This window comes from Roseovarius halophilus (ex Wu et al. 2025) (assembly GCF_047086965.1).
The window spans coordinates 1-47,510 of record NZ_JBKOTX010000024.1 but is presented as its reverse complement, the minus strand read 5'-3'; the positions used below and the strand labels follow the sequence as shown (position 1 = coordinate 47,510).

Annotated in this window: 39 protein-coding genes; 14 read left to right on the top strand and 25 right to left on the bottom strand. The window is 65.9% G+C overall.

Annotated features, from left to right (window positions below; all coding sequences use genetic code 11):
- Positions 1–82: 82 nt before the first annotated feature.
- From ACH107_RS07230 to ACH107_RS07220, 3 genes are all read right to left on the bottom strand, one after another.
- On the bottom strand, positions 83–892 hold the full coding sequence (locus tag ACH107_RS07230) for an ABC transporter permease (RefSeq protein WP_412505252.1): 810 nt from the start codon (positions 890–892) through the stop codon (positions 83–85).
- On the bottom strand, positions 893–2,089 hold the full coding sequence (locus ACH107_RS07225) for an efflux RND transporter periplasmic adaptor subunit (protein WP_412505251.1): 1,197 nt from the start codon (positions 2,087–2,089) through the stop codon (positions 893–895). It lies immediately after the preceding gene.
- A 547-nt stretch (positions 2,090–2,636) separates the two neighbouring features.
- Positions 2,637–4,910: an adenosylcobalamin-dependent ribonucleoside-diphosphate reductase gene (locus tag ACH107_RS07220; RefSeq protein ID WP_412505250.1), complete on the bottom strand. Its 2,274-nt coding sequence runs from the start codon at positions 4,908–4,910 to the stop codon at positions 2,637–2,639.
- A 113-nt stretch (positions 4,911–5,023) separates the two neighbouring features.
- On the opposite strand from ACH107_RS07220, the gene ACH107_RS07215 reads away from it, so the two are divergent.
- A complete protein-coding gene (locus ACH107_RS07215) occupies positions 5,024–5,455 on the top strand; it encodes a DUF1489 domain-containing protein (RefSeq protein ID WP_310691277.1) in 432 nt (143 codons plus the stop codon).
- Between the two features lie 35 nt (positions 5,456–5,490).
- Here the strand turns inward: ACH107_RS07215 and hisG are convergent, their stop codons facing one another.
- The 3 genes from hisG to hisS are packed head-to-tail and all read right to left on the bottom strand — an operon-like array spanning position 5,491 to position 8,764.
- Positions 5,491–6,183, bottom strand: a complete 693-nt coding sequence (hisG, locus tag ACH107_RS07210; protein WP_310691276.1) for an ATP phosphoribosyltransferase — start codon at positions 6,181–6,183, stop codon at positions 5,491–5,493.
- A complete protein-coding gene (locus tag ACH107_RS07205) occupies positions 6,180–7,271 on the bottom strand; it encodes an ATP phosphoribosyltransferase regulatory subunit (protein WP_310691275.1) in 1,092 nt (363 codons plus the stop codon). The genes hisG and ACH107_RS07205 overlap by 4 nt, the downstream gene beginning before the upstream one ends.
- Positions 7,268–8,764, bottom strand: coding sequence for a histidine--tRNA ligase (gene hisS / locus ACH107_RS07200; protein WP_310691274.1), 1,497 nt, complete (start codon positions 8,762–8,764; stop codon positions 7,268–7,270). The genes ACH107_RS07205 and hisS overlap by 4 nt, the downstream gene beginning before the upstream one ends.
- Before the next feature lie 107 nt (positions 8,765–8,871).
- On the opposite strand from hisS, the gene ACH107_RS07195 reads away from it, so the two are divergent.
- On the top strand, positions 8,872–9,075 hold the full coding sequence (locus ACH107_RS07195) for a SlyX family protein (protein ID WP_310691273.1): 204 nt from the start codon (positions 8,872–8,874) through the stop codon (positions 9,073–9,075).
- A gap of 3 nt (positions 9,076–9,078) precedes the next feature.
- On the opposite strand, the gene dnaE is transcribed toward ACH107_RS07195, so the two are convergent.
- The gene (gene dnaE / locus ACH107_RS07190) at positions 9,079–12,588 is read right to left on the bottom strand and encodes a DNA polymerase III subunit alpha (RefSeq protein WP_412505253.1); all 3,510 of its coding nucleotides are present in this window, start codon (positions 12,586–12,588) and stop codon (positions 9,079–9,081) included.
- Positions 12,589–12,823: 235 nt separating this feature from the next.
- On the opposite strand from dnaE, the gene xdhA reads away from it, so the two are divergent.
- The 7 genes from xdhA to ACH107_RS07155 are packed head-to-tail and all read left to right on the top strand — an operon-like array spanning position 12,824 to position 22,062.
- Positions 12,824–14,206, top strand: a complete 1,383-nt coding sequence (xdhA, locus tag ACH107_RS07185) for a xanthine dehydrogenase small subunit (protein WP_412505249.1) — start codon at positions 12,824–12,826, stop codon at positions 14,204–14,206.
- The gene (gene xdhB / locus ACH107_RS07180) at positions 14,203–16,638 is read left to right on the top strand and encodes a xanthine dehydrogenase molybdopterin binding subunit (RefSeq protein WP_412505248.1); all 2,436 of its coding nucleotides are present in this window, start codon (positions 14,203–14,205) and stop codon (positions 16,636–16,638) included. The genes xdhA and xdhB overlap by 4 nt, the downstream gene beginning before the upstream one ends.
- Positions 16,635–17,381, top strand: coding sequence for a xanthine dehydrogenase accessory protein XdhC (xdhC, locus tag ACH107_RS07175; RefSeq protein ID WP_310691267.1), 747 nt, complete (start codon positions 16,635–16,637; stop codon positions 17,379–17,381). Before xdhB ends, xdhC begins: the two co-directional genes overlap by 4 nt.
- Entirely contained in the window at positions 17,378–18,901 is a 1,524-nt protein-coding gene (locus ACH107_RS07170) for an ABC transporter ATP-binding protein (protein ID WP_310691265.1), read from the top strand. The genes xdhC and ACH107_RS07170 overlap by 4 nt, the downstream gene beginning before the upstream one ends.
- A gap of 24 nt (positions 18,902–18,925) precedes the next feature.
- Positions 18,926–20,011 carry an ABC transporter permease gene (locus tag ACH107_RS07165; RefSeq protein WP_310691264.1) on the top strand — a complete coding sequence of 362 codons (1,086 nt, stop codon included), beginning with the start codon at positions 18,926–18,928 and terminating at the stop codon, positions 20,009–20,011.
- Entirely contained in the window at positions 20,011–20,925 is a 915-nt protein-coding gene (locus ACH107_RS07160; RefSeq protein ID WP_310691263.1) for an ABC transporter permease, read from the top strand. Before ACH107_RS07165 ends, ACH107_RS07160 begins: the two co-directional genes overlap by 1 nt.
- A gap of 51 nt (positions 20,926–20,976) precedes the next feature.
- A complete protein-coding gene (locus ACH107_RS07155) occupies positions 20,977–22,062 on the top strand; it encodes a BMP family ABC transporter substrate-binding protein (protein WP_310691262.1) in 1,086 nt (361 codons plus the stop codon).
- Between the two features lie 147 nt (positions 22,063–22,209).
- Here ACH107_RS07155 and ACH107_RS07150 read toward each other — a convergent pair whose 3' ends face one another.
- Positions 22,210–22,542, bottom strand: coding sequence for a DUF6280 family protein (locus tag ACH107_RS07150; RefSeq protein WP_310691261.1), 333 nt, complete (start codon positions 22,540–22,542; stop codon positions 22,210–22,212).
- Positions 22,543–22,761: 219 nt separating this feature from the next.
- On the opposite strand from ACH107_RS07150, the gene efp reads away from it, so the two are divergent.
- Entirely contained in the window at positions 22,762–23,325 is a 564-nt protein-coding gene (gene efp / locus ACH107_RS07145; protein ID WP_310691260.1) for an elongation factor P, read from the top strand.
- A gap of 15 nt (positions 23,326–23,340) precedes the next feature.
- Here the strand turns inward: efp and ACH107_RS07140 are convergent, their stop codons facing one another.
- From ACH107_RS07140 to ACH107_RS07125, 4 genes are read right to left on the bottom strand one after another with little or no spacing between them, the layout of a single operon-like run.
- A complete protein-coding gene (locus ACH107_RS07140) occupies positions 23,341–24,144 on the bottom strand; it encodes a fructosamine kinase family protein (protein WP_310691259.1) in 804 nt (267 codons plus the stop codon).
- Positions 24,132–24,869 carry a folate-binding protein gene (locus ACH107_RS07135; RefSeq protein WP_310691257.1) on the bottom strand — a complete coding sequence of 246 codons (738 nt, stop codon included), beginning with the start codon at positions 24,867–24,869 and terminating at the stop codon, positions 24,132–24,134. Before ACH107_RS07135 ends, ACH107_RS07140 begins: the two co-directional genes overlap by 13 nt.
- Positions 24,870–24,878: 9 nt before the next feature.
- Positions 24,879–26,729, bottom strand: coding sequence for an ABC transporter ATP-binding protein (locus ACH107_RS07130; protein WP_310691256.1), 1,851 nt, complete (start codon positions 26,727–26,729; stop codon positions 24,879–24,881).
- Entirely contained in the window at positions 26,726–27,412 is a 687-nt protein-coding gene (locus ACH107_RS07125) for a fused DSP-PTPase phosphatase/NAD kinase-like protein (protein WP_310691255.1), read from the bottom strand. Before ACH107_RS07125 ends, ACH107_RS07130 begins: the two co-directional genes overlap by 4 nt.
- 135 nt (positions 27,413–27,547) lie before the next feature.
- On the opposite strand from ACH107_RS07125, the gene ACH107_RS07120 reads away from it, so the two are divergent.
- On the top strand, positions 27,548–28,735 hold the full coding sequence (locus ACH107_RS07120; RefSeq protein WP_310691254.1) for a pyridoxal-phosphate-dependent aminotransferase family protein: 1,188 nt from the start codon (positions 27,548–27,550) through the stop codon (positions 28,733–28,735).
- On the opposite strand, the gene ACH107_RS07115 is transcribed toward ACH107_RS07120, so the two are convergent.
- The 3 genes from ACH107_RS07115 to ACH107_RS07105 form a co-directional block, all read right to left on the bottom strand.
- Positions 28,732–28,908, bottom strand: a complete 177-nt coding sequence (locus tag ACH107_RS07115) for a hypothetical protein (protein WP_310691253.1) — start codon at positions 28,906–28,908, stop codon at positions 28,732–28,734. The genes ACH107_RS07120 and ACH107_RS07115 overlap by 4 nt on opposite strands.
- Positions 28,909–28,976: 68 nt before the next feature.
- Entirely contained in the window at positions 28,977–30,089 is a 1,113-nt protein-coding gene (locus ACH107_RS07110) for a pyridoxal phosphate-dependent aminotransferase (RefSeq protein WP_310691252.1), read from the bottom strand.
- A gap of 58 nt (positions 30,090–30,147) precedes the next feature.
- A complete protein-coding gene (locus ACH107_RS07105; protein ID WP_310702750.1) occupies positions 30,148–33,198 on the bottom strand; it encodes a valine--tRNA ligase in 3,051 nt (1,016 codons plus the stop codon).
- 132 nt (positions 33,199–33,330) lie between these two features.
- On the opposite strand from ACH107_RS07105, the gene ACH107_RS07100 reads away from it, so the two are divergent.
- Both ACH107_RS07100 and ACH107_RS07095 read left to right on the top strand, forming a co-directional pair.
- On the top strand, positions 33,331–35,643 hold the full coding sequence (locus ACH107_RS07100; protein WP_412505247.1) for a xanthine dehydrogenase family protein molybdopterin-binding subunit: 2,313 nt from the start codon (positions 33,331–33,333) through the stop codon (positions 35,641–35,643).
- On the top strand, positions 35,630–36,709 hold the full coding sequence (locus ACH107_RS07095; protein ID WP_412505246.1) for a DUF2235 domain-containing protein: 1,080 nt from the start codon (positions 35,630–35,632) through the stop codon (positions 36,707–36,709). Before ACH107_RS07100 ends, ACH107_RS07095 begins: the two co-directional genes overlap by 14 nt.
- 332 nt (positions 36,710–37,041) lie before the next feature.
- Here the strand turns inward: ACH107_RS07095 and ACH107_RS07090 are convergent, their stop codons facing one another.
- The gene (locus ACH107_RS07090; protein ID WP_310692096.1) at positions 37,042–37,950 is read right to left on the bottom strand and encodes a sugar kinase; all 909 of its coding nucleotides are present in this window, start codon (positions 37,948–37,950) and stop codon (positions 37,042–37,044) included.
- Between the two features lie 223 nt (positions 37,951–38,173).
- The gene (locus tag ACH107_RS07085; RefSeq protein WP_310692095.1) at positions 38,174–39,388 is read right to left on the bottom strand and encodes an aminotransferase class V-fold PLP-dependent enzyme; all 1,215 of its coding nucleotides are present in this window, start codon (positions 39,386–39,388) and stop codon (positions 38,174–38,176) included.
- A 71-nt stretch (positions 39,389–39,459) separates the two neighbouring features.
- Here ACH107_RS07085 and ACH107_RS07080 point away from each other — a divergent pair, with 71 nt between their 5' ends.
- A complete protein-coding gene (locus ACH107_RS07080; RefSeq protein WP_310692094.1) occupies positions 39,460–40,239 on the top strand; it encodes an IclR family transcriptional regulator in 780 nt (259 codons plus the stop codon).
- A 5-nt stretch (positions 40,240–40,244) separates the two neighbouring features.
- Here ACH107_RS07080 and ACH107_RS07075 read toward each other — a convergent pair whose 3' ends face one another.
- From ACH107_RS07075 to ACH107_RS07040, 8 genes are all read right to left on the bottom strand, one after another.
- Positions 40,245–40,739 carry a RidA family protein gene (locus ACH107_RS07075; RefSeq protein WP_310692093.1) on the bottom strand — a complete coding sequence of 165 codons (495 nt, stop codon included), beginning with the start codon at positions 40,737–40,739 and terminating at the stop codon, positions 40,245–40,247.
- Positions 40,729–41,691: an ABC transporter ATP-binding protein gene (locus ACH107_RS07070; protein WP_310692092.1), complete on the bottom strand. Its 963-nt coding sequence runs from the start codon at positions 41,689–41,691 to the stop codon at positions 40,729–40,731. Before ACH107_RS07070 ends, ACH107_RS07075 begins: the two co-directional genes overlap by 11 nt.
- Positions 41,688–42,680 (bottom strand): ABC transporter ATP-binding protein, encoded by a 993-nt coding sequence (locus ACH107_RS07065; protein ID WP_310692091.1) that lies wholly within the window; start codon positions 42,678–42,680, stop codon positions 41,688–41,690. Before ACH107_RS07065 ends, ACH107_RS07070 begins: the two co-directional genes overlap by 4 nt.
- Positions 42,677–43,792 carry an amidohydrolase/deacetylase family metallohydrolase gene (locus tag ACH107_RS07060; RefSeq protein WP_412505245.1) on the bottom strand — a complete coding sequence of 372 codons (1,116 nt, stop codon included), beginning with the start codon at positions 43,790–43,792 and terminating at the stop codon, positions 42,677–42,679. Before ACH107_RS07060 ends, ACH107_RS07065 begins: the two co-directional genes overlap by 4 nt.
- 1 nt (position 43,793) lies before the next feature.
- Positions 43,794–44,651 carry an ABC transporter permease gene (locus ACH107_RS07055; protein ID WP_412505244.1) on the bottom strand — a complete coding sequence of 286 codons (858 nt, stop codon included), beginning with the start codon at positions 44,649–44,651 and terminating at the stop codon, positions 43,794–43,796.
- 3 nt (positions 44,652–44,654) lie between these two features.
- The gene (locus ACH107_RS07050; RefSeq protein ID WP_310692000.1) at positions 44,655–45,596 is read right to left on the bottom strand and encodes an ABC transporter permease; all 942 of its coding nucleotides are present in this window, start codon (positions 45,594–45,596) and stop codon (positions 44,655–44,657) included.
- 58 nt (positions 45,597–45,654) lie between these two features.
- On the bottom strand, positions 45,655–47,172 hold the full coding sequence (locus ACH107_RS07045; RefSeq protein WP_310691999.1) for an ABC transporter substrate-binding protein: 1,518 nt from the start codon (positions 47,170–47,172) through the stop codon (positions 45,655–45,657).
- 113 nt (positions 47,173–47,285) lie between these two features.
- On the bottom strand, positions 47,286–47,510 hold a 225-nt coding region (locus ACH107_RS07040), incomplete at its 5' end, for a hypothetical protein (protein WP_412505243.1).

Sequence of the window (47,510 nt, the reverse complement as noted above, 5' to 3'; positions counted from 1 at the left end):
TGCGCCACGAAACTGAAACCGCATAAGATCAACCCACGGTGAGCCAGAGCCTCCAATCCGAAAGCCGATCAAGCGTCCCAAATTATCTGACGACGTACAGTTGCTCCGAGGTCTCGGTCCAAGGGGTCGCATTCAGCCCGGTCGTGGTCTCGATGCGCGCTGCGGTGCGCTCTGCCGTATTGAAATCCTCCAGCCGAATCGCGATGCGCGAGACCGCGTTCGGGCTCTCGTAGAGCGCGCGGGCGGTCCTGACGTCGATGAAGGCCGAAGCCCCGTCGATCTGGCCTGCTCCGATCCGGAACACGCCGCCGACCGTCAGAGTAACGCTGTTCCCGGTGTCGCCCCGAAGCACGACGGTTCGCCCCACCGACAGGCCCATATCGTCAGCCAGTGTCGCCCCAATCATCAGGGTGTCGCCGGTCAGACGTGCCGTGCCGGCCTCCATGGCACGGTCAAACCGGATGATCGAGTTCAGTCGGTCAGGTTCCAACCCGGTGACTGAGACGCGCTGAACCCTCTCACCCCGGATAAGCACTCCACCGCCGTCCACTTGCAATGTAGCATCAGATACGCCGGGAAGCGTCCCGATCACCTCACGAAACGCGCCAGCGTCGAGGATCCCGGTCTCGCGGCGGGTGGAGGGCTGTCGCGCGATCAGAGCAGTGATGTCCTCATCCGGGACAAGCAGGGGCAGGTCGGCCTCGGCGGCCTCGACGGTCACATGGGCGAGGTTTCCAAGCGTCCGGTTGACCAGCAGGTCTGCCAGCCCGCCAATCAGCGCGCTCATGAAGATGAAAATGAACACCGCCATGGCGACACCGGACGCCAGCAATGCCGTCTGGCTGATATTGGCCGTCAGATGCCGCAGTGCAATCTTGAATGCGTAGGGCATTTATCGGCCTGTCCCGTCGCCTGGTGGGGTCACGCGATCGCCATCTGAAATGCCCTCAGGTGCCAGGATGATCGTTGCGCCTTCGGCAAGGCCCTCTGTCACCTGTACGCGGTCTTCGGGCCAGTCAATGATCTCAATGGGTGTTCTGACCGCGCGCCTGTTTCGCAGTACAAACACCGCCGGGCCATTTTTTGCATCCTCCAGCAGCGCTGTCCGAGGGACCGTAATCGCGTCGGTAACGCGCGCCACCCGGATATTCGCAACAGTGGTCAATCCGGTCGGAGCCTCAGGCGGCATGTCAAACTCGACTTTCAGGCGCACGCTGCCGGTGACAGGATCAACCTCGTCTGCGATAAACGCGACCTGCCCGGCAAGGATATCCTCGCGCCCGGTCAGTTGCAGATCCACGCTCTGCCCGGTGCGCAGTACGGCGGCGTAGGTCTCATCGACCTCGACCTCCACATGAATAGGGTCCAGATCGGCGAGACGCATCAACACCTTTGCAGGGGTGACCATATCGCCGGCATCTACCGACCGGGTCAGGATCGTTCCCGCAAAAGGCGCTGTGATCCGAAAATCAGGCAAGCGGATTTGTGCCTGCTCCAATGCCGCGGTCAGCCGCTCGACCTCGTTTTCGGCGCGCTGCAGTGCCCGGTCGGCGTCCTCGCGTTCCGTGGCGGGGATGCTCGCACCGAGGGCTGCTGCGCGGTCCGCATCCGCCCGCGCTGCCTGCCTTGTCAGAATCGCGGCATCAAGCGAGGACAGCGCTTGGCGCACCACAAGCCGCTGGCGGCTGTCGTCAAGCGTCACAAGCAGATCGTCTGCGGCCACCTGATCCCCCTCGGCGACCGGTACCGCCTCCACCCGCGCGCTGACCGCAGCTGTGATGTTGACCTGGGTCTCGGCGGCGGTGCGCCCAGTCACCGCAACAACGCGGGTGACGGGCCCGGCCACGAGTGTTTGTATTGGTACCGACGGCGGGCCGAGCCCGCTACCAAGGGCGAGCCAAAGCACGCCTGCCGCGATCAGGCTTGCGGCAATGGCCAGCAGTCCAGCGATGCGTTTCGACCGCCTCCCGGCATCACGAGCCGGCACAGCCGGCGAAACCGGAACAAGGCTTTTTTCCCGACCCGTGATCTTTGTCAACGAGACTTCGCTGTCCGGGTTACCAGTTTCGGCATCGCTTTCGTTTTCCATCGCTGAATATTATAAGCCTCTATACCATAAGCAAAAAGCATAAATTGAAACCCGAAAAAGGAGTAGGGTCTCGTAAGGTTTTCAGAGATTCCCTAAGTGTTTTGGTTCCGAAACGGGGACAAGAACAGGGAGCTCGATGTCCATTAAGCGGAGCACAGCAATGGCTAAGCATCTCAAAGGAAGCGAGATATTTAAAATCCACTTAAGCAAACCCTCGACTTTGCAAAGGGCGCTACCTGCGCATAGGCGACGTTCGTGACGGCCCCAACAAATAATGCCTATCAGCCCCATTCTATCTGTATTGCGGGCGGCGTCATGGTCAGCTTCCTGCGCCCCTGAGAAATTGTGACGAGAAGGTCCCGGTCTTTTCAACGGCATGGCCCCCAGTCTGCTCCGGCACAGGCCCAGTTCCGATAGTTGAATCTAACAAAGCAGAGCATGCGGTCGAGCCAAGCTTATCCAAAAACCCCTTGACACCCCCTGCGCAGACTTACGGTTTCGTCTGCGCACTATTATGGTTTCTCTCGGTGTTGCAAAGACACCCACACTACCCGCAGCGAGAATAGCCACAGGCGGCGCAGGTCATGCAGCCTTCGATCATGCGCATGTCGTAGCTGCCGCAGGACGAACAGGTCGTCTTGGGCTTCATGGGGACGACCTCGGCCCGGGGATCTGTCTTCAATCCCAGACCTTCGCCCGCCAGGAAGCCGATCGAGATCATGTGCTTTTCGATCACTCCGCCGATGGCGGCCAGGATCGAGGGCACATAGCGGCCGCGCATCCAGGCGCCGCCGCGCGGATCGAAGACGGCTTTCAATTCCTCGACAACGAAAGACACGTCGCCGCCGCGCCGGAACACCGCCGAGATCATCCGGGTCAGCGCGACCGTCCAGGCGAAATGCTCCATGTTCTTGGAGTTGATGAAGACCTCGAAGGGCCGCAGCTGCCCGTTGTGGTGGATGTCGTTGATTGTGATGTAGATCGCATGTTCGCTGTCGGGCCATTTCAGCTTGTAGGTCGCGCCTTCAAGCTCCTGCGGCCGGTCCAGCGGCTCGGTCATGTGGATCACGTCACCGGCATTCGCATCGGCCAGCACCTCGGACTTGTCCGCGGTCTTCTTGTCCTCGTCCACGGACAAGACGGACCCGGTCACCTCGTTGGGCCGGTAGGTCGTGCACCCCTTGCAGCCGGTATCCCAGGCTTGTATGTAGACACCCTTGAAGGCCTCGAAAGAGATATCCTCGGGCACGTTGATCGTCTTGGAGATGGAACTGTCCACCCATTTCTGCGCCGCCGCCTGCATGCGCACATGGTCCATCGGCGCAAGGGTCTGGGCATTGACGAAATGATCGGGCAGCGCGGCGTCTTCGCCGAACTTCTCACGATACATCTGGACGGCGTAATCGACGACCTCCTCCTCGGTGCGGCTGCCATCCTTCTGCAGCACCTTGCGGGTATAGCTGTAGGCGAAGACCGGCTCGATCCCGCTTGACACATTCCCGGCATAGAGGCTGATCGTGCCCGTGGGCGCGACCGAGGTGAGCAGCGCGTTACGGATGCCGTGTTCGGCGATCTCGTCGCGCAGATCCGCGTCCATCTGCTGCATGGCGCCGCTGGCCAGGTACCCTTCGGCCTCGAACAGCGGGAAGGCGCCCTTTTCCTTGGCCAATTGCACCGAGGCGCGGTAGGCGGCCCGGGCGATGGCATGCAACCAGCGTTTGGTCTGACGCGCCGCCGCGTCCGAGCCATAGCGCAGCCCGCACATCAGCAGCGCATCGGCCAACCCCGTGACCCCCAGCCCAATCCTGCGCTTGCCGTGGGCCTCCTGCGCCTGGGCCTCCAGCGGGAAGCGGCTGGCATCGACGACATTGTCCATCATCCGCACGGCGGTGGCGACCAGGTCGCCCAGCTCGTCGTCGTCTATGCCCGCACCGTCCTCGAAGGCCCCCGTCACCAGCCGTGCCAGGTTGATCGAGCCGAGCAGGCAGGCCCCATAGGGCGGCAGGGGCTGCTCACCGCAGGGATTGGTGGCCGCGATGGTCTCGCAGTAATTGAGATTGTTCATCTGGTTGATGCGGTCGATGAAGATCACGCCCGGTTCGGCCTGGTCATAGGTCGACTGCATGATCTTGTCCCAAAGCTCACGCGCCTTGACGGTGCGCACCACCGCGCCGTCCCAGAGCAGGTCCCAGGCCTGGCCCGCCTTGACCGCCTCCATGAAGGCATCGGTCACCAGCACGGACATGTTGAACATGCGCAGCCGGGCGGCGTCGGACTTGGCGGTGATGAAATCCTCGATATCCGGGTGATCGCAGCGCATGGTCGCCATCATGGCGCCCCGGCGGCTGCCCGCGGACATGATGGTGCGGCACATCGCATCCCAGACATCCATGAAGGACAACGGGCCCGAGGCATCGGCGGCCACGCCCTTGACCACCGTGCCGCGCGGGCGGATCGTGCTGAAATCATAGCCGATCCCGCCGCCCTGCTGCATGGTCAGGGCGGCCTCTTTCAGGCTGTCGAAGATACCGGCCATGGTATCGGGGATCGTGCCCATGACGAAGCAGTTGAACATGGTGACGCTGCGATCCGTGCCCGCCCCGGCCGTGATCCGCCCCGCGGGCAGGAACCGGAAATCGTCCAGCGCCGCGCGGAATTTCGGCTCCCACTCTGCCGGAGTGTCCTCGACCGCGGCGAGCGCCCGCGCGATCCGGTCCCAGCTGTCCTCGACCGTGGCGTCGATGGGAGAGCCGTCAGCCTCTTTCAGGCGATATTTCATATCCCAGATCTGTTCGGCGATGGGCGCGGCGAAACGGGTCATGGTCCCTCCAGAAGGTGGCGATGGGCAGCGGGTGGCAGAATCGGGCACTGCACACTACACTACCAAATATAGCGCGCTATGTGAACATCAAGCGAACATCTGGGGTGGCGTCCATGACGGCAAAACTGCATCTGCAAAAACTCTCGGTGGGCAGCGAAACTGTCGAAAGCATGGCACGCTGGCAATCCCAAAAGCGCGCGCAGACGGCAGACGGCTATCCGCGCCACATCACCCGCATGTGGCCCAAGCGCGAGGCCGAGCTGTTGCAGGGCGGGTCGATCTACTGGGTGGTCAAGCGGGTGATCCAGTGCCGTCAGCGCATCCTGCGGCTGGACGCGGTCGAGGGCGGCGACGGCATCCGCCGCTGCGCCGTCGTGCTGGACCCCGAGATCATCCGCGTCGCCCCGGCCCCGAAACGCCCCTTTCAGGGCTGGCGCTACCTCAAGCCCGAGGATGCCCCGCGCGACCTGCCCGAGGGCCGCGCCGAGGAAGACGACCTGCCCCCGGACCTGAGCGCCGCACTGGCGGAAATCGGAGTGTTCTGAGCGGGGATCAGAGTTTTCCGGAAAATCCTGCCACGCTAAAGCCCCAGCCGCGCCTCCAGTGCCTTCAGCGTGGCACGCTGGTCCTCGGTCCAGCCCCGGCGGCGGCCCCGGAAAAGCGTCGCCTGGCTGGAATGGATCAGCCCGTCCGACAGGATCTTCAAACCGTTCGCGCGCAGGGTTTCCCCGGTCGAGGTGATGTCGGCGATGGCCTCGGCGGTCTCGTTGCGGATCGTCCCCTCGGTCGCGCCCTGGCTGTCGACCAGCTGATAGTCGGCCACGCCATGCTGGCGCAGGAACTCGCGCACCAGCCGGTGATACTTGGTGGCGATGCGCAGCCTTTGGCCATGGGCGGCGCGAAAGGCCGCCGCCACCGCGTCCAGGTCATCGAGCCTGTCCACGTCGATCCAGGCCTGCGGCACGGCGATCACGAGGTCCGCCCCGCCAAAGCCCATCTGCGCCAGTTCCCGCACGCGCCCGTCCCAGCCCGCCAGCTTCTCGCGCACAAGGTCCGAGCCGGTCACCCCGAGGTGAACCCGGCCCGCGGCCAGGTCGCGCGGGATCTCGCCTGCCGAGAGCAGCACCAGTTCGATACCCGTGATCCCCTCGACCGACCCGGCGTATTCGCGGTCATCCCCCGACTTGCGCAGGATCACGCCACGGTCGGCGAACCAGTCGAAGGTCTTTTCCATCAGCCGCCCCTTGGACGGCACGCCCAGTTTCAGCGTCATGCCTCCGCCTCCAGTTCGGCCAGCAGTTCGGGGCGGATCACGCCACCCACGGCCGGAACCCCCGCGCCGCCACCCAGGACAGCCGTCAGCGCGTCATAGCGCCCGCCCGTGGCAATGGGTGGCAGGTCGGGGCGGCTTTCGGCGTAAAAGCCGAAGACGAAGCCGTCGTAATATTCCATCGAGGTGCGGCCGTAGCTGCCCTCGAAGGGCAGGGCGGCGACGTCCACGCCGCGCGCGGCCAGCGCATCCAGGCGCGCCGAAAGCCCGTCAACCGCCGTGCCAATGGCAGGCATGTCCACCGAGAGGTCGCGCAGGGCGACCAGCACGTTGGGGCAGGTCTCGGAAAGGGCCAGAAGCGCGTCGATCAGTTCGAGTTCGGTGGCAGAAATCGGGTCGGCGGAGGCGTCTTGCCTGAGGGCTTCGACGCGAAAGGCGATCTCCTCGGCGCTGCGCAGCCCCATGACGGGGGGCAGGTCGGCCATGGGATCGGCCTGTGCCAGCAGCGCGGCGCGGGCGGGCGGCACCGGGGTGCGGCCGCCGAACCGATCCAGCAACTGCCGGAACCGGCGCGGCCGCCAGAGGTGCCGCAGCAGCGCCGCCTTGCGCCGGTCGGTCGTGTTCAGCCCCAGCACGGCGGCCCGCAGGATGCCGATGTCACCGGTGGCCGCGCGCAGGGGCGCATCGGCCAAAAGCCCCGCGATGGTCGCAAAGACCTCGGCATCGGCGCGCGTCGCGTCGCGGTCGAACAGCTCGTAACCCACCTGCAGGGACTCGGTCGCGCGGGCCTCGTCGACCTCCTGCTGGCGGAAGACCGCACCGAGGTAGGTATAGCGCGCGGGCTCGGCCCCGTTTTCCATGTGGCGGCGCACGATGGGCACGGTGAAATCCGGGCGCAGCATCAACTCGCCGCGCAGCGGGTCGGCGGTGACATAGGCGCGGCTACGGATATCCTCGCCGTAGAGGTCCAGCAGTACGCTGGCCGGTTGCAGGATATCGGCGTCCACGGGCGCGGCGCCCGCGGCGCGCAGGGCGGCAAGGCAGCGCTCGCCGATCACGCGGCCCTCGGCACGATAGGCAGAGCGTGTCACTGGCCGTGCCCCGTCAGGATGTCTTGCACTTTCGCAACCATCTGATCGCGCGGCACCGCGACCTGGCTGGGCCGGTCTTTCCATTCCTCGACGCTGGCCGTCTCGGCGATCTTGGCCCCCAGCACCAGGTCCTTGATCTGGACGATGCCATTGGCCTTTTCGTCCGCGCCCTCGATGATGGCGACAGGAGACTGGCGCTTGTCCGCGTACTTGAGCTGATTGCCGAAGCTTTTCGGGTTGCCGAGGTAGACCTCGGCCCGGATGCCCGCCCGCCGCAACTCGCCCGCCATGGCCTGGTAATCGGCCATGCGGTCGCGGTCCATGACGGTGACGACGACGGGGCCGTGACTGTCGCCCTGCATCTGTCCCTTGGCGTGCAGCGCGGCCAGCAGCCGATCCACCCCGATGGAGACGCCCGTGGCGGGCACTTCCTGCCCGGTGAAGCGCTTGACCAGATCATCATAGCGCCCGCCACCGGCCACGCTGCCGAACTGGCGCGGGCGGCCCTTTTCGTCGGTAGTCTCGAAGGTCAGCTCGGCCTCGAAGACCGGGCCGGTGTAGTAGCCGAGGCCGCGCACGACGGAAGGATCGATGACGATGCGGTCGGGGCCGTAGCCGGCGGCGGCAAGGAGGTCGGCAATCTGCGACAATTCCTCAACACCGGCCTTGCCTATCTGGGCCCCACCGACCGCAGACCGCAAATTGTCGAGCGTGGCGGCATTGTCCGACCCCTTGGAGGTCAGGAAGGCCAATACAGGTGCCGCCTGCTCATCGCTCAGCCCAACCCCATCGATGTAGGCCCCAGAGGCGTCCAACCGTCCCTTGCCCAGAAGCTCCCGCACCCCGGCCTCGCCGACCTTGTCGAACTTGTCTATGGTGCGCATTGCTGCGGCGCTGCGGGCCGCGTCGTCGCCAAGGCCCATGGCCTCCAGCACCCCGTTCAGAACCTTGCGGTTGTTCACCCGCACCACGTAATCCCCTCGCGCGATCCCCACCGCCTCCAGCGTGTCGGCCAGCATGGCGCAGATTTCGACGTCGGCGGCGACGGAGCCCGAGCCCACCGTATCCGCATCGCATTGATAGAACTGCCGGAACCGCCCCGGCCCCGGCTTTTCGTTGCGCCAGACCGGCCCCATGGCGTAGCGGCGATAGGGCGTCGGCAGCTCGTTGCGGTGCTGGGCATAGACGCGGGCCAAGGGCGCCGTCAGGTCATAGCGCAGCGCCAGCCAGTCGCCGCCCCCGCCGCCGGGCACTTCGGCCTCTTGCCAGGCGAAGACGCCCTCGTTGGGGCGGTCCACATCCGGCAGGAACTTGCCCAGCGCCTCCACCGTCTCGACCGCCGCGCTTTCCAGCGCCTCGAAGCCGTAGCGATGGTAGACCCCGGCGATCCGGCGCAGCATCTCGGCGCGGCCCTCGACCTCGGCGCCGAAATAGTCGCGGAACCCCTTGGGCGTCACCGCCCTGGGGCGCGGGGGTTTCTTCTGCTTGGCCATGCTGGGGTCCTTGCGCATCACGTCTCGGCGCGCGTTTAACCCGGCCCGCGCCGGGGCGCAACGGATGGGGCTTGGCAAGCGCGTGGTTTCACGCCTATGTCACAAGGATGGAAGACCGCACCGCCCTTGAAGAGAAGGTCGCCCACCTGCTGCGCACGGTGGATGACCTGTCAGACGTCATCGCCCGGCAAGAGGGCGAGATCGACAAGCTGACCCGCCGCGTCGCCATGTTGATGGAGCGCGAGGCCCAGCGCGACCATGACAGCGGCGATGGCGTGCCGCTGGCCGATCAGAAACCGCCGCACTGGTAGCGCTCAAACCTCTTGCACCTCGATCACGCCGGGCAGCGAACGCAGGGCGCCCTTGATCTGCGGGGTCACGGGAAACTCGCCAGGCAGGTCGATGTCGACTTCGCCGGCCGCGCTGCGGGTGTCCACCGTGAAGGTGATCGGCCCGCGCGCGCCCCGGCCCCCGTTGGACTTTGCGTCCTCCAGGATCGTGGCGATGGCCGAGAGCGGCTCATCCTCGGCCAGGAAAACCCGCAGCCCCGAGGCCCCGGCATCGGCCACCGCCGTGTCGATGGGCGCGACGCTGCGGCCCAGAAGTTTCAGCTGATCGGCCTCCAGCGTGGCCTCGACGGTGACGACGACCCGGGCGCCGGTCTCGAGAAAATCGCGCGACGCCTCCAGCGTGTCCGAGAACATCGTGACCTCGTAGCTGCCCGTCGGGTCCGACAGTTGCACGAAGGCAAAGCGATTGCCGCGCGCCGACTTGCGTTCCTGCCGCCCCGAGACGGTGCCGGCCATCCGGGCCACATGGGGGCTGCGCTCGGCCCGGTCAGTGACCTCGTCCAGGGTCATGACCTTCTGGCGGCGCAGGGCCGGCATGTAGTCGTCCAGCGGATGGCCCGACAGGTAAAAGCCCACGGCCTTGAATTCCTCGGCCAGCCGTTCGGCGGGCAGCCAGTCCTGCACCCCCGAAAGGCGCGGCTCGGGCAGGTCGTCGCCCGCCTCGCCGAAAAGCGAGACCTGGCTTGACGATTTCTGATCCTGGACGGCAGCGGAATAGCCCATCAGCGCCTCCAGGCTTTCGAAAACCCGACGTCGGTTCGGGTCCAGCACGTCGAAGGCGCCGGACCGGGCCAGCATCTCCAGCGGGCGCTTGCCGATGCGCTTGAGGTCCACCCGGCGGGCGAAATCGAACAGCGTGGCAAAGGGCTTGTCGCGGCCAGCCTCCTGCCGCCCCGCGACGATCAGCTTCATGGCCTCGACGCCCACGTTCTTGAGCGCGCCCAGCCCGTAGATCAGGGTGCCGTCCTGCACGTCGAACATGGCCTCGGAGCGGTTCACGCAGGGCGCGGCCCAGGGCAGGCCGAGGCCCTTCTTCACTTCCTGGAAATAGACGCCCAGCTTGTCGGTCAGGTGGATGTCGCAGTTCATGACCCCGGCCATGAATTCCACCGGGTGGTTCGCCTTGAGCCAGGCCGTCTGGTAGCTGACCACCGCATAGGCCGCCGCGTGCGATTTGTTGAAGCCGTAGTTGGCGAACTTGTCGAGCAGGTTCCAGACCTCGACCGCCTTTTTCTCGTCCACGCCGTTGGCCTTGGCCCCCGCGATGAACTTGGGGCGTTCGGCGTCCATGGCCTCTTGAATTTTCTTGCCCATGGCGCGGCGCAGCAGGTCGGCACCGCCGAGGCTGTAGCCCGCCATTTCCTGGGCGATCTGCATCACCTGTTCCTGGTAAACGATGATGCCCTGGGTCTCGTCGAGGATATGGTCGATGGAGGGGTGCAGGAAATCCCGCTCGGACTGACCGTTCTTGACCTCGCAGAACTTGGGGATGTTCTCCATCGGGCCGGGCCGGTAGAGCGCGACCAGCGCGATGATGTCCTCGATGCAATCGGGTTTCATGCGCCGCAGCGCATCCATCATGCCCGAGCTTTCCACCTGGAACACGGCCACGGTCTTGGCCGCAGCGTAAAGCGCGTAGGACTTCGCATCTTCCAGCGGGATGGCGTTGATCTGGTTCTCGGTGCCCGGCTCGGGCTGGTACAGTTGCGCGCCATCGGCGGCCACTTGCAGCGGGCGGCCGGTTTTCAGGATCAGGTCCACCGCGTTCTGGATCACCGTCAGGGTCTTGAGGCCCAGAAAGTCGAACTTCACCAGACCCGCCTGTTCCACCCATTTCATGTTGAACTGGGTGGCGGGCATGTCCGAGCGCGGATCCTGGTAGAGCGGCACCAGCTCGTCCAGCGGGCGGTCGCCGATCACCACCCCGGCGGCATGGGTCGAGGCATTGCGCAGCAGCCCCTCGACCTGCTGGCCATAGGTCAGCAGCCGATCGACGACCTCTTCCTCCTTGGCGGCCTCGCGCAGGCGCGGCTCGTCGGCTAGGGCCTTCTCGATGCTGACCGGCTTTACCCCTTCCACCGGGATCATCTTGGACAGCTTGTCGACCTGCCCGTAGGGCATCTGCAGCACCCGGCCCACGTCGCGCACCGCGGCCTTGGACAGCAGCGCGCCGAAAGTGATGATCTGCCCGACCTTGTCGCGGCCGTATTTCTCCTGGACGTAGCGAATGGTTTCCTCGCGCCGGTCCATGCAGAAGTCGATGTCGAAGTCGGGCATCGAGACGCGGTCGGGGTTCAGGAACCGTTCGAACAGCAGCGAATAGCGCAGCGGGTCCAGGTCGGTGATGGTCAGGGCATAGGCCACCAGGCTGCCCGCGCCCGAGCCCCGGCCCGGCCCGACGGGGATGTTCTGCTCTTTCGACCACTTGATGAAATCGGCCACGATCAGAAAGTAGCCGGGAAAGCCCATGCCCTCGATGATGTCCAGTTCGAAATCGAGCCGCGCCTGATAGTCTTCGACGCTGGCCGCGTGCGGAATGACCGCCAGCCGCGCCTGAAGCCCCGCGTTGGCCTGGTGGCGCAACTCCTGCACTTCGTCGTCGGCAAAGCGCGGCAGGATCGGGTCGCGCGTATAGGCGCGAAAGGCGCAGCGGCGCGCGATCTCGACGGTGTTCTCCAGCGCCTCGGGCAGGTCGGCGAAAAGCGTCGCCATCTCGTCCTGCGACTTGAAATAATGTTGCGGCGTCAGGCGGCGGCGGGGCTCGTTCTGGTCCACATAGGCGCCTTCCGCGATGCAGATCAGCGCATCATGGGCCTCGTAGATCTCGGGCTTGGGAAAGTAGACATCATTGGTGGCCACCAGCGGCAGCCCCATGGCATAGGCCATCTCGACATGGCCCCGCTCGGTCAACCGCTCGGCCTCGGGCAGGCCGCCCTCGCCCGGATGGCGCTGCAATTCCACATAGAGCCTGTCACCGAACATCGCCGCCAGCCTTTGCATCAGCGCCTCGGCCGCCGGGCGCTGTCCTGCGCGCAACAGCCGCCCCACCGGCCCGTCCGGCCCGCCCGTCAGGCAGATCACGTCCTCGGAATGTCGGGCCAGTTCCTCCAGCGTGACATGGGCCAGCGCCCCGTCGCCGCGCAGGTAAAGGCAGGTGTTGAGCTTCATCAGATGCTCGTAACCCCGTTCCGACTGGGCCAGCAGAACCAGCGGCGCGGGCGCCTCGGCGCGCTTGCCCGGCTCGGGATCGATATGGCGCAGGTCCACCTGGCAGCCGATGATGGGCTGGATGCCGGCCTTGGCGGCGGTCTCGGAAAACTCCAGCGCGCAGAACATGTTGTCGGTATCGGTGACGGCCACGGCGGGCATTCCGGCGGCGGCGGCGAGGCCCGGTAGCTTTTTCACCGGCACCGCGCCTTCCAGCAGCGAATATTCGGTATGGGTGCGCAGGTGGATGAATCGGGGGCTGGTCATATGGTCAGGATAGGCGCGTGCCGATGCCTGCGCCAGAGGCCCGGCCGCCTTCTTTTTGGGCATGAGACAGTTTCAAATTTCCCGGAACAGTCCTTTCGGCCCCGAAAAGGCTTGTCAAAGCCGGGCCTTGGCGGTTTTCATGGCTGAACCTACAGGAGGGGGCGTCTGTCTACGCCGCATCGACGGAGCGCCTGACAAACCCGACAACACCACGGTATCGCGGCGGGTCAACCAGATGACAATCACGTTTCTTCTCAACGGAGAGACCGTGCACACGCAAGCCCCGGCCACCCGGACGCTTCTTGACTGGCTGCGCGAAAGCCGCGGCCTGACCGGCACGAAGGAAGGCTGCAACGAGGGCGACTGCGGCGCCTGCACCGTCATGGTGACGGACGCGGCCGGGCCCGGGGCGCTCAATGCCTGCATCCTGTTCCTGCCCCAGTTGCAGGGCAAGTCCGTGCGCACGGTCGAAGGGCTGGCCGCCCCCGGTGGCAGCCTGCACCCTGTGCAACAGGAGATGGTGGCGCAGCACGGCTCGCAATGCGGGTTCTGCACGCCGGGCTTCGTGGTCTCGATGGCGACGGCCCATGCGACGGGCCGCAGGGATCATGACGATGTGCTGGCCGGCAACCTGTGCCGCTGCACCGGCTACGCGCCGATCATCCGCGCGGCACGGGCCGCCGAGGCGGCGCCGGTGCCGCCGCACCTGTCCGCCGACCGGGCCGGGCCGACCGAGGCCGCGCCCCAAGCCACCGGGGACCAGGTGCCATTCCTGCCCGAAACCGCGGAGGCCCTGGCCCGGTGGTATGCCGCCAACCCCGAGGCGACGCTGATCGCCGGGGCCACCGACGTGGGCCTGTGGGTCACCAAGGACCTGCGCGATCTTGCCTCTGTCGCCTTCCTGAACCGCTGTGCCGATCTCAAAGAGATCACGGATCAGGGCGAGACGCTGCGCATCGGCGCCGCCGCGACCATGACGGATGTGCTGGCAGCCCTGCGGCCCCTGCACCCCTCCTACGCCGAGTTGATCCGCCGCTATGGATCGGACCAAGTGCGCAACGCCGCGACCATCGGCGGCAACATCGCCAACGGCTCGCCCATCGGCGACAACCCCCCGGCCCTGATCGCGCTGGGGGCAACCCTGCACCTGCGCCACGGCGACGCCCGCCGCGACATGCCGATCGAGGATTTCTTCCTCGACTACGGCAAGCAGGACCGCCAGCCCGGCGAATTCGTCGAGGCTGTGAGCCTGCCGAAATCGGCCTCCGCCCTGCGCTGCTACAAGATTTCCAAACGCTTCGACCAGGACATCTCGGCGCTTTGCGGCTGTTTCAACCTGACGGTCGAAGACGGCACAATCGTCGACGCGCGCATCGCCTTCGGCGGCATGGCCGGCATCCCGAAACGGGCGCCCGCGACCGAGGCGGCGCTGACAGGCCGACCCTGGCGGGCCGAGACCCTCGCCACCGCCGCCGCAGAGTTGGCGCAGGACTTCCAGCCGCTCACCGACATGCGCGCCTCGTCCGATTATCGCCTGCAGGTCGCGCAGGGCTTGCTGAGCCGGTATTTCGACGATCTGTCGGGCCAGACCACCCATGTTCTGGAGGTCAGCCCATGAGCGTGCAGAAACCCAGCCCCCATGACGCTGCCGCGCTGCATGTCACGGGCCAGGCGCGCTATGTCGATGACATCCCGGTGCCCGCCAACACCGGACATCTGGCCTTCGGGCTGAGCACCATCGCCCGGGGGCACGTCACTGCCATGACCCTTGACAAGGTGAAACACGCGCCCGGCGTCATCGCCGTGCTCACGGCCGAGGACCTGCCCGGGGACAACGATGTCTCGCCCAGCCTGCACGACGAACCGCTGCTGTGCGACGGTGCGGTGCACTATCATGGCCAGCCGCTGTTCCTGGTGGTCGCCGACAGCCACCTTGCCGCGCGCAAGGCCGCCCGGCTGGGCGAGGTCAGCTATGACGAGGAGACCCCCGTCCTGACCATCGCGGACGCGCTGGCCAAGGGGTCGCGCTTCGAGGAAGGCCCGCGCGTCTATGCCAAGGGCGACGTGGACGCGGCGCTGGCGCAGGCCCCGCACCGGCTGTCGGGCCGGATCGAGATGGGCGGGCAGGAGCATTTCTACCTCGAAGGTCAGGCGGCGCTGGCCCTGCCGCAGGAAGGCGGCGACATGGTCGTGCAGTCCTCGACCCAGCACCCGACCGAGATCCAGCACAAGGTGGCCGATGCGCTGGCCGTGCCCATGCACGCCGTTCGGGTCGAGACGCGCCGCATGGGCGGCGGTTTCGGCGGCAAGGAAAGCCAGGGCAACGCGCTGGCCGTGGCCTGTGCGGTGGCGGCGGCGGCTACGGGGCGGCCCGCCCGGATGCGCTATGACCGCGACGACGACATGACCATCACCGGCAAGCGCCACGATTTCCGCATCGACTACGACGTGGGCCATGACGCCGAGGGGCGCATCCTGGCCGTGGATTTCACCCAGTACACCCGCTGCGGCTGGGCGCAGGACCTGTCACTGCCCGTCGCAGACCGGGCCATGCTGCACGCCGACAATGCCTATCTGCTGCCCCATGCGCGGATCACCTCGCATCGCTTGCGCACCAACATGGCCTCGGCCACCGCCTTTCGCGGCTTCGGCGGCCCGCAGGGCATGGTCGGGATCGAACGGGTGATGGACCACCTCGCGCACACCCTGAACCTCGACCCGGTCGAGGTGCGCCGGCGCAACTACTACCGCGCGGCCCCCCTGGCCGCGCCCGCCACGGCGGACACGACCCCGCCCACACCCGGCAGCAAGCTGGATAGCGGCGACGTGGCCAGCCGCGGCGCGACACAGGTCAGTTCCGGGCTTGGTGCCGCCAAGCGCTTCGGCGGGGAATTCTCGCCCGCGCAGCCGCCCGAGGACAGCAACACGACCCCCTATCACATGGAGGTCACGGATTTCATCCTGCACGAGATGACCGAAAGCCTGCTGGATCGTGCCGATTACGCCGCCCGCAAGGCCGCGGTGGCCGCGTGGAACGCCGGGACCGCGCGCCTGAAAAAGGGCATCGCCTTCAGCCCGGTCAAGTTCGGCATTTCCTTCACGCTGACCCATCTCAACCAGGCCGGCGCGCTGGTGCATGTCTACCAGGATGGATCGGTCCACATGAACCATGGCGGCACGGAAATGGGCCAGGGCCTGTTCCAGAAGGTCGCGCAGGTCGCGGCCAGCCGCTTCGGTGTGCCGCTCGAGGCCATCAAGATCACGGCCACGGATACCGGCAAGGTGCCCAACACCTCGGCCACAGCGGCCTCGTCGGGGTCAGATCTGAACGGGATGGCGGTCAAGGCGGCCTGCGACACGATCCGCGACCGCATCGCCGAATGTCTGGCCGAACTGCATCAGGTGCAGCCCGCCGATGTGGTCTTTGCCGAGGGCGAGGTGCGCGTCGGCGGCGAGGTCATGCCCTTCGCCCGCGCCGCCCAGATCGCCTATGAAAACCGCGTCAGCCTGTCGGCCACCGGGTTCTACAAGACGCCCGAGGTCGCCTGGGACCGGCTGGCCGGCAAGGGACGGCCGTTCTTCTATTTCGCCTATGGCGCGGCCATCACCGAAGTGGTGATCGACACGCTGACCGGCGAAAACCGCATCCTGCGCACGGATATCCTGCACGATGCGGGGGCCTCGCTGAACCCGGCGCTGGACATGGGCCAGATCGAGGGCGGCTATGTCCAGGGCGCGGGCTGGCTGACCACCGAGGAACTGTGGTGGGACGACCGCGGCCGCCTGCGCACCCATGCGCCCAGCACCTACAAGATCCCGGCCTGTTCCGACCGGCCCGACATCTTCAACGTGGCATTGTGGGAGGGCGAGAACCGCGCCGAGACCATCTATCGCTCAAAGGCCGTGGGCGAGCCGCCCTTCATGCTGGGCATCTCCGCGCATCTGGCCCTGTCGAATGCCTGCGCCGCCTGCGGATCGAATTATCCCGACCTGCAGGCCCCGGCCACCGCCGAGGAAGTGCTGCGTGCGGTCGCAAGGGCGCGCGGATGATCCGCGTCCGGGTTGCATCCACCGCCGGCTCGACCCCGCGGGAAGCGGGGACCGAGATGCTGGTCGGACCGGATCATATCGAGGGCACCATCGGCGGCGGCGCACTGGAATGGCAGGCCATCGCCACGGCGCGCCGGATGATCCGCGAAGACCGCGAGACCCACCGCGAGACGATGCCGCTTGGCCCGACGCTGGGTCAGTGCTGCGGTGGGTCCGTGGTGCTTGACTTCGAGACGGCCGACAGCCTGACCGCGTCCGCGGGCCGCCCGCTCTGGATCTGGGGGGCGGGCCACGTCGGCCGGGCGCTGGCGGGTGTCTTCGCGCCGCTTCCCGATGTCGCGCCCACCGTGATCGACGTCGGCAAGGATCGCTTTCCCGATGCCCTGCCCGAGGGCGTCACGCCCGTTGTGGCCGTCGACCCGCCCCAACTCGTGCGCCACGCCCCGGCGCGCGCCGACCACCTGATCGTCACCTATTCGCATGACCTCGACCTCAAGCTCTGCGATGCCCTTCTGCGCCACGGGTTTGCGAGTTGCGGTCTGATCGGCTCGGCGACCAAATGGGCCCGGTTCCGCTCACGCCTTGCCGCGCTGGGCCACAGCGACGCACAGATTTCGCGCATCGCCTGCCCCATCGGCGACCCGGCCCTCGGCAAGCATCCGCAGGCCATTGCCGTAAGCACCGCGGCGGGTCTATTGTCGGCAGCGGGCCGGACCACAGCCCAGGGGGACGGGACAGGATGACCGAAACGCTTCTGGCATTGGCCGGGCTGACAAAGGCCTATCCTGGCGTCATCGCCAACAAGGATGTGTCGTTCGAGATCGAACAGGGCGAGGTTCACGCCCTGCTCGGCGAGAACGGCGCGGGAAAATCGACGCTGGTCAAGGCGATCTACGGCCTGGTCAAACCCGACAGCGGGGCCATGCACCTGGACGGCAAACCCTTCGAGCCGGGCGACCCCAAGGCCGCCCGCGCCGCCGGGATCGGCATGGTCTTCCAGCATTTTTCGCTTTTCGATGCCCTGACCGTGGCCGAGAACGTGACCCTGGGCATGGAGACCCCGCCCCCGCTGCGCGACCTCTCGGCGCGCATCCGCGAGGTCTCGGATCAATACGGCCTGCCGCTGGACCCCACGCGCATCGTGGGTGACCTGTCGGCGGGCGAACGCCAGCGGGTCGAGATCATCCGCTGCCTGCTGCAGGACCCTAAGCTGCTGATCATGGACGAGCCGACCAGCGTGCTGACCCCGCAGGAGGTCGAAATCCTCTTCGAGACCCTGCGCAAGCTCAAGGCCGAGGGTACGGCCATCCTCTACATCTCGCACAAGCTGGAAGAGATCCGCGCGCTTTGCGACACCGCCACGATCCTGCGCCTGGGCGAGGTCGTGGGCACCTGCACCCCGCGCGAGGTCTCGGCCCGCGAGATGGCCGAGATGATGGTGGGCGGCACGCTGCATGTCCCCGAGCGCGAGGCAGGCCGCCCCGGCGAGGTGCTGCTGACGCTCGACGGGTTGTCCGCGCCCTCGCCGCAGGAATTCGGCATGCCGCTGCGCGACATCTCGGTCGAGGTGCGCGCGGGCCAGGTGCTGGGGATCGGCGGCGTCGCGGGCAACGGGCAGGACGAATTGCTGCTGGCCCTGTCGGGCGAAATGTCCGTTGCGCCGGACATGGTGCGCTTGCGGGACCGGGCGATCGGCCGGCTGCCCCCCAATGCGCGGCGGGCACTGGGCCTTTGCGCCGCCCCCGAGGAACGGCTGGGCCACGCCGCCGCGCCGGACATGACGCTGACGGAAAACGCCGCCTTGTCGGGCAAGACGCGCAAGAACCTGGTGCGCAACGGCCTGGTGGACTGGGGCGGCGCACGCGATTTCGCCAGCACGATCATCGACCGCTTCGACGTGCGCACCCCGGGGCCGGAAAACGTGGCGCGGTCGCTTTCTGGCGGGAACCTTCAGAAATTCGTCATCGGGCGCGAGATCCTGCAGGACCCGGACGTGCTGGTCGTCAATCAGCCCACCTGGGGGGTCGATGCCAGCGCAGCCGCCGCGATCCGGCAGGCCATCCTGGATCTGGCCGCCAGGGGCACGGCAGTCCTGGTCATCAGCCAGGACCTGGACGAGGTGATGGAGATCGCCGACGACTTCGCCGCCCTCAACGAGGGCCGGCTGAGCGCCCCGCGCCCGGTGGCGGGCCTGACCATCGAAGAGGTGGGCCTGATGCTGGGTGGCGCACATGACATGGAGGTGGCCCATGTGGAGGCCTGATCGCACCGCGCAGGGGGTCCGCGCATGATCGCCCTGGAACGCCGTCCGCAACCCTCGCGCGTCTGGTCATACCTGTCGCCGATCCTGGCGGTGATCGTCACCATGGTGGCCGGCGGCATCGTCTTTGCCGCGCTTGGCAAACCCCCGGTCGAGGCGATCCGCACGATCTTCTGGGACCCGCTCTTCGGGGATTTCGCCGACTATTTCCGGCCCCAGCTTCTGGTCAAGGCCGCGCCGCTGATCCTGATCGCCATCGGCCTGTCCTTCGGGTTCCGCGCGGGCATCTGGAACATCGGTGCCGAGGGCCAGTATATCATGGGCGCGCTTTTCGGGGCGGGCTTCGCGCTGGCCTTCTACCCCTCCGAGGCACGCTGGCTGATCTTTCCGCTGATGGTCGTGGCGGGCACGCTGGGCGGGCTGCTCTGGGCCATGATCCCGGGCCTGCTGCGCGTGCGCTTCAAGACCAACGAGATCCTGGTCTCGCTGATGCTGGTCTATGTTGCCGATTTCCTGCTGGATGCCATGGCGCTGGGCCTGCTGCGCAACCCCGAAGGCATGGGCTTTCCCGGCAGCCGCAACCTGCAGCAATACCCGGCGGCCCATAACGCCGAGCTGATCGCCAACACCGGCATGCACTGGGGTGTGATCGCTGCCATCTTTGCCGTGGTCACCGCCTACATCCTGCTGTCGCGCCACATCTTCGGCTTCAACGTGCGGCTGGCCGGGCAAAGCCCGCGCGCCGCCGCCTTCGCCGGGGTCAGCGCCAACCGGATGGTGCTGATCTGCCTCGGCCTGTCCGGCGGGCTGGCCGGAATGGCCGGAATGTTCGAGGTTGCCGGCCCTTCGGGACAGGTCATGTCCAGTTTCAACGTGGGCTACGGATTCACCGCGATCATCGTGGCCTTCTTGGGGCGGCTGCACCCGATTGGCATCCTGCTGGCGGGGCTGCTCATGGCGCTGACCTACGTCGGCGGCGAACTGGCGCAGATGAACCTGCAACTGCCCCGCTCGGCGATCCAGCTGTTCCAAGGGATGCTGCTGTTCTTCCTGCTGGCGGTGGACGTGATGACGAACTTCCGGATCCGGTTCGGCCGGCGTGAGGTGGCGTGATGGACCTGTCCTCGATCAACCCGCTGCTGCTGCTGGCCTCGCTCATGGTGGCCTCGACCCCGATCCTGCTGGCGGCCCTCGGCGAACTGGTGGCGGAACGCGCGGGCGTTCTGAACCTCGGGGTCGAGGGCATGATGATCACCGGCGCGGCCTGCGGCATCATCTTTTCGAGCCTGACCGGCAACGTCTGGCTGGGTTTTGCGGGTGCCGCCCTGGGCGGGCTGCTGCTATCTTTCGTCTTTGCGGTGCTCACGCAGCTTCTGCTGTCCAACCATGTGGCGACGGGGCTGGCGCTGACGCTCTTCGGTCTGGGCCTCTCGGCCCTGCTGGGTCAGGGCTTTGCCGAGGCGCGCCCGCCCGCCTTTCCCAAGCTGGAGATTCCGCTGCTGTCGGACCTGCCGGTGCTGGGCCAGATCGCCTTTCGGCATGACGGCGTGGTCTATCTGGGGCTGGGGCTGGTGCTGGCGGTCTGGTATTTCCTGACCCGCACCCGCGCCGGGTTGGTGCTGCGCGCGGTGGGCGAGAATCACGACGCCGCCCATGCGCTTGGCTATCCGGTGGTGTTGATCCGCTTTGGCGCGATCATGTTCGGCGGGGCCTGTGCGGGCCTTGGCGGCGCCTATATCAGCCTGGTCCGCGTGCCCCAATGGACCGAAGGCATGACCGCCGGCGCCGGCTGGATCGCCCTGGCCATCGTCGTCTTCGCGGGCTGGAAGCCGGGGCGGCTTTTGCTGGGCGCCTATCTTTTCGGCGGTGTGACCGTTCTGCAGCTCAACCTGCAGGCGGCGGGGCTGGCGATCCCCGTCGAGTACCTGTCCATGTCGCCTTACGTTGCCACGATCATCGTCCTTGTCGTATTGGCGGCGGGACGCAAGCCCGGTTCGCTGGGCCAGACCTTCCATGCCTCGCGCTGAGGCCAAACACGAAACCGGGGCGGCTGCCGTCCCACCAACCGGGAGAGACCCATGAAACGCAGAACGCTACTGAAAACCGGCGCGACCGCCGCTTTTGCCGCCGCCCTGGGCGCGCCGCTGCGCGCACAGGACACGCCCATGAAGGTCGGCTTCGTCTATGTCGGGCCGGTCAACGATGGCGGCTGGACCCAGCACCACCATCATTCCGCCGAAGAGATGGTCGAACACTTCGGTGACCAGGTCGAACTGGTCTACCAGGAAAGCGTGCCGGAAGGGCCCGACGCCGAACGGGTGCTGACCCAGATGTGCCTGCAGGGCTGCAAGCTCATCTTCACCACCTCCTTCGGCTTCATGGACCCGACGATCAATGTCGCGGCCCAATTCCCGGACGTGATGTTCGAACACGCGACGGGCTACAAGACGGCCGAGAATGTCAGCGTCTATTCCGCCCGCTTCTACGAGGGGCGCGCCGTGCAGGGGTATCTTGCCGGCAACATGACCCGGTCGAACAGGGTCGGCTACATCGCCTCGGTGCCGATCCCGGAAGTGGTGCGCGGCATCAATGCCGCCTTCATCCACGCCCGAGAGGTCAACCCGGACGTGGAGTTCAAGATCATCTGGATCTTCGAGTGGCTCAACCCCTCGAAAGAGGCCGACGCGGCGCAGGCCCTGATCGAGCAGGGCTGCGACGTGGTGCTGCAGCACACGGATTCCACCGCACCGCAGGCCGCTGCGCAGGAAGCCGGAGATGTCTACACCTTCGGGCAGGCGTCGGACATGGCCGAATTCGCGCCCAAGCCGCGAATTTCCTCGATCATTGACAACTGGACGCCCTACTACATCGACCGCGTCCAGGCGGTCATGGACGGCACCTGGGAAAGCGTGAACACCTGGCACGGTATCGGCGAGGGCATGGTCGGCATCGGCGAGATCTCCTCTGCCGTGCCCGATGACATCAAGGCCGGAGCCGAGGCGCTGCGCGACCGCATCGCGGCGGGCGAATATCATCCCTTTACCGGCCCGCTGAGTAAGCAGGACGGCACCCAGTTCCTGGCAGAGGGCGAGGTCGCCGACGATGGCCTGCTGGTCGGCATGAACTTCTACGTCGAGGGCCTCGAGGGCGAAATCCCCTCCTGATCTCCGGCCCGCATCGAGAAACGGCCCGCCCTTGTCGGGCGGGCCTCAGCGCAGGCCGCGCAACTGCGACGTAACGCGACGCGCCCTGCGATACCATCCGTTTTCTTGTTGAAGGGTCCGGCCGGCCGGGGGCGGTCGCCGCGGCGGTCAGGCCGCGCGGGCTGCTTCCTCAAGGACTTCAGCGGCGTGGCGACGCTCGCTTTCTTCGCGCGACAGCGCGACCGAGGTGCGCACACCCTTGCCGACGAAATCCATCAGGCCGGTTACAACGCGTTCGTTCGGGTCGATCCCGGCGCAGGACAGGACTTCGCGCCCGTCGCGAGAGCGGGCCCAGCGGGCGATCTGGTCCGGGCCGTTGCCGTATTTCTTGTCATCGGCGATGGCGTCATCGAGCGCAGCCAGGACCACAGCCGCAAACAGTTTGCGGGCGCGGTTGCCTTGCTCGTTGTTGAACGCGGTGCCGTCGACGAGATCTCGCATATCGGGTCCTTCGGTTTAAGGCTTGTGTCTGGCGTGAGGGGCAATATGCCTGTTCACGAATGATTCGGGTGGGCTCATTTGGAATGGCAGGTATGCACCGCGTGCATGCCTTGGCGGGGTCAGCAACAGTATCTGTCGGGTTGTCCTGCCACGATACGCGAGATATAGGCTTAGCCAAATACCGATCAACCATGCGATTCAGTCTGGACACACTTCGACATGCCAAAGATCAACGGTAACGAGATTCGGCCCGGCAACGTACTGGAACACGCTGGCGGCCTCTGGGTCGCGGTGAAGGTCGACCACGTCAAGCCCGGCAAGGGTGGCGCCTTCGCGCAGGTCGAGATGAAGAACCTGCGCAACAATTCCAAGCTGAACGAACGGTTCCGCTCGGCCGACAAGATCGAGCGTGTGCGGCTGGAACAGCGCGACCAGCAGTTCCTGTACGAAAATGACGGGATGCTGGTCTTCATGGACACCGAGACTTTCGACCAGATCGAGCTTCCGGCCGACCTGCTTGGCGAACGCCGCCCCTTCCTGCAGGACGGCATGACCGTGGTCATCGAGTATTACGATACCGAGGCGCTGAACGTGACCCTGCCGCAAAAGGTCACCTGCAAGGTCTTGGAAACCGAGCCGGTGGTGAAGGGGCAGACCGCGGCCAACAGCTTCAAGCCCGCGGTGCTGGACAACGGCGTGCGCGTCATGGTGCCGCCCTTCGTGGGCCAGGACGAAGACATCATCGTCAACACCGAGAGCATGGACTACGCCGAACGCGCCTGATCGGCCACGGATCGCCTAGGCGCCCAGCCGCGCCAGGCGGTCTTCGATCATGCCCATGTAGCCCGACCCGAACAGCCGCAGATGCACCAGCGCCGGCCAGAGCTGGTAGACCGCGCGGCGTGTATCCCAGTCCGCTTCCGGGTGGCCATAGGCCTCGTAAAAGGCGGCATGCGGCCTGCCGAACAGCTCCAGCATGGCAAGGTCCACCTCCGGATCGCCGTAATAGCTGGCCGGATCGATCAGGTAGGCGGCCCCGGATGTGAAAAGCGCATTGCCCGTCCAGAGGTCGCCGTGCAGCAGCGCGGCCGGCGGCGCACCGGGGATCAACTCGGGCAGGCGGTGCGCCAGCGTCTCGAGCCTGCGGACCAGCCCCGCCGGCAAGGCGTCGCGCCCGGCCAGAAGGCGGTTCTCGGCCCAGAACGCTATCCAGTCCGTGCCGCGCGTGTTCGGGATGGCCACCTCGTTGAAGGCATAGTCGACCGACCAGCCGTAGTGCGGCGCGGTCGCCGCGTGCATCCTGGCCAGACCCGCCCCCAGCGCGCGCCAGCTTTCGGCCCCGGGGCGGGCCTCGGGCAGATGGTCCAGCACCATCAGCGACTTTTCCGCGGCGCGCACAGAGGGCACTGGCGCACCGGCCTCGGCCATGGCCTCCAGCATCCGCGCCTCGCGGATCACCAGCGGGCCGGCCTTGACGACCACCCGGCGCCCATCGGCCAGGTGCGCGGCCCAGACCTCGGACAGGTCGCCGCCCTGCAAACGGTGCAACCCGGCGGGTGGCGCCCCGAAGAGCCGCGCAATCGCGGTCCTTACGGGGTCCATGTCACGGTGGCGTCCCCCGCCTGCATCGGCTCCTTGACCCGGTCGAAGCGCAGGTAGGCCAGCGCCTTGCCGCCGGCTTGGGTGTAGAGCGTGCCCGCCGGTTTCTCGCCCGCCATGAGCGGCGTGCCGAGCGGGGCCACGCCCTCGATCCGGACCTGTACGAGGCCCTTGCGCAACTCGGTCTTGTGCTTCATCCGCGCCGTGACTTCCTGCCCGACATAGCAGCCTTTCCTGAAATCGACGCCTGACAACCTGTCCAGGCCGACCTCCAGCGGGAAGCTGTCCGAACTCATCTCGATGCCCAGTTCGGGGATCACGTGTTCGACGCGCAGCGCGTCCCAGTCGATCTCTTCCGACAGGTCCGTCTCGTCGATCAGGCGCCAGCCCATGCCCGGATGGCGCGGGTCGGGCAGGGCGCCCTCGGGCGCGGGCCCGACCCCGCGTGAGACCACCAGACCGGTCTCGGCGATCTCGACCGCCGAGCGCAGCTTGTACATGGACAGCCGCTGGAACAGGGCCGCCGCCTGGTCCGAGGCCACGTCCAGCAGGATCGCGTCGCCTTCCGCTTGCAGGAAGAAATCCACGATCAGCTTGCCCTGCGGCGTCAGCAACGCGGTATAGACGAGGCCCTCGGAGAGGCGGTCGATGTCATTGGTGACAAGGCCCTGCAGAAAGCCGACCCTGTCATCCCCGGTGATGCGAAGAATTGTGCGCTGATCTGTCATGGGCCCTATCTAGGACGGATTACTGCCGCCGAAAAGGCGCGCCATCAGCCCCCGCGCGGCGCGGGCCGGCGCCTTGGCCTGGCGCGCCCGCAGCCGGGGCGCTGCGGCATCCACCACCTGGCGGCCCTCCTTGAACTGCAGCCGATAGAGATCGGCATAATGTCCCCCGCGCGCTAGCAGCGCGTCGTGCGTACCCTCGTCCACCACGCGGCCCTTGTCCATCACCAGGATCTTTTTGGCATTGCGCACCGTCGAGAGGCGATGGGCGATGACAAGCGTCGTGCGCCCTTCGGCCAGCCGGTCCAGCGCGGCCTGCACCACCGCCTCGGACTTGGTGTCCAAGGCCGAGGTCGCCTCGTCCAGCAGCAGGATCGGCGTGTCGCGCAGCAGGGCGCGGGCGATGGCGACGCGCTGGCGCTGTCCGCCCGACAGGTTCGATCCGCGCGGGCCCACGGGCGTGTCCAGGCCATCGCTCAGCTTGGGCAGAAAGTCCGAGACATGGGCGGCGTCGAGGACATGTTGCAGGTGTGCCGCATCGACGTCCTCGCGGCCTAGCAGGATGTTGTCGCGCAGGCTTTCGTCAAAGAGCGCGGCATCCTGCGCCACCGTCGACACCAGGCTGCGCAATTCCTCCACCGCCATGGCATTCACCGGGGTTTCGTCCAGCGTCACCCGGCCCTGGCCGGGATCGACAAGCCGGGTGAGCACGTTGAAGACCGTGCTTTTGCCCGCGCCCGAGGCCCCGACCAGCGCCGTGGTCTTGCCCGCCTCGGCGGTGAAGCTGGCCCCCGTGAGCACCGGCAGATCGCCATAGGCCAGGTGGACCTCCTCGAAGCGGATCTCGGGTGCGGCCGGGGGCGGGCTGGCAGGGGCGGCGGGCGAGACAAGGGTGGGGCGGATGTCGAACAACTCGCGGATGCGCTCGACCGCCGCCGACGCCGCCTGCCACAGCCCCGACAGGTTGCCCAGCCGCCGCAGCGGGTCGAAGGCCAGGGCCATGGCGGTGAAGAAAGCCATGAAATCGCCGACCGACTTGTCGCCCTCCACGATCTCGGAACCGGCGAAGAACAGCACGCAGAAAAAACCGATCCCGGTCATGATGTCGATCAGCCCCGGGATCAGGGCCTGGCCCAGCGCCGCCTGGGTTTCCGAGGTCACGCGGTCGTCGTTCAGCCGATTGTAGCGGCCCTGCTGATAGCGCTCCAGGCTGTTGAGCTTGATCGGCATGATGCCGTGGAAGACCTCGTCGAGCCGGGTCGACATGGAGGCCGAGACCTCGCGCGCTGTGCGGGCCTTGCCGCGCACGTAGCGCTGCGCCATGAGAGAGGGCGCCACCAGTAGTGGAATGCCCACCAGCGCCACCAGCGTCCATTTCCAGTCGATGTAAAGCGCCACGCCGAAGAGCCAGAACACCGAAACCACGTCGCGCCCCAGCCCGGTGATGATGCCCGTCCAGACCTGGCCCAGGGCCTGCACATCGCCTTGCACGCGCTCGATCAGGGTGCCCGGTGAATAGGCCTGGTGAAACGACATGTCGAGCGCCACCAGGTGGGCCATCAGATCTGTGCGCATCCGGGCCGCGCTGAGTTCGGATATCCGCTTGAGCAGCACCCGGTGCGTCACCGAAGTCACCGCGCGGGCAAAGAACACCCCCAGGATGATAAGCCCCACGACCCAGAGCGCCCCCATGTCGCCGCCGATGAAGACATTGTCGAACATGGGCTTGGTCATGTAGCTCATGACCCCGAGGGTGGCGCCTTCGATCATCATGATCACCAATGCGATCGAGATGATCGGCAGGTGCTCGCGCAGGTATCCCTGCCAGAGCCAGCGCCCCATGGAGTGGCGGCGCGTGCTCATGCCCGGCCCCGATGGGCCGAAAAATTGGCCGTCGTGGTTTCGGGGTCGTAGTCCTGCGCCACCCAGTCGCGAAAGCCGATGTCCCCCCCGGCGCGGCGCGCGGCGTAATCCTCGATCACCTGGTCCAGCACGCCGGTGGCGGTGCTGCGCAGGTGCAGGTAGCGCCAGGACAGCATGCGTCGGGCGCCCGCGATCTCGGACCCGTCGCGGATCAGCAGGTAGATCGCGCTGGCCAGTCCGGCCCGGTCGGCACCGGACTTGCAGTGGATCAACAGCGGTGTCTCCAGGGTCTCCAGCAGGTCGATCAGCTCGAGCAGCGCCGCGCGCGGCGGCGCCCGGCGTGCGTTCAGGCGCAGATCGACAAGGGTCATCCCCAGGGCGTCGCAGGTCTCGCGCTCGAACAGATAGGGCGAATGTGGCGTCGCACCCCGCAGGTTCAGCACGGTCCGGATGCCGCGCGCGGCCATGCGGCGCAGGCGCCCGGGGGCGGGCTGGTTCGATCGGTAGACCCCCGGTGCGACCTCGTCGAGGTTCGTCCAGAGGTGGCGCAGGATGCCGTGGTCAAGAAACTGATAGTGCCACCACGCGCCACGCCGCGCCGCCGGGGTCGAGATGTCCCGCCCCAGCCGGTTGTGCAGGTCCCGCTCGAAGCGGTGAATCCGTTGGAACAAACCCGAAACCATGCGTGCGCGGCCTTTCGATGCAGATGGTCCGCGCGGTTTACGCGGAATCGCGGCGGTCGAAAAGGGGCGGCGCCCGATTGACGCCGCCGCGGTGGGGCGTACCTTGGCGGGATCATAAGCCTTCGGGAGATCCAGATGTTTGCAAACGGCCTGCCCTATCTGGCGATTCCCGGTCCCTCGGTCATGCCGGACCGGGTGTTGCGGGCCATGCAGCGCCCCGCGCCCAATATCTATACCGGCGCGCTGCACGAGATGACCCATTCGTTGATCCCCGATCTCAAGGCCATCGCGGGCACGACCGGCGCGACGGCCATCTACATCGCCAATGGCCACGGCACCTGGGAGGCGGCACTTGCCAATGTCGTGGCCGAGGGTGACCGGGTGCTGGTGCTGGCCACCGGCGTCTTTTGCAAGGGCTGGGGCGAGATGGCCAGGGGCCTGGGGGTCGAGGTGGACCTGCTCGATTTCGGGGAAAGCGCTGCGGTGGACCCGGCCCGGGTCGAGGACGCCCTGCGCGCCGATGGGGCCGGGCGGATCAAGGCGGTGCTGATGGTTCTGGTCGATACATCGACCAGTGTGCGCAACGACGTGGGCGCGGTGCGCGCGGCACTGGATGCCGCCGGGCATGACGCGCTGTTGATGGTGGACGCCATCGCCTCGCTGGGCTGCGATCCCTACGAGATGGATGCCAGCGGCGCCGATGTCACCATATCGGCCAGCCAGAAGGGGCTGATGACGCCGCCGGGGCTGGGTTTTGTCTGGTTCAACGACAAGGCGGACAGGCAGCGCGGCACCCTGGCCCGCGTCAGCCGCTACTGGGATTGGCGCCCGCGCGTGGCGCCCGACGAATACTGGAAGTATTTCGACGGCACCGCGCCCACGCATCACCTTTACGCCCTGCGTGAAGCCCTCGACATGATCCTCGAGGAGGGGCTGACAGCGGTCTGGGCCCGGCACGATGGCCTGGCCCGGGCCATCTGGGCGGCTTGCGAGACCTGGGGCGAAGGTGGCCCGTTGCGCCTCAATGTGCCCGATTCTGCGGCGCGCTCGCGGGCGATCACCTCCGTCGGGCTTGAGCCGGGCCAGGGCGATGCCCTGCGCGGTTGGGTCGAGCGCATGACCGGCGTCACCCTGGGCATCGGGCTGGGCCGCGACCCGGCCAGCGCCTTTTTCCGGATCGGCCACATGGGCCATGTCAACGCGCATATGGTCCTTGGCGTGCTGGCCAGCATCGAGACGGGGCTGACGGCCCTGGATATCCCGCATGGCCCCGGCGGCGTGGCGGCCGCGAGCGCGGTCCTGGCCGACCTGGCGCAGGACTAGCCCCGGCGCGCACCCAGCATCCGCAGGCCCAGCTCGATCCCGGCGGCCCTGAGCATGACCCAGAGGACCCCCGCGACCGAGGCGATGGTCCAGAAGGACATGAACATCAAGACCCCGACCATCCAGAGGAAGGGCGTTTTATAATTCTCGACCCGGTTCGGGTAGCGATACATGACAGCCTCCAGCAGTACCCTTGACGCAAGATTAGCCCCACGGTTGACGCAACGTCGTCAAAAATCACCTAACGCTTTTTTGCATCCGCCAAGGCACCGGGCAGGGCCTCGGCCAGCAGGTCGAGATCCTTCGGCCGGCCCGCGCTGATGCGGATGCACCTGTCCTGCGGCGCCACGAAGGGCATGCGGGCAAAGATGTCCCGGTCCAGCAGGCCCGACAGAACGGATTTGGCCAAGCCCCCGTCGCCGCCGCAATCCACGGCCACGAAACTGGCCGCCGAGGGCAGGGCGGTCAGGCCGTTGTCGGCGGCGATCACCTGTATACGGTTGCGGGCGCCGGCGACCTCGGCCCGTACATGGGTCAGCCAGTCGGCATCCTGCGCGGCGGCCAGCGCCCCGGCCTGACTGATCCGGCCGATCCCGAAGTGATCGCGCACCAGGTCGAAGACGCCGATCAGCGCGGCGTCGCCGATGGCATAGCCCACCCGCGCGCCGGCCAGCCCATGCGCCTTGGAAAAGGTGCGCATGCGGATGACGCGGGGGTCTTCCGGGTCGATCTCGGGGGCGGTGCCCCGGGGCGCGAAGTCGATATAGGCCTCGTCCAGCACTAGCAGGCTGCCCTCGGGGACGGCCTCGACCATGCGCTTGACGGTGGCGCCATCGTGCCAGGTGCCCATGGGATTGTCGGGGTTGGACAGGTAGATCAGCCGCGCGCCCACCTCGGCCGCCTTGGCGATCAGGCGCTCGGGGTCCTCGTGATCGGCGGTGTAGGCGACCCTGTGCAACACCCCGCCGTGGCCCGAGACATGGTAGTTGAAGGTCGGATAGGCGCCGTCCGAGGTCACCACAGGCGCGCCCTGCGGTACGGTCAGCCGCACCAATGACCCCAGCAGCCCGTCGATCCCGGCGCCGATGACGATGTTGTCCATCGCCACACCGTGCCGGGCGGCCAGATGGCTGCGCAGGTCGAAACTGGCCGAGTCGCCGTATTTCCAGACCTCCCGCGCGGCCTCCTGCATCACGCTCACCGCCTGCGGCGACGGGCCGAAGACGCTTTCGTTGGCGCCCAGACGGGCGCGAAAGGGGCGGCCGCGCTCGCGCTCCAAAGCCTCGGGGCCGACGAAGGGCACGGCGCGGGGCAGGCTCTGGACGAGCGGGGTAAGGCGGGGATCACCTGTCATGGCGCCAGACTGCCGCGCAGGGCGCGGGTTGTCCATGCACCCGGGCCGCCCCGGCGCATCAGCCGATTTCCTCGAGCCGGGCCATGGCCGCCTGCAACTGGGCGCGCTCTTCCTGCCGCAGGGCAAGGGTCTCGCGGGCCTCCTCGACGACCTCCGAAGGGGCGCTTTCGATGAACTTGGGGTTGTCCAGACGCCCCGACAGCCCGCCGATTTCCTTGTCGAGCTTGCCCATGACCTTGGAAATGCGCGCCTTTTCGGACTCCACGTCGATGATGTCGGCCAGCGGCAGGGCAAAACTCGCACCATGCGCGGTCACCGAGAGCGAGCCCTTGGGCGCCGCGGCGGCCTCTTCCAGCGAGTCGATGCGGGCCATGCGCTTGATCAGGGCCGCGTTGTTGGCCCAGGCGGTGCGGGCGGCCGCGTCCGCGTCCAGTTGCAGCACGGGGATGTAAAGCCCCACCGGCACGTTCATCTGCGCGCGCGCCGAGCGGACCCCCTCGATAAAGGCGATGACCCAGCGCATCTCGCGCTCGGCCTCGGCATCCACCAACTCGGTGCCGTAGCTGGGCCAGTCGGCATGGACCAGCATCTTGTCGCGCGTGCCCAGGGTTCCCCAGAGCTCCTCGGTGATGAAGGGCATGATCGGGTGCAGCAGGATCAGGCACTGGTCCATGACCCAGGCCATGGTGTCTTGCGTTTCGGCCTGGTCGGCCTCGCCCCCGTCCAGCAGCAGCGGCTTGGAAAACTCGACATACCAGTCGCAGACTACGTTCCAGACGAAGTGATAAAGCGCCGAGGCCGCATCGTTGAAGCGATAGGCGGCGAGGGCCGCGTCCACCTCTTCGCGCACGCGGGCGGTCTCGCCGATGATCCAGCGGTTCACCGTGGCCGTGGGCCGCGGCAGGCTGCCGTCCGACCCGGTGGCGCCGTTCATCTCGGCAAAGCGGCAGGCGTTCCAGAGCTTGGTGCCGAAGTTGCGGTAGCCCTTGATGCGATCTTCCGAGAGTTTCAGCACCCCGCCGATGGCCGCCATGGCCGCGTTGGCAAAGCGCAGGGAATCGGCGCCGTAATCCTCGATCACCGCGATGGGGTCGATGACATTGCCGGTGGTCTTGGACATCTTCTTGCCCTTGGCGTCGCGCACCAGCCCGTGCAGGTAGACGGTGTGGAACGGGTCCTGTCCGACCACGGCGTTCTGCATCATCATCATCCGCGCGACCCAGAAGAACAGGATGTCCTGCCCGGTGATCAGCACGTCGGTGGGGAAATACTTCTGGTATTCCTCGGTCTGTTCGGGCCAGCCTAGCGTGCCGATGGGCCAGAGGCCCGAGGAGAACCAGGTGTCGAGGACGTCTGGGTCGCGCCAGACAGGGTAGACCAGCTTGGTCAGGTCCTGCGTGACGTTGTATTCGGCAAGGCCCGTGGCGAAAGTCTGGATGGCCTCGTGCTTGTCGGCCACCTCGATCACGCGGGCATGGCTGATCGGGTTGGGCACGTCGATATTGTCCTGCTCGAAAAGCGGGATGACCTCGTCGAAGCTGAAGGCGCAATGGCTGACCTCCTGCCGATGCAGCATCCCGCCCTCGGTCAGAAGCTCCAGCAGGCGGACCTCGTCCAGCGCGCCGCTGGCGTTCAGGTCGTCCTCGACGCCAAGGTTCAGCCCATACCAGACCGGGATCTGGTGCCCCCACCACAGCTGACGCGAGATGCACCAGGGCTCGATGTTTTCCAGCCAGTGGAAATAGGTCTTCTTGCCGCTTTCGGGCATGATCTCGGTGCGGCCCTCGCGGACGGCCTCCAGCGCGGGGCCGACGACCTTTTCGGCATCGACGAACCACTGGTCGGTCAGCATCGGCTCGATCACCACCTTCGAGCGGTCGCCGAAGGGCTGCATGATTTTCTTGTCCTCGACCGCGATCATCAGGCCCTCGGCGTCGATGTCCGCGACCACGCGCTTGCGGGCCTCGAAACGGTCCAGCCCGCGATAGGCCTCGGGGACGAGGTTGATCGCGTCGACCTGCGCCATGGTGAACTCCGCACCACGGGCAAGATCCTGCGCGCGCCCGGCCTCCTCGGCGTAAGGCGCGCCGTCGGCCCGCATGTGCCCGCTGGTGTCCATCAGGCGATACATCGGGATGCCGCCGCGCCTGGCGACCTCGTAGTCGTTGAAATCATGCGCGCCGGTGATCTTGACCGCGCCCGACCCGAAGGCGGGGTCGGGGTAGCTGTCGGTGATGATCGGGATCAGGCGGCGGTGTTCCTTGGGGCCGACCGGGATTTCGCACAGCTTGCCGACGATGGGGGCATAGCGCGCATCATCGGGATGCACGGCAACCGCCCCGTCGCCCAGCATCGTCTCGGGGCGCGTGGTGGCGATGGAAATGTAGTCGCGCTTTTCCTCCAGCACGACGGTGCCGTCTTCGTCTTTCTCGATGTAGGTGTAGGTCTCGCCGCCGGCCAGCGGGTACTTGAAGTGCCACATGTGGCCGTCGACCTCGATGTTCTCGACCTCCAGGTCGGAAATCGCCGTCTCGAAATGCGGGTCCCAGTTGACCAGCCGCTTGCCGCGGTAGATCAGCCCCTTGCGGTGCATGTCCACGAAGACCTTGATGACGGCATCGTGGAAATTGCCCTCGTTGCCCGCGGGCGCGCCGGGGGCGCCGGACATGGTGAAGGCGTTGCGCGACCAGTCGCAGGAGGCGCCGAGCCGCTTGAGCTGGTCGATGATCTGGCCGCCGTACTGGTCCTTCCATTCCCAGACCTTGGCCAGGAAGTCCTCGCGGCTCAGGTCGGTGCGGCGCAGGCCTTCTTCGGCCTTGAGCTTCTTTTCCACCTGCAGCTGCGTGGCGATGCCGGCATGGTCCTGCCCGGGCTGCCAGAGCGTGTCAAAGCCGCGCATCCGGTGCCAGCGGATCAGGATGTCCTGCAGGGTGTTGTTGAAGGCATGGCCCAGGTGCAGCGCCCCGGTCACGTTGGGCGGCGGGATCATGATGGAAAAGGTCTCGTCGCGCGTGGCATTGGCACCCGCGGCGAAGGCGCCGCTGTCTTCCCAGGCCTTGTAGATGCGCGGTTCCGCCTGTTGGGCGTCAAAGGTCTTTTCCATGGGCATGATCTGTCTTTCCTGACTGTCGCAGCCCCCCTGTAACCCGCCGGGGCGGCGGCGAAAAGAGGGACTGGCCGCACGGGCTGGACACGGCCCTTGGAACCGCTAGGGTCTCGGCAACAGACAGGAGAGGCCAGCATGGAAAAATTCGGCAAATCCCAACCGGTCCGCCGGGTCGAGGACCAGCGCTTTCTCACCGGCCATGGCCGCTACGTCGACGATATCGTGCCGCAGGGCGCCTTGCGGGCGGTCTTCCTACGCGCGCCCGTGGGCCACGCGCGGATCACCGAGCTGGACGTCGCCGAGGCGCGCGACGCCCCCGGGGTGCACCTCGTGCTGACCCTGGCCGACCTCGAGGCCGAGGGCCTGCAGGTGACCATGAAAAGCACCGCCGTGCGCATGGCTGACGGCAGCCGCGGGGCGCGCCCCGAGCGGCCCCTGCTGGCAGGTGACCGGGTGCGCTACGTGGGCGAGGCCATCGCCATGGTCGTGGCCGAGACCCTGCAACAGGCCCGTGACGCCGCCGAGCTGATCACGCTGGACTTCGAGGACGAGCCGGCGCATGTCGAGCTGGCCCCCGGCGGGCCGCAATTGCACGAGAGCGTTCCCGACAACATCGCCTTCGACTGGGACCTGGGCGACGCCGCGGCGGTGGACAGCGCCATCGCGGGGGCGGCGCATGTCCTGACCTACGAGATCGCCGACAACCGTGTCATCGTCAATTCCATGGAACCGCGCGGCACCTATGCCGAGCCCGAGGGCAACGGCCGCCTGCACATCGCGGTGAACGGGCAGGGGGTCTGGGGGCCCAAGGCCAGCGCCGCGCGGCACCTGGGCCTGCCGCCCGAGGATATCCGCGTGACCAATCCCGACACCGGTGGCGGGTTCGGCATGAAGGGCATGGACCACCCCGAGACCTTCGTGGTCGCCCAGGCGGCCCGGATGCTCAACCGCCCCGTCCGCTGGATGTCCGAACGCACCGAGGCCATGCTCAGCGACAACGCCGGGCGCGATCTGACCACCACGGCCACGCTGGCCTTCGACGCCGATCACCGGCTTGTCGGCTACCGGCTGGATACCCTGGCGAATCTAGGGGCTTACAATTCGCAGTTCGCCCAGCCGATCCAGACCGATCTGTTCTCGAAGGTGGCGCCGGGGGTCTATGATTTCCAGGCGATCCACCTGCGCTGCCGCGGCATCTATACCAACACCGCGCCGGTCGATGCCTATCGCGGCGCGGGCCGGCCCGAGGCGATCTACGTGCTGGAACGGGCCATGGACTATGCCGCCCGCGACCTCGGCGTCGATCCCTGGCAGTTGCACCGGCGCAACTTCATCCCGGCCGACAAATTCCCTTATACATCCGCGACCGGACAGCCCTACGACGTGGGCGATTTTCACCGTGTCCTTGACCGTTTGGAACAAAACGCCGACCGTGCCGGTTTTGCCGCCCGCCGCGCTGCGTCCAAGGCGCGCGGCCGCCTGCGCGGCATGGGCCTGTGTTACTACATCGAGAGCATCCTGGGCGATCCCGAGGAAACCGCCCGGGTCGATTTCAACGCCGATGGCACCGCCTCGATCTTCGTGGGCACCCAGTCCAACGGACAGGGCCACGAGACCGTCTTTGCCCAGTTCCTCGCCGACCAGACCGGCATCCCGTCCGACCGTATCTCGGTGGTGCAGGGCGACAGCGACCTGATCGCCCAGGGCGGCGGCACCGGGGGATCGCGCTCGGTCACGGTGCAGAACACCGCCACGCTGGGCGCGGTCGCGGCCATCACCGAGGCTTTCGCCGGCTACCTGGCCGAAAAGGAGGGTGTCGCCGCCGAGGTCATCAGCTTTGACGACGAACGCTTCCGCATTCCCGGCTCGAACCTCACGCCGACCATGCTGGAGGTCGCCGAGATGGCCCGCGCCGAGGGGCGCGGCGACCTGCTGAGCCAGTCGCGGACCACCAAGCTGGAAAACCGGTCCTTCCCCAACGGCGCCCATGTGGCCGAGGTCGAGATCGACCCGGAGACGGGCAAGGTGACGCTGGACCGCTACACGGTGGTTGACGATTTCGGCAATCTCATCAACCCCATGCTGGTCGAGGGCCAGGTCCACGGCGGGGTGGTGCAGGGGGTCGGACAGGCGCTGACCGAACAGGCCCATTACGATGCCGAAGGGCAGCTGACCACGGCAACCTTCATGGACTACGCCATGCCGCGGGCCGATGATGTGCCCATGTTCCGCTTCGACACCGAGTCCACGCCCTCGCTCTACAATCCCATGGGCATGAAGGGCTGCGGCGAGGCCGGGACGGTGGGGTCCATGGCCGCCACGTCCAACGCCGTGCTCGATGCGCTGTCTTCGCGCGGTGTCGCCCGGGCCGACATGCCCTTCACGCCGCATCGGGTCTGGCAGTTGCTGCACGAGGCGGAAAACGGGGCGGAGCATGGGGTTTCGTGACCGGCTCCTTTCGCTTCTGGGTCGCGGCCCCCGGGCCGAGGCCGGCTCGCCGCGTCACCGAGGGCCCGCGACCCATGTGATCGTGATCGACGGCACGATGTCGTCGCTGGTCGACGGCAACGAGAGCCACGCTGGCCAGCTCTACAAGCTGATCCTCGAGGCCGGACGCAGCGCCAACCTGACGGTCTACTACGAGGCCGGCATCCAGTGGCGCGACTGGTCGCGCACGATAGACGTGATGATGGGCCGCGGCATCAACCGCCAGATCCAGCGCGCCTACGGCGTGCTGGCCTCGCGCTATCGGCCCGGCGACCGGATCATCCTGGCCGGGTTCTCGCGCGGGGCCTACGCGGTGCGGTCCCTGGCCGGGATCGTGGATCTGGTGGGGCTGGTGCGCGCCGACTGCGCGACCGAGCGGATGGTCCGCCAGGCCTATCGCCACTACCGCGCCGGGGCGCGCGGCCCGGTGGCCGAGACCTTTCGGCGCGACTACTGCCTGCACCCGGTCGAGATCGAGGCCGTTGCCGTCTGGGATACGGTCAAGGCGCTGGGCCTGCGCCTGCCGCTGTTGTGGCCCGTGACCGAGGAAAAGCACAGGTTTCACAACCATGCGCTTGGCCCCGCCACCCGGCACGGGTTCCACGCGCTCGCCCATGACGAAACGCGCGAGGCCTATGCCCCCGTCCTCTGGGCCTGTCCGCCCGAGCGTAAGGCGCGGGTCGAACAGGTCTGGTTCCGGGGCACCCATGGCGATGTGGGCGGCCAGCTGGGCGGCTTTTACCCGGCGCGGCCGCTGTCGAATATCTCGCTGGTCTGGATGCTGGAACGCCTCGAGGGCTGCGGCCTGCCCCTGCCGGAGGACTGGCGCGCCCGCTTCCCCTGCGACCCTGACGGCCCCTCGGTCGGGACTTGGCGGGGCTGGACCAAGCTGTTCTGGCTGCGCAAGCCGCGCATGGTGGCGCGCGACCGCTCCGAGAGCCTTCATCCCACCCTGGCCGCGCGCCTGTCCGGCGATGCGGCGGGGCCGACGGCGGATCGCGCCCAGGGCGTTTCGGGAAAAACCTGATCCGCGTCGTTGCGGCGGCAAATCCGAAACTGTCCTGGCCAGAGTCGCGGAGCCACCCCCTTGGCCTGCACCTGACCCCAGATGCTTTGTGAAGGCAAGCCGAAGGTCAGGAGACAACTACACCGAGTGAAACTGTCGGATGACGGCAGCCAGCCCGAAGCGGACGCGGTAAGTCGCTCGCTTTGCTGGCGCAGCGCCGGCAGGTCGGGCGGAAAGCGGGCTTTCGCGGCAATGGTCACGAACGGCGGCTATGCGCAGGGAGCTGACCCTGCAAAACTGCAAACTATGGCCGCTTTTCATGACACACCCGGCCCCTTATCTGTACTACAGCACTAAGCGTACCAATTGTCCACCATCAGATCCACGAGGGCACCACGCTGAGTAATGACTTGCCCAGCCAGACGACTGCCTGTGCGACAGGCTTTTTCGAGGCTCTCGCCGCTCAGCCAACTCGCCAGAAAACCTGCGTTGAACGCATCGCCGGCCGCGGTAGTGTCCACGACGTTCGACACCGGGTCAGGCGGAACTGCAATGCGCTCGTGTTCGGTCAGGGCGACGAGGGGCTTGTCGCTGTTCTTCACAACAACCACGCCTGCCCCACCGTCAAGGTAGCGACCCGCCACGGCTTCGGGACCAGAGTCGCCGAAATGCGCGATCTCGTCGTCGCACGAGGGCAAAACTATGTCCGCTGTCTCAGCCGCCCTTATGATCTGCCCGCACATCTCGGTGCGCGATTCCCAAAGTGCGGGGCGAATGTTTGGGTCGAAGACGACAGTCACCCCCTCTGTCCGGGCATGCGCCAACGCAGCGAGCAACCGCTCGCGCCCTACCGGAGGCAGAATGGCAATGGTGATCCCCGAGAAGTACGCTACATCACCACTGCTAACACCCGGCAGGGCCTCGAGATCGTCCGCCAGGGTTCGTGCGGCCGATGCGGAGCGCCAGTAGCTGAAGCTCCGCTCGCCGTTTCTCAACGAGATCAGGTAGAGCCCGATCGTCCGGCCCCGACGGACTGTGAGAACCGGGTCGATCCCGGCCCGGCGCACGAACTCCTCCATCCGTGCCGAGGCGTCATCTTCCCCGATTGCGGAGTAATAACCGACCGACAACTCGGCCCCGGCCACCTGGCGAAGGTACCAGCAGGTGTTGAACGTGTCGCCAGCAAAACCCATTGCGTAGCGCCCGTCCTCCTGCAGCGCCATTTCGACCATACATTCGCCGATACCGAGCACGCGCGTCATCGGCGCTCACGCTCGGCCGGGGCCCCGGCGACGCCGCGCAATTCGGCCGGGCCCTGCAGGCGGCCGTTATCTGGGGAGCTGGCCCGCATGGCGCGCAACTGATCCCAGGCGATCATCTGCCCGTGGTCCGGGCGCATCGGCAGAGTGGTCCCGCGTCTGACCTTGAGCCTCAGCGCTGCACCTTCGATACGCACGAGCCCAGTATCAACGGAAAGCTCCCCAGCTAACCGGGCCAATTGAGATACCCCTCGACGCCGCCATTGCGGACAGCGGCACGCGCTGAAATCTCATCATCGCAGGCCAATTCACCACGCAATACTTCTTCGACTACTGCCTCGGCGACGAACGACGCTTGGTTCGGCGCGAGGTTGCAGGGGTCAAGTTGGAAGTAGCCAAGTTCGATCTCGTGATCGCGCACGATTATCGCGGGATCGCGCTGCCCCAGTCGCCGGGCAATGATCGCGGCCGAGATGCCCGCTTTGTCCGGGTCGACCTCTACCTGAAGGCGTTCGAGAGGGTTGCCGGTCGGATCCAGGACCCTGTGTGGCATGATGCCCGGAAGAGGGGCGAAGGCCTCGCGCCATAGTTCCAGCGCTTCTGCTTCATGAGCGCGGATGGCCTCATGGTCCCTATTCATCCAAAGCGTCATTGCGGCGGTGGCGCCTGCAATGCTCTCTTTGCCAACCTTCATGCCTCGCCCGATCCCGATATTCTGAAGGTAGGCAGCACGTACTAGGTCGCGGCGCCCCGCAATGATGCCGGCAGTGGGGCCGCCCATGAACTTGTGGGCCGAGTAGACGACAACATCCGCACCTTTCTCGATGAAGCCACGCAGATCGTATTCGGAAGCGGCATCCACGATCACCGGAACCCCCTTCTCGTGCGCGATCTCCGCAAACCGCTCGAAGGGGATCTGCCCGTAGGCGACGACGTGGTGCGAGACGACATAGAGCGCAGCCGCGGCGCCTTCGTCGAGTACATGGGCCAACTGGTGATCCATTGCGAGCGTTGACTGACCGACGGGCCGCACGTGCGCCCCGGTAAGCTCGACGGCGAGCGAGACCGGCGCACCGTAGCCGCAGAGGTGGCCGAGCTGGACCGCCACGCCACTGCGGGGGCCGGTCTCATTCGGAAGCGCTTCGACGCGGGCTGGGTCGATACCTGTCATGCAACCGGCTACCGCGAGGCTGATACCGGCGCTGGCCGAAGCGGTGAGACAACCTGCCTCTGCGCCGGTAAGTTCCGCAATGACATGGCTGGCCTTGGCCTGAAGCTCGTGGATCTTGGCGAAACGAGTCATTGTGTCGGCCGTCGCCTGCGCGACTTCCGGCGCGGCCATCGATCCACCGAGCGCGGTCATCGTGCCGGAGACGTTGATGATCCGGCTCAGCCCGTTGGCATCGTGCCATCTCCAGTCCGGCGTGCGGGTCTCGGACATAATGTTTCCTTTCGAGGTTGTGGGGGGGTCCATAATTAGGTAGGGCTTGTGGAAACTATCATTGAGGCGCCATGAACAAGATCAAGCCTACGCGTACGCGTACTAGCGGTATAGACCGCAGCCTTCAGATAATGGATCTGCTGACTGAGCGGCAGGTCCCGATGAGCGCCTACGAACTCGCGAAGGAAGCGGGCGCACCCGCCTCCACGATCTACCGGCTCATCGACGAATTGGTTGAGCGTGCGATGCTGAGCCGCGCCGACGAGGGCCGGGTCTGGCTCGGGCCTCGCCTCATGCGTTACGGCCTCGCCTATCGGGCGCGGATCGACATGTATGCCGAGGCCGAGATGGAGATGTACGCGCTTTCGCAGCGGACAGGCGAGATGATCCAGATCTGCGCCCGAGACGAAGGCATGATGACCGTCATCGGCATGGCGGAAGGCGAAGGGCATTTTCGTGTCACATCCGATGTTGGGACGCGCGTGCCGCTGAACTGGACGGCCTCTGGCCGCCTGCTTCTGGGGCACTTGCCGGATGAGGAGCGCCTTGCGACCTTCCGCGATTTCGCGCGCCCATCCCGGACCGGCATGGCGGAGATCGACCCCGAGGTTCTGTCGCGGAAGTCCCGCGAGGACTACCTCAACGGTCTGGCGGTGCAAATCGACAGCTCCGAGGAATCGGTCGCTTGCATCGCCGCGCCGGTGCGAGACGAAACGGGAGCCTGTGTGATCACGCTTTCCGTCGTGATGCCCAAGTATCGAGTCTCCGACCAGTTCGACTGGTTGTCGGGCGAGGTTCGCACGGCCGCCGTAGCGGTGGAGCGTGCCATGGGGCACCAGAAAAGCGCCTGAGTACCTCACGCCTCTTTCTCCTCAAGTTCGAAGATCCCTTCTATTTCCACCGTGATCCGGTTGGGCAGCGATCCGACGCCGAAGGCCGACCGCGCATGCACCCCGGCCTCGCCGAAGATCGCGCCCAACAAGTCCGAGGCGCCGTCGATCACGAAGGGATGCTTCTCGAAGTCGGGATCGGCGTTCACGAGGCCGAGCAGCTTGACGACACCGCCGACCTTGTCGAGCGAACCGCAATACCCGCGAAGGGCCGTTAGCATGTTGATGGCCACCAGTTCGGCATGCTCGCGCGCCTCTTCGGCGCTCACTTCGGAGCCCACCTTACCGCGAAGCAACGTGCCATCGGCCTGCACGGGTCCCTGGCCGGAGACATAGAGCATACGGCCGGCCCGGCGGACGTTGCAGAACACACCTATCGGCTGGGGTGCCGTGCCGGGCAGATCGAGCCCGCGGGCCTTGAGCCGCGTTTCCGGCGTCGAGTCGGGTCGCTCATCTTTCATTCAGGGCCTCTATCCTCTTGCAGTAGCTGACATGTTCGGCGCCGACGCGCTCGGCCGGCGGTGGGCTCTCTGCGCAGGTGTCCTGCGCAAGCGGGCAACGGGTCCGAAAGACGCATCCTGTCGGCGGCCAGAGCGGACTGGGGATGTCCCCACTGAGCACTTCACGGTTTAGCGAAGCCCCCGGTCGGGGCTGTGGGATCGCGGAGTTGAGAGCGCGCGTGTAGGGATGCATCGCGCGCTCATGGACCTCCGTAGAAGGCCCGACCTCCATCAGCCGGCCGAGGTACATCACCGCGATCTGGTCACAAAGGTATTCCACCACAGAGAGGTCGTGAGCGATGAATAGCATCGTCAGATTGCGGCGCTCGCGCAGTTCCAGGAGCAGATTCAGGACCTGCGCCTGAATCGAAACATCCAGGGCGGAGACGCTCTCGTCAGCAACGATGAACTCCGGCTCCAGAGCCAAAGCGCGGGCGATACCAATGCGTTGGCGCTGACCACCCGAGAACTCGTGAGGAAATCGCCGCATGTGATCGGCCTGCAGCCCGACCTCTTCCAGCAATGCAGCGACGCGGTCGCGACGCTCTTTCCGGGTCCCGATGCCATGGGCGATGAGCCCTTCGGAGATGACACTTTCCACCCGCATACGCGGGTTGATCGAAGAGACCGGGTCCTGAAAAATAATCTGCATCCGGCGCCGCATGGCGCGCATTTCACTGTCACCAAGCGCGTTCAGATCCTGCCCATCGAAAACCGTCTGCCCGGAGGTGGGCTCGATGAGCCGCAACAGCGTACGCCCGAGGGTTGTCTTCCCAGAGCCGCTCTCTCCGACCAGCCCGGTGATCGAGCCGCGCGGAATGCTGAAGCTGACGTCCTCGACGGCATGGACATCTCCCGCCGGCATGTAGAAGCGCTTGGTCAGATTTTTTACCTGAAGCAATGGATTGTTCATTGGGGCCCTGCCTTCTCCAAGACGCAAGCGGCCCAGTGGTTCGGCGCCTTCTCGCGCAGCTTGATCGGTTGGCGACACTCGGGCAGGGCATAGCGACAGCGTGGAGCGAAAGCACAACCAGGGGGCAGGTCATGAAGCGGCGGAACCGAGCCCGGAATTGGAACGAGACGTTCGCCGTCACCGCGTCCAGGCTGCGGTATCGAGTTTAGCAATCCCTGCGTATAGGGATGTCGTGTATCCTCGAAAAGATGCCGGACCGGCGCCTTCTCAATCACAGCACCCGCGTACATGACCGCCACATCGTCGGCCATCTCGGCCACGACGCCCATGTCATGGGTGATGAACAGGATGGACATCCCCAGCTCCCGCTGGAGCCGGCGCATGAGATCGAGGATCTGGGCCTGAATGGTCACGTCGAGCGCAGTTGTCGGCTCGTCCGCGATGAGCAGCGCCGGGTTGCAGACAAGGGCCATGGCGATCATTGCCCGCTGCCGCATCCCGCCAGAAAGTTCGTGCGGATAGCTGTCTGCCCGGCTGGCTGGGGCTGGGATCTCGACCAACTCGAGCATTTGGATGACGCGCTTGCGCCGAGACTTCGCGTCGAGCGCCTCATGAAGCCACAGCATTTCCCCGATCTGATCGCCGATCGTGAAGAGCGGATTCAGCGATGACATGGGCTCTTGGAAGATCATCGAGATTTCGGGTCCGCGGATCCGCCGGAATCCGGCCGAAGAAAGCTTGGCAAGATCGGTCACCTCCCCAGTCCGGTCTCGGTAGGCAAGGCTGCCCGTCCCGATGCGCCCATTGGGCGGCAGAAGGCCCATCAGCGCAAGTGAGGTCACGGACTTGCCCGAGCCGCTCTCGCCCACCAGTGCCAGGGTCCGGCCGCGGGCGAGAGAAAAGCTTACATCCCGCAGCGCCGTGAGGTCTCCGCCTCTCGCATTGAACTGGACGCGCAGCCCTTCGACGTCGAGGATCGTGTCGCTCATGCGCTCCTCCGGTTTGCCTCTTGTACGTCGTTGCCTAGCACGGTCATCCGCGGTTCGAAGAGCTGGTCGAGTGTCATGTGGTTGCCTTGGCTGTCGACAACGTCGAGCGCCCCCGGGGCGAGGTCGAATACAGTGAAGTCGGCAATCTCGCCCGGTGTGAGCCCCGCTTTCGCACCCAGCCCGACGACAGAGCGCGGCGCGGCGGTTACGGCCTCGAGGCAATTCTCGAAGGGCAGCCCGACGGCCAGGAGCTTCGACAGCGTTGTCGCCATGTCATGGACCGGCCCCGCAATGTTGCGAAGGTGCAGGTCGGTCGAGATCGAGAAGGGTCTTAGCCCATCAGCGATGGCGCGCCGAGCCACGTCGAAATCAAATGAGGCCTGCCCGTGCCCCACGTCCATGCGCACTCCGCTGTCTGCCAGCCGCTTGGCCTGATCCCAGAGCGCCTGGGTATCGTTGATCGACCCCGCCTTCTTGCCGTTGAAGCAATGAGTGACGATGTCTCCCTCGCCGAGGATGTCGAAGACTTCGTCGATCAGCGGCGGCGGCTCACCGACGTGGACCATCAGCGGAAGCCCGGAGATCTCGGCTACGCGCTTGGCGATCTTGGCCGGCGTGATACCCCAGCTCCCCACGATGACACCCGAAGCGCGAACCTTGATGCCGCAGATGACATCGCGATGCGCCTCTATGGTCTCGAGCGTGCGGTCCACATCGATTGAGCGCATGTCTATGAGCTCGGGTACACGGTTGCAGCAGACCAAGCCGATCGAACCGATGTTGAGAAAGGCCCGGATGGTCTCGCTCTGCTGGTCGATAACGTATTCGCGAAGCCCGTGGAAATTGCCTTCGCCCGCACTGCCGGCGTCGGCCATGGCTGTCACGCCGGTGGGCCGTCCCGCCTCTCCGGGCCGGACCGAGATGTCGGTGCCGCCGTGCCAGACATGCACGTGCAGGTCGCACCAGCCGGGCGAGAGATATCCGCCGTTGCAATCAACGGTCCGGGCACCGGCGATAGCTTGGGGAGCTACATAGCCGTCATCGTCAACATGGATTGTTTCCACTGGGTCTTCGAAGCCCACGGCACGGAAGTTCGATAGGGTAAGGGCCACATTAGGTCTCCTTGGCGAGTCTTGGATCTAGCGCATCGCGAAGGCCGTCCCCGACCAGCTGCAGTGAGAGGACGGAGACCGAGATCGCGAGACCCGGAATGAGGATCAGGAAGATCGCCTGGTCGATATACTGGCGACCTGCGTTGACCATGGTGCCCCAAGTTGGTGTCTCCGGGTCGACGCCGACCCCGAGGAAGGACAACCCGGCTTCTGCCAGCATTGCGTAGGCGAAGATGAAGGTCGCCTGAACGAGGATGGGCGATACTATGTTGCGGAGCACATGCGTACCCATGATCCGGGGCGTGCGCGTACCGAGGGCCCGGGCGGCTTCGACGTAGGGCAACTCTCGGATCACCAGTGTCGAGGCACGCACGATCCTCGCGATCCGCGGCGTGTAGACGATCGACAGCGCCATGATCACGTTGATCATCGTACCCCCGAAAATCGCCACGAGGCTTAGGGCAAGAAGAACGTCCGGAAAGGCCATCATGGCATCGATGAGGCGCGAAAGTGGCGTGTCGAGGCGCCGGAAGAAGCCGGCAGACAGCCCGATGACGATCCCGGCCATCGACGAGAGCACGGCCACGCCCAGACCGATCGTCAGTGACACACGTCCTGCGAAAAGGAGGCGAGAGAATACGTCTCTTCCGAAAGCATCCGCCCCCATCAAGTAGTCTTTGCCGGGCGCGGTCAGGCGATCCCGTACCGACATAGCGTCAGGGTCAAGGGGCGCGACGAGCGGCGCTAGGAAACTCAGCCCAGCGATCACGACGAAGACAAGCAGCGCAACTAGGACGGATTTTCGGGCGAAAAGGCTCCGGAAGAAGCGCGGTTCGGCGGGATCGGTAGCAGTTGCCATAGGCTAGACCTTCACGCGCTTGTCGACAGCTAGGTAAAGCAGGTCGGTGATAAGGTTCACTAGGACGTAGAGAACGGCCACGATAATGAGCGTTCCTTGGATGATCGGGTAGTCACGGCGCAGCACGGCGTTCACCACGAGATTGCCGAGCCCTGGCAGGTTGAAGACTCTCTCGGTCACGACCGCCCCCGAGACCAACAGCGCGAAGGTCAGACCGATGACGGTGATGATCGGAATGCCGGCGTTCTTGAGCGCGTGGCGCAGGACCACTCGCTGCTCCCGCATACCCTTGGCTCGGGCGGTACGGACGTAATCCTCACCAAGAATGTCCAGCATTGAGGCGCGCGTAAACCGCAGGATCAGCGCCGAATTGACGATGCCCAGAACGATAGAGGGTAGTACCAAGTGCCACATGCGTTCAAGGAAGTTGGCGTCCGGACCTCCGTAGCCCGAAGCCGGAAACCACCCCAGCTCGGTGGCAAGATAGCGCTGGAAAATCAGCCCCGTGAGGAAGCTGGGCACGGAGGCCGCAAGCATGGCCGAAGTGATCGCCGACTGGTCAGCGAAAGAGCCGCGCCGGTAGGCCGCGTAGATGCCGATTGGTGTGGCGATGATCAGCGCGAATAACAGCGAGAAAAGCGCGAGGAATATCGTCGGCTCCGCTCTGTCGGCCAGAACAGAGGTTACTGGAGCGTTAAAGAAGAGGGAGTCTCCAAGATCTCCCTGCAGAGCATTGCCCACGAAGGAGAGGTATTGGACCGGAATAGGCTGGTTCAGTCCGAGCCTTTCGCGCAATTCCACCACGTCTTCCGGCGTGGCGTCGGGCCCAAGCATGAGGGCCGCGGGATCGCCCGGTGCCAGCCGCACAAGAACGAAGGCTATGGTCAGAACCAGAAAGATGACCACAACCATGCCGAGCAGGCGGCGGAATATATACTGCGTCATTCAGAGGAACTCCGGCGGAAGCGGCCGCGCGACCTTGTGGTCGCGCGGCCATGAGGGGTCACTCGGACAACTCGGCGTTCCAGAAGGAGGGCCAAGCCGAAGCCTCGACGCCAGTCAGACCGGTCGCCTTGCCCTGCAGGGCATTAAAGTTGCCGACCTTGATGAAGCCCACGTCCTCATAGAGTTGCTCTTGGATGTCGGCAAAGATTTGCTGGCGCGCTTCGGGATCGGTTTCTGTCGTGAACTCCTGCATCAGCTGATCCTTGGCCTCGCTCGACCAGCCTAGCCGACTGTCGGCGGCGTAGAGGCTGGTTAGCGAGGGTTCCGGCAGGAAGGGCGAGTGGGTGATGTAGATGTCCCATGCGGAAGGATCATCGCGCTGCTCTCCCAGCGTCGCCCAGTCGACGACCATCATGTCGACTTCGAAACCGGCCGATTCCAATGCCATCTGTGCCACTTCGGCCATCTTGAAATGGAACTCGTACTGGCGCGAGGTCAGGATTCTAAGCGGCGTGCCATCGTAGCCGGCCTCCTCGAGTAGCTCTCCAGCTTGCTCGGGGTCGTTCTGATTGTAAAGGTCTGTCCCAGCATCAGTGCGCCAAGCCCAGCCGTCCGGATACATCGGGCCGTCGACATTGTAGAATCGCTCGTCCCCGAAAGCCGCGAAGAGCATATCGTCGATAGGCAACGCTGCCTGAACCGCGCGCCGCGTGGTCTGATCCGTCAGCAGCCCGTCCTTGTGGTTGACCGCAAAGACGGGCCATCCGAAGGGCTCAAGAAGCAACGGCTCGGCCACGTCACTCCCTTCGACACGCCCGATGGACTCGGCCGGAAGGCTGTCCGCGAATGCGAACTGTCCGGACATCAGTCCCTCGACACGCGTGTTCGGATCGGGAACCGGAATGAAGCGGATTTCGTCCGGGATCTGCTGGCGTTCCTCGGCTCCGCTAGCGGGCTGGGTGTAATTGTCGAAGCGCGTGAGCTGCAGATACTCGTCGGGCGCATGCTCCTCGATCTGGTAGGGGCCGGTGCCGACGACTTCCACGATTTCCTCGCCGATGATTTCCTCTGGATAGACGGCCGCAGCGGAATTGGAGAAGGCCAGCAGAGACAGGAGCGGCGAATACGGCTCGGACAGCGTGATAGTGACCTCGGCCGGGCCGCTCGCCTCGATACCTTCCACAAGAGGCGCTACCGACCGGCCGCGCGTGGCGCGGTCGATCCAGCGCTCAAGCGAGGCCACGACGTCGACACTGTCCATAGAAGAGCCGTCATGAAAAGTCACACCTTCGCGAAGCGGAATGGTGTAGGTTGTCCCGCCCTCGCTGATCTCCGGCATGTCGGCCGCCAAAAGCGGCACCACTGACCAGCTGTCATCGAAGGTATAGAGTGTTTCGACGAAGTGCTGGGTGACGATGCTCACCACGTCCTTGGTCGAGATCATAGGATCGAATGTGTCCGGCTCACCCACAATGGCAACGTCCACGGCCGTCTGGGCGGCAAGCGGCGTAGCGAGGACCGCGGCGATGGCCGCGACGGAAACGCGGGGCGCGCGAAGATTGATGAAGCGGTTCATGGAACCTCCCTTATAATGTTATATAGTCCGTAAAAGGAGAGTGCCGGAAAGGAAAGCACGCTGTCAACTGGCAAATTGGGGTGCAGATGCAGAAGCCTCTTGACATGGCTCTGCTAACCTCTCCTGAGAACGACCGTGTCGGCGAATTGCACTCCGACGCGGAACCTCATTTGCTGCAACTGCCAGCATATTCTGGGCGATGATGCGCTTTCAGCCAAAGACTGCGGAAAGACTGCAATGGTGAAGGTTTTCTGATGCGGGTCGCGGCGTGAGGGTTGTGTCTTGGTGGGCGGACGACCCGCGTTGGAAAACCTCCCAAGGTCGAAGCCGCGAGGGTC

Bases quoted from the DNA above. Each gene is read 5' to 3' on its own strand.
- dnaE (WP_412505253.1), bottom strand. From the start codon at position 12,588: ATGACCAGCCCCCGATTCATCCACCTGCGCACCCATACCGAATATTCG.
- ACH107_RS07215 (WP_310691277.1), top strand. From the start codon at position 5,024: ATGACGGCAAAACTGCATCTGCAAAAACTCTCGGTGGGCAGCGAAACT.
- ACH107_RS07230 (WP_412505252.1), bottom strand. From the start codon at position 892: ATGCCCTACGCATTCAAGATTGCACTGCGGCATCTGACGGCCAATATC.
- ACH107_RS07095 (WP_412505246.1), top strand. From the start codon at position 35,630: ATGGGGTTTCGTGACCGGCTCCTTTCGCTTCTGGGTCGCGGCCCCCGG.
- ACH107_RS07140 (WP_310691259.1), bottom strand. From the start codon at position 24,144: ATGGACCCCGTAAGGACCGCGATTGCGCGGCTCTTCGGGGCGCCACCC.
- ACH107_RS07050 (WP_310692000.1), bottom strand. From the start codon at position 45,596: ATGACGCAGTATATATTCCGCCGCCTGCTCGGCATGGTTGTGGTCATC.
- xdhA (WP_412505249.1), top strand. From the start codon at position 12,824: ATGACAATCACGTTTCTTCTCAACGGAGAGACCGTGCACACGCAAGCC.
- ACH107_RS07080 (WP_310692094.1), top strand. From the start codon at position 39,460: ATGAACAAGATCAAGCCTACGCGTACGCGTACTAGCGGTATAGACCGC.
- ACH107_RS07065 (WP_310692091.1), bottom strand. From the start codon at position 42,680: ATGAGCGACACGATCCTCGACGTCGAAGGGCTGCGCGTCCAGTTCAAT.
- ACH107_RS07195 (WP_310691273.1), top strand. From the start codon at position 8,872: ATGGAAGACCGCACCGCCCTTGAAGAGAAGGTCGCCCACCTGCTGCGC.
- ACH107_RS07225 (WP_412505251.1), bottom strand. From the start codon at position 2,089: ATGGAAAACGAAAGCGATGCCGAAACTGGTAACCCGGACAGCGAAGTC.
- efp (WP_310691260.1), top strand. From the start codon at position 22,762: ATGCCAAAGATCAACGGTAACGAGATTCGGCCCGGCAACGTACTGGAA.
- ACH107_RS07135 (WP_310691257.1), bottom strand. From the start codon at position 24,869: ATGACAGATCAGCGCACAATTCTTCGCATCACCGGGGATGACAGGGTC.
- ACH107_RS07125 (WP_310691255.1), bottom strand. From the start codon at position 27,412: ATGGTTTCGGGTTTGTTCCAACGGATTCACCGCTTCGAGCGGGACCTG.
- ACH107_RS07090 (WP_310692096.1), bottom strand. From the start codon at position 37,950: ATGACGCGCGTGCTCGGTATCGGCGAATGTATGGTCGAAATGGCGCTG.
- ACH107_RS07220 (WP_412505250.1), bottom strand. From the start codon at position 4,910: ATGACCCGTTTCGCCGCGCCCATCGCCGAACAGATCTGGGATATGAAA.
- ACH107_RS07170 (WP_310691265.1), top strand. From the start codon at position 17,378: ATGACCGAAACGCTTCTGGCATTGGCCGGGCTGACAAAGGCCTATCCT.
- xdhB (WP_412505248.1), top strand. From the start codon at position 14,203: ATGAGCGTGCAGAAACCCAGCCCCCATGACGCTGCCGCGCTGCATGTC.
- ACH107_RS07045 (WP_310691999.1), bottom strand. From the start codon at position 47,172: ATGAACCGCTTCATCAATCTTCGCGCGCCCCGCGTTTCCGTCGCGGCC.
- ACH107_RS07070 (WP_310692092.1), bottom strand. From the start codon at position 41,691: ATGAACAATCCATTGCTTCAGGTAAAAAATCTGACCAAGCGCTTCTAC.
- ACH107_RS07085 (WP_310692095.1), bottom strand. From the start codon at position 39,388: ATGTCCGAGACCCGCACGCCGGACTGGAGATGGCACGATGCCAACGGG.
- hisS (WP_310691274.1), bottom strand. From the start codon at position 8,764: ATGGCCAAGCAGAAGAAACCCCCGCGCCCCAGGGCGGTGACGCCCAAG.
- ACH107_RS07100 (WP_412505247.1), top strand. From the start codon at position 33,331: ATGGAAAAATTCGGCAAATCCCAACCGGTCCGCCGGGTCGAGGACCAG.
- ACH107_RS07130 (WP_310691256.1), bottom strand. From the start codon at position 26,729: ATGAGCACGCGCCGCCACTCCATGGGGCGCTGGCTCTGGCAGGGATAC.
- ACH107_RS07160 (WP_310691263.1), top strand. From the start codon at position 20,011: ATGGACCTGTCCTCGATCAACCCGCTGCTGCTGCTGGCCTCGCTCATG.
- ACH107_RS07165 (WP_310691264.1), top strand. From the start codon at position 18,926: ATGATCGCCCTGGAACGCCGTCCGCAACCCTCGCGCGTCTGGTCATAC.
- xdhC (WP_310691267.1), top strand. From the start codon at position 16,635: ATGATCCGCGTCCGGGTTGCATCCACCGCCGGCTCGACCCCGCGGGAA.
- ACH107_RS07110 (WP_310691252.1), bottom strand. From the start codon at position 30,089: ATGACAGGTGATCCCCGCCTTACCCCGCTCGTCCAGAGCCTGCCCCGC.
- ACH107_RS07105 (WP_310702750.1), bottom strand. From the start codon at position 33,198: ATGCCCATGGAAAAGACCTTTGACGCCCAACAGGCGGAACCGCGCATC.
- ACH107_RS07055 (WP_412505244.1), bottom strand. From the start codon at position 44,651: ATGGCAACTGCTACCGATCCCGCCGAACCGCGCTTCTTCCGGAGCCTT.
- ACH107_RS07150 (WP_310691261.1), bottom strand. From the start codon at position 22,542: ATGCGAGATCTCGTCGACGGCACCGCGTTCAACAACGAGCAAGGCAAC.
- ACH107_RS07075 (WP_310692093.1), bottom strand. From the start codon at position 40,739: ATGAAAGATGAGCGACCCGACTCGACGCCGGAAACGCGGCTCAAGGCC.
- ACH107_RS07120 (WP_310691254.1), top strand. From the start codon at position 27,548: ATGTTTGCAAACGGCCTGCCCTATCTGGCGATTCCCGGTCCCTCGGTC.
- ACH107_RS07155 (WP_310691262.1), top strand. From the start codon at position 20,977: ATGAAACGCAGAACGCTACTGAAAACCGGCGCGACCGCCGCTTTTGCC.
- hisG (WP_310691276.1), bottom strand. From the start codon at position 6,183: ATGACGCTGAAACTGGGCGTGCCGTCCAAGGGGCGGCTGATGGAAAAG.
- ACH107_RS07115 (WP_310691253.1), bottom strand. From the start codon at position 28,908: ATGTATCGCTACCCGAACCGGGTCGAGAATTATAAAACGCCCTTCCTC.